The following is a 42,556-nucleotide window of genomic DNA, read 5'->3' as shown; positions in this document are numbered from 1 at the left end:
GCACAAAAGTGGGACGGGGAAGAGGGACGCAAGGCGGGGGCAACGCAGAAGGCGGCGGGGGCCAGGGGGGGGGGGTCGGGGGTACCGCTTGCGGGCGCCGGCCCCCGGCGCCGGGGCCCGGCTCAGCTGGAGTCGCGGTGCACGACCGTGGCGCCGAGCACGCGGTGGGTCTCGGGAGCGGCGCCCGGGTTGCGTACGGCGCGGTCGACGAGTTCGGCCAGGTGGCGGCCTGAGGGCAGTTCTATGTGGACGGTGCTCAGCCGTGGGCGCAGCAGCCGTCCGAGCATGAGGTCGTCGGCGCCGATGACGGCGGTGTCGTGCGGGATGGCGATGCCTTCGTCCTGGAGGGCGCGCATCAGCAGCATCGCGTATTCGTCGTTGTAGGCGAAGACGGCGTCGAGGCCGAGGTGGCGCCAGCGGGCGGCGAGCCGGGCGGCGGCGTCCTCCTCGTAGGCGAGGGGCAGTTCGCGCAGGGTGGCGGTGGTGCCGCGCAGGGCGCGGCGGACGCCGGCGAGGCGGGGCACGGAGAATTCGTCGAGGCCGGGTTCGGCGGGGACGACGACGCCGATGCGGCGGCGGCCGCGTTCGAGGAGGTGGGCGGTGGCCGCGCGGCCGACGCCCTCGTGGTCCATGAGTAACGCGTGCGCGCCGTCGACCGAGGCCGGGCCGATGGTGACGACGGCTCGCGCGCCGGAGCGCTTGAGCACGGCCACGCCCTTAGGGCCGAGGCCTCCGGGCCCGGGTACGAGGACGGCGACGGGGCGCAGCTCCGCCCAGGCGCGGGCGGCGTCGTCACCGGCGAGGCCGGCGGTGCCGTACTGCACGACGGTGTAGTCCAGGCGGCCGAGGGCCCACTGGAGGTCGTTGAGGAACTGGCTGTGGAGCGGGCCGACGGGGATGGTCGGGGCGGGCATCAGGACGGTGCGGCTGTGGCCGGCGCGCAGGCTGCGGGCGGCGGCGTGCGGGACGTAGCCGAGTTCCTTCGCGGCCTCGTGCACTCTTCGGCGGGTGGGTTCGCTGATGCGGACGGCGCTGGTGTTGTTCAGGACGTAGGAGACGGTCGCGCGGGAGACTCCGGCCAGACGGGCCACGTCGGCACTCGTGGGCACGGCGGGCTGTGCGGGCGACGAGGGCGTGGACTGCTTCGGTATCTGCACCATGACACAGGCATCTTGGCAGAGCCGGGGTGCGGGGCTCCGGGCGGGACCTGGTCCTTGAGGCTTCTACGAACGTGCCGCGCGTAGACCGCAGTTGGGGCTCGGCGGCGGCCTCAGTGCGGGGCCTCGGTGCCGGTCACCCGCGCGACGAGGTCGGCCCAGCCCGCCTCCAGTCGCTCCATGGGCATCTCGCACTGCCTGGTCAGGTGGTGGATCAGGACGGGGTTGAGGTAGCCCATCAGGGTGTGGGCGAGGAGTTCGCCGTCCGCCTCGGGCAGTTGGCGGCGCAGCAGCATCGCGACATGGGCGTGCAGCGCGCGCCCGGGCGCCGCGGCGAAGCGGCGGTCGCTGCTGGGCTCGGCCGCGAGCATGAGGTCCAACTGCTCCACCGTGCGCCGCAGTACGGCGACTCCGAAGGCGCGCAGCCGCTCCACCGGCGGGGCGCCGGGGCCGAGCGGGGGCGGGCCGCTGATGAAGGCGGCCTGGAACCGGCGCTCGGAGTGGTCGAGCAGTGCCGTGAGCAGTCCGGTGCGGTCGCCGAAGCGGCGGAAAACCGTCCCCTTGCCCACCTGTGCCGCCGCCGCCACTGCTTCCATGGTGACGCCTGCCGCACCGTGCTCGGCGATCAGCCGGGCGGCCGCGTCCAGCAGGCGGGCACGGTTGCGCGCGGCGTCGGCGCGCAGGCAGGGCTCGTCCTCGGGTGCTCCGAGCTGGATCAGTTCGACACCCGTGTCCGGCTGCGGTGAAGGCGACGGAAGGAGGGGGAGGTCGGCGGACATGAAGACAGCGTAAACCATCGGGAATGAAACTGGACCCCGGTCCGGTTACCTGGTACACAGAAGTGGACCGCAGTCCGGATTCCCGGACGGGCCAACTGGACCACGGTCCGGTTCTAGTGATACAACTTTCAACGGACCCCGGTCCGGATCCTCGGATCCAGGTCGGACCCCATAAAAGCGGCATAGCTTTCAGCCATCAGGAGTAGTCATGTCTGTCCGCATCCTCGCGCTCGTCGGCAGCCTTCGCGCCGGTTCGCACAACCGCCAGCTCGCCGAGGCGGCCGTGAAGCACGCTCCCGAGGGCGCGCAGGTCGACCTCTTCGAGGGTCTGGCCGAGATCCCCTTCTACAACGAGGACATCGACGTCGAGGGCTCCGTCCCGGCCGCCGCCCAGGCGCTGCGCGAGGCCGCCGGCTCCGCCGACGCCCTCCTGCTGTTCTCCCCCGAGTACAACGGCACCATCCCGGCCGTGCTGAAGAACGCCATCGACTGGCTGTCCCGCCCGTACGGTGCCGGCGCCCTCTCCGGCAAGCCGGTCGCCGTGGTCGGCACCGCCTTCGGCCAGTACGGCGGCGTGTGGGCGCAGGACGAGGCCCGCAAGGCCGTGGGCATCGCCGGCGCCAAGGTCCTGGACGACGTCAAGCTGTCCATCCCCGGCTCCGTGACCCGTTTCGCCGAGACCCACCCGTCCGAGGACGCCGAGGTCGTCGAGCAGCTCACCGAGGTTCTCGCGCGCGTGCACGGCCACGCGGGCGAGCCGGCTGCGGCCTGAGCGGCGCCACAGCCCGGGAAGGGGCCGCGGTCTTCGGACCGCGGCCCCTTCCGCATGTGCCGAGCGGCCCCCGCCGGAGTACAGACGGGCGGCCGCGGCGGGCGGTCACAGCCAGTCGCGCCGTTTGAAGACGATGTACAGGCTGAGACAGACCAGGGCCATCAGGGCGATGGCGAAGGGGTAGCCGAGGACCCAGTGCAGCTCCGGCATGTGGTCGAAGTTCATGCCGTAGACCGTGCCGATCAGGGTCGGGGCGAAGAGGATGGCGGCCCAGGCGGAGATCTTCTTGACCTCGTTGTTCTGCGCATGGCTCGCCTCGGCCAGCAGCTTCATCTCCTCGTTCTGTCCCTGGGAGACCAGGGTGGCGTTGACGGCGAGGATGTTCACCAGCATCTGCCGGAAGCCGTCCACCCGCTCGGCGGCCGTTGTGGCGTGGTCGGCGACGTCCCGCAGATAGCGCTGGAGCTCCTCGTCGGTGCCGTACTTCTCGAAACCGGCCTCCAGATCCCGCATGATGCCGAGCAGCGGACGTGCGGCGCGCTGGAACTCGATCACCTCGCGGGAGAGTTCGTAGATGCGCCGGGACACCTTGGGGTCGCCGCCGAAGACCTCGGTCTCGATCTCGTCGATGTCGTTCTGGAGACCGCCGATGACGGGCGCGTAGCCGTCCACCACCGCGTCCAGCACGGCGTAGAGCACCGCCTCGGGGCCGAGGGCGAGCAGCTGGGGGTCCTTCTCCAGGCGGGCGCGCACCGCGCCGAGGTCGGGAGCCTGGGAATGGCGGACGGTCAGCACGAAGTCGGGGCCGATGAAGAGGTGTATCTCGCCGAAGTCGACCTCCTCCGCCTCGTCGAGGTAGCGCGCGGCGCGCAGGACGACGAACAGGGTGGTGCCATAGCGCTCCAGCTTGGGCCGCTGGTGGGCGACGATGGCGTCCTCGACGGCCAGCTCGTGCAGGTCGAACTGCTCGGCGGCGGCCAGCAGCTGGCTCGCCGCGGGCCGGAAGAGGCCGATCCAGGCCATCGTGCCGGGCTCGCCGGGCAGCTTCGCGTAGATCTCCGCGAGCGAGGACGGCGAGGGGATGCGGTGTCCGTGGCGGTAGAGGGCGGCGTCGACGACGCTGTGCGCCAGGGCCACCGACGCCTCGTCCTGCTCCTCGTCGTCGTCGGCGCGCGGGTCCATGGTGTGCTCGGGCGCCTCTTCCTCGTCGCCGACGGGTGCGGCGGCCGGCCGGGTGAAGGGCCGCTTGCCCGCTCGTACCGCGCGTCCGCGCCAGTCGGCCATGGCCGCTACCTCCAGTGGGACAGAAGCTGTGCCGGCGACGGGGAGAAGGCGACGTGGCACCAGGGCGCGCCGATACGGGCGCGTATGCGCCTTGTCCCTGTGCTTCAGGCTAGCCCCGGGGCGGGGTTCGCGCGCGATCCGGTCGCATCCCGCGCCGCCTCCCCGGGCCGGTGCAGTGTCACGGCCCACAGGAGCCCGTCGCCGCGCCGCTCAGCCGGCCCGGCCCGAGAGTTCGCGCAGGGCGCGGCCCAGTTCGGCCACTCCCTCGGCGATGACGCCCGGCGGCGTGGCGGAGTAGCCGAGGACCAGGCCGGGGCGGCCCGGGAGCTGACGGTGCCACGACAGGGGCTGGCACTTCACGCCCCGGGCCAGCGCGGCCGCGGCCAGGTCGGTGTCCGGTACGTCCGCCCGGTAGGTGACGGTGAGGTGCAGGCCGGCGGCGGCGCCGTGCACCACCGTGCCGGGCAGGTGCGCGGCGACGGCGGCGATCATCGCGTCACGCCGGCGCCGGTGCCGGCCGCGCAGCATGCGCAGATGCCGCTCCAGGTCCCCGTTCTCCATCAGCCGGGCCAGCACGAGCTGCGGCAGCACGGGATTGCCGAGGTCGGTGAAGCGCTTGGCGTCGGTCAGCGCCGCCCGGTGGCGGGGCGGCGGCACCATCCAGCCGATGCGCAGCGCGGGGGCGAGCAGCTTGGACACACTGCCGAGATAGCAGACCTGGTCGGCGAGGAGCGCGCGCAGGGCGGGCACCGGCGGCCGGTCGTAGCGGTGCTCGGCGTCGTAGTCGTCCTCCAGGATCAGGCCGCCCTCCTGCGCCCAGCGTTGCAGGTCGCGCCGTCGCTCGCCGCTGATCACCACGCCCATCGGGAACTGGTGCGCGGGGGTGAGCAGGACGGCCCGCGCCCCGGTGGCCCGCAGCGCGTCGACGCGGACACCGTCGGCGTCGACGGGTACCGGCGGTGTGGCCAGACCGCCGTGGCTCAGATGCTGGCGGGCGCCGAGCGAGCCGGGGTCCTCCACGGCGACGGCGTCGACGCCGTCCGCGCGCAGCACCGGGTGGACCAGGGTGAGGGCCTGGGCGGTGCCCGACACGACGATCAGCTCGTCCGGTGTCACCCCGATGCCCCGGCCGCGGGCCAGCCAGTCGGCGACGGCCCGGCGCAGCGGCAGGGCGCCGCGCGGGTCGCCGTAGCCGAGGGTGTCGGCGGACAGCCCGGCGAGCACGGCGCGCTCGGCGCGCAGCCAGGCCGCGCGGGGGAAGACGGCGAGGTCGGGCCGGCCCGGGGTGAAGTCCACGTGGGCGGGCGCGGCGCGCAGCGCGTCGAAGACGTCGGTCGCGGGCTCGGTGAACAGACTGTCCGGTGCCCGGTCCGGCTGCCGTGCGGGGGCCAGGGGCGCCGGGCGGGGCGCCGCGACGACGACCGTGCCGCCGCGTCGGCGGCCCTCCACATGGCCGTCCTCGGCGAGCCGCCGGTACGCCTCGGTGATCACTCCGCGCGACAGGCCCAGTTCGACGGCGAGGAGGCGGGTGGAGGGCAGTCTGCTGCCGACCGTCAGCCGTCCGTCGGCGATCGCCTGCCGCAGCCGCCCGGCCAGCCAGTCCGCCTTGCCGGCCACCGGTACGGCGGCGGCGTCCAGCTGGAGGAAGTCGGAGCCGCGGCCCGGGGGTTCGGCGTCGGTCGTCGCCTCGTCGTTCACGCTGCCGATGGTGTCATGCGGGGATCCCGGCCCCGGGCGGGTCCGGCACCTCGTCCGCGCCGGACCCCGGCCGCGGCTCCGGGCCGGGCAGGGCGAACTCGGGCCGGGCGGCGGTGAGTACGGCGGTCGCCGGGTCGGTGGGCCAGTGCGCGGCGAGTTCGGCGGCGAGTGACTTGAGCAGGTCGAGCACGGTGTCGGCGCCGCCCTCGTGCACGGCCTCGGTGACCACGAGGATCCGCCGGGTGTGCGGGCCGACCGCCGAGTGGCCGCTCTGCCGGTGGGTCCAGCGGCGGGCGTGGGCGCGTGCGGCGGAGTCGACGAAGGTCACCTCACCGGGCGCGGGGTGCTCGGTGCCGCCGCCGAACGGCGTGTAGATCTCGTCCCCGCGGGCGTGGCGCACCTCCAGCAGCGGGCCGGTGATCCGGTCGGCGTCGAGGGCCGCGACGGGAACGGCGTAGGCGACGGAGACGGCGTTGCAGAGGTCCACCACGGGATGGATGCGCGGCAGGGAGCCTTCCTTGCGGAGCCTGCGCAGCAGGGACTCGGAGGCGCACCGGTACTGCGTGGGCTTCAGGCCGGTGCGGGCGAACACCCGCCGCCAGGCGAGCACTTCGGGGAACTCGCCCTCGCTCGACCCGGCGAGCCGGTCCGCGGCTCGGGCGAGGTAGGCGTCGGCGGCCGGAGCGGTGTCCGCGCGGGCGTCGACGCCGTCGGCGTGGAGCACCCCGGCGGTGAGTTCGGGGAACTGCTCCCACAGGGCGGACGCGTGGCGGAAGCGCATGGTCACGCCACCGCCAGCCGGGCGCCGAGACCGACGAAGCAGAGCGCGAACACCCTGCGGATGCCGGTCAGTACGGCGGGCCGGGCCAGGACGCGGTCGCGCACCGCGGCGGCGCACAGACCGTACGCGGCGAAGACCACGAAGGTCAGTGCCATGAACACCCCGCCGAGGCGCAGCATCGCCGCGGTGGAGCCCTCGGGCCCGGCCGGGACGAACTGCGGCAGGAACGCCACGAAGAACATGGTCAGCTTGGGGTTGAGCAGGTTGAGCAGCACGCCGGAGACGATCGTGCGGGCGGTGGAGCGCGGCTCGGAGTCCCGCGCCACCGTCAGGGCGTCCCGGTCGCGCAGCGTCGACCAGGCCATGTACAGCAGATAGCCGACGCCGAGGTACTTCACCGTCTCGTAGGCGACGGCACTGGTGTGCAGCAGCGCGGCGAGGCCGGTGACCGTCGCCAGCAGGTGGGGAACGATACCGAGGGTGCAGGCCAGGGCGGCGATCACGCTCGCCCTGCGGCCGTGGGACAGCCCGGCGGCCAGCGTGTACACCACGCCGGTGCCGGGGGTGACCACCACGATCAGGGTCGTCAGGAGAAAGGCGACGCTCAAGGGGGACCTCCGCTGGGGCTTCCGGGTCCCTCTCACCCTGCCCGGGCATTGGTACGGATGACAGGGCCAAAGAGTGCGGGGTTCAGTGGTCCATAACATGGTCCGGTGATCCATGGCGGTCGGCCGTCCGGCGGTGTACGCGTGGCCGGGTCACGGTCCTGGCGCGTCTCACCAGCCCGTACGCAGCAGATGGTTGAGCAGCAGCGCCAGCAGTGCCTGCGCGGTGAGCCAGGCGCGAGGGTGCGGCAGGAACGCGCAGCACGGGAGCAGCCACAGCGCGAAGGGGAGCCAGATGCGTTCGGTCTCCGCCTTGCTCATGCCGGAGAGGTCGGCGACCAGCAGAGCGAGCAGTGCGGCGGAGACGAGCAGCGCGAGCCTGGCCGCGCCGCGCCCGCCCGCCTTCCCGCCGCACCCGCGGAGCAGCAGCGCGCCGGTCCGTCGCAGCCCGGCCACGGTGGCCGGGCCGGTGATAAGGACCGTGCAGGCGAGGTTCGCCCACACCCAGTAGCCGTACGGCCGTACGCCTCCGGCGCCCTGGTGGTAGCGGGTGACCAGCAGCCGGTAGGCCTCCCACCAGTCGAAGCCCGCGAGCGTGAAGGCCGCCGGGACGACGGCCAGGCCGCCGAGGAACAGCGTGAGCAGCGCCAGCGGCCGCTCGCGGACGCGGTCACGGCACAGCAGCAGCACGGCGGCACCGATGAGGGCGATGAGGGTCAGACCGTAGGAGAGATAGCAGGTCAGGCCGAACAGCAGTCCGGAGACGGCCGCCAGGGCGAGGGAGCGACCGGTGACCGCGAGGGCCAGCAGGGCCACGGACCACGCGGCGACGGCGGCGAAGTACGCGTCGGCCGAGGTGCCCATCCACACGGCGGCCGGGGCGAGCACCAGGAACGGAGCCGCGCGCCGGGCGAGTTCCTCGGTCGCCAGGGCACGGACGGTGACGAGAACGGCCGGAGCGGCGGTCGCGCCGAGGACGATGCACACCGTCCCGGCCCAGCCGCCCCCGCCCAGCCCGATCCGGTCGAGCAGCACGAAGCTGAGGGTGGCCCCGGGCGGGTGTCCGGCGACATGGGCGGGCCAGTTGTCGGGGGCGTCGATGAGGATGTGCGCGGTGAAGTCCCGCAGGGCGGCGGGGATGTCCGGGAAGCGGTGGACCGAGCGGAGGTACTCGCTGCGGGTGGTGAGCTGCTCCGCGATGCCCTTGTGCCAGCCGTCGACGAGGGCGAGGGAGACGGTCCAGGCCGTGCCCGCGGCCCAGACCGCGGCGAGCAGCCGTCCCCAGCGCGGGCGGGCCGCGACGGCCGGGCCGTACGCCACCACGGCGGCCCCGACGAGCAGGGCGGCCGGGGTGCCGGGGCCGAGGTGCGGCTCCCAGGAGGCCAGCAGCGGGGGCCAGTCGACGAACAGGGTGTGCCGGGTGTGCTGGATGTGCCGCCCGACGAGCACGGCGACGGTCACGAGCAGCGCGGCGGCCAGGACGGCGTACAGATCACGGCGGAGGGATCGGCTCACAGCGGCACGCTAGGCCGCGCGGGTGCCACGAACGCCCCGGCCGTGCCGGACGTCAGCGTTTCGTCACCGGTCGCGCGGGCGACGCCCGGCCGTCACCCGTGCCGGACTTCAGCATGTCGTCACAGGTTCTACGGGCGACGCCCGGCCGTCACCCCGCCCGACGTCAGAATTTCGTCACGGGTCGCGCACCCGCCCGGCGCCCGGTGCGGGCCTACGGTCGTGCCATGCGCGACGCTCACCGGCTCCCCACCTCGCCCGGCTTCTGGCGCAGCCCGCTGCGCGGACCCGCTCTCACCTCGGCCCTCGGCCTCGTCCTGCTCGTCGGCATCACCGTGCTGTTCCTGACCGGGCTGGTGTCCTACGCCGCCTACAACCCGGATCTGTCCCCGGTGAACGACAAGACGCCCGACAAGGGCCTCCTCGGCTTCTATCTGTTCCCCTGGCCGACGAACCCCTCCTGGCTGTACCGGCTGAACCAGGGCGTGCACGTCACCCTCGGCATCACGTTGATCCCGGTGCTGCTGGCCAAGCTGTGGTCCGTGGTGCCGAAGCTGTTCGCGCTGCCGCCCGCCCGGTCCGTGGCCCACGCCCTGGAACGGGTCTCCCTGCTGCTCCTCGTCGGCGGCGTCCTCTTCGAGTTCGTCACCGGCATGCTCAACATCCAGCTCGACTATGTCTTCCCCGGCTCCTTCTACCGGCTGCACTTCTACGGGGCGTGGGTGTTCTTCGCCGGTTTCGCCGTGCACGTGGTGCTCAGGCTCCCCGTCGCCGTACGGAACGCACGGCTGATGCTGGAGGAGCGTGCGGGGCGCAAGGCGCCGGGCGGGGACGTGGTCCGGGAGGAGCCGGCGGAGGCGGACGACCTGGTGTCGCCACGGCCCGCCGAGCCGACCGTGTCGCGGCGCGGCGCGCTGTGGTTCGTAGGGGGCGGGTCACTGCTGCTGTTCCTCACCACGGTGGGGCAGAACTTCGACGGCGTGCTGCGGCGCACCGCGCTGCTCGCACCGCACGGCGGGGCGGAACCCGGCAGCGGCCCGAACGGCTTCCAGATCAACAAGACCGCCGCCCACGCGGGCGTCTCGCCCCGGGAGACGAGCGAGGAGGCGTGGCGCCTCGTGGTGACCGGCCGAACCGGCACGGTCCGGCTCAGCCGTGCGGATCTGCTCGAACTCCCCCTGCACAGTGCCGCGTTGCCGATCGCCTGTGTGGAGGGCTGGTCGACCTCGGACCAGTGGTGGCGGGGGGTGCGGCTGCGGGATCTGGCGGCCCTGGTCGGTCACCCGGACGATCCGCCGGACGTTCTCGTGGAGTCGCTCCAGCGGCGCGGCGCGTTCCGCCGGGCGGCCCTGCGGGCGAACCAGGTCGCCGACGAGCGTTCCCTGCTCGCCCTGTTCGTCAACGGCGAGCCTCTCTCCCCCGACCACGGCCACCCGGCCCGGGTGATCGTGCCCGCCGCGCCCGGCGTGCTCAACACCAAGTGGGTGGCCCGGATGACGTTCGGAGACCTGTGATGCGCACCCGGATCCCGCTCGGCAGCCCGTTCCAACTCCTCCTTCTGGCCTGCTCGTTCACGCTGGCCGGCTACGCCGGTGTCCGGCTGCTCGACCGCGACCCGTGGAGCGTCGCGCTGTGGTTCGTGGGCGCCGCCCTCCTGCACGACCTGGTGCTGGTGCCGCTCTACGGCGCCTGCGACCGGGCCCTCGTCAGGGGGGCGGAGGCGGTGGACCGGCGGGCGTGGGTGAACCATGTGCGGGTGCCCGCGGCCCTGTCGGCCCTGCTGCTGCTCGTCTGGTTCCCGCTGATCGGCGGGCGGGTGGACGAGCGCTACCGGTCGGTCACCGGGCTGTCCCCGGACGGCTTCCTGGCGCGCTGGCTGCTGATCACGGCGGTCCTCTTCGGCGGCTCGGCGCTGCTGCTGGCGCTGCGGCTGCGCAGGGCGACGAAGCGGCGGTCCCCGGCGGCCCACTGACCGGCGGCCCGCCAGCCGGCCGGGCGGGCGTGCCGCAGCAGGGCGGGGGTGCCGAGCCGGGCCCAGGGGAACGCGGCGCCGGGTGCGCTCCGGGCGCCGACGAGGTCGACGACCTGCACCTGGGCCCGCTCGTCCACGTCCGACGGGTCGGTCTCGGCGATGAGCAGCCCGCCGGGGCGCAGCAGCCGGGCAGCCCGTTCCAGCAGGGCGCGCGGGTCGCCGCCGATGCCGATGTTGCCGTCCATCAGCAGCAGGGTGCCCCAACGGCCCTCGCCGGGCAGCCGGTCGAAGACCGAGCGGCACAGGGCGGGTCCGCCGAGCCGTGTGGTGCGGTCGACGGCGGCCCGGCTGACGTCGACACCCAACACGGTCCCGCCGCGGGCGGCGAGTTCGGCCACCAGCCGTCCGGGCCCGCAGCCCACGTCGAGGACCGCGCCCTCGCAGCGGTCGAGTGCCGTCCGGTCGGCCGCGTCGGCGCGGGCGCACCAGCGCTCCACCTCCAGTGGCAGCAGCCAGCCGTCGGCGCGGCGCAGGAACAGCGGGCCCCGGCCGGCGCGCAGGGCCCCGGCGTAGGGGTCGGCGGCGGCCCAGGCGGGTGCGGTCGCGCTCACCGGCGGTCCGCCGTGGCGCAGCGGGCCAGCCGGGCGGCGAACCGGCCGTGCGGGGCGAGGGCGGCGACCGCGTGGGCGTCGGCCGCGGTGTCGACGTCCCGCAGCCGGGGCAGTTCGCGCACCCGCAGCCCGGCCGCGCCGAGCCGCTCCCGCTGGACGGCCCCCGTCCGCGGCGTCGACATGGGCACGCCACGCAGCAGCGCGGGATCGGGTTCGGCGAGGCCCAGCGCCCAGAAGCCGCCGTCCTCGGCGGGGCCGAAGCAGGCGTCGTGCCCGTCCAGGCCCCCGGCGAGCAGGGCCGGCGTCACCTGCGGGGTGTCCATGCCGATCAGGAGGGCGGGGCCCGTGCAGCGCGCGAAGGCGTCCGCGAGCCGCTCGTCCAGGGTGCCCTCGCACTGCGGTACGACGTCGAAGCCGGGCGGGAGCCAGCGGCCGGGAGTGCCGTCGAGCACGAGCACGCGCCGGGCCGCGGGGGTCGCCGCCACGGCCTGCAGCGTGTCGGCGAGCGCCGCCTCGGCGAGCCGCGCGGCCTGCTCCGGGGTGAACGGCGGGGTGAGGCGGGTCTTGACCCGGCCGGGTCGCGGTTCCTTGGCGATGACGAGGAGCGTGGTCACCGTACGGGCCTCCCGTCCGCGCCGGACACGACGCCGGGCTCGGCCAGGACACGGCGCATGTCCCGGACGGCCTGCCAGGTGCCCCGCCAGGTGCCGGTCACCTTGGAGGCGCCCGCGCGCGGCAGATACGGCACGTCGTGCTCGGTGACCCGCCATCCGGCGTCGGCGGCCCGCACCACCATCTGGAGCGGATAGCCGCTGCGCCGGTCGGAGAGGCCGAGGGAGAGCAGTGGCTCGCGACGGGCGGCGCGCAGCGGGCCGAGGTCGCGCAGGCGCAGTCCGGTCCGGCGCCGCAGCAGCCGGGCGAGGGCGAGGTTCCCGGCGCGGGCGTGCGCGGGCCAGGCTCCCCGGGTGCTCGGGCGGCGGCGTCCGAGGACGAGGTCCGCCTCACCGGCGCGGACCTCGTCGACGAACGGCACGAGGAGCGCCGGGTCGAGGGAGGCGTCGCAGTCGCAGAAGCAGACGACGTCGGCGGTGGCCGCGGTCAGTCCGGCATGGCAGGCCGCGCCGAAGCCCCGGCGTGGTTCGCGCACGACGGTGGCGCCGAGGGCGCGGGCGATCTCCGGGGAGCCGTCGGTGGAGCCGTTGTCGACGACCAGGGCGCGCCAGCCGGCCGGAATCCGCGCGAGGACCCAGGGCAGGGCCTCGGCCTCGTCCAGGCAGGGCAGCACCACGTCGACGTCCGTTGAAGGGGTCGTCACGCTGTCACCCTACGAATCCGCACCGGGCATATCGGACTTCCGGTCCTTACGAAACGCGGACGTCGCGTCCGCCCCCGCCCGGCCCCGCGGGTGAGGTGCCAGGCTGGGGGCATGGAGCAGCACAATCCTTCACAGGACCCGGCGCCGGCCCGCGTCCTGGTCGTGGACGACGATCCGACCGTCTCCGAGGTGGTGGCCGGCTATCTGGACCGCGCCGGGTATGTCGTCGACCGTGCCGACGACGGGCCGGCGGCCCTCGGGCGGGCTGCCGCGCACCGGCCGGATCTGGTGGTGCTGGATCTGATGCTGCCCGGCATGGACGGGCTGGAGGTGTGCAGGCGGCTGCGCGGATCCGGTCCGGTGCCGGTCATCATGCTCACCGCGCGCGGCGACGAGGACGACCGTGTCCTGGGTCTGGAGGTGGGGGCGGACGACTACGTCACCAAGCCCTTCAGCCCGCGCGAACTGGTGCTGCGGGTGGAGTCCGTGCTGCGCCGCAGCCGCCCCGCCCCGGTGGGCGGGCGGGTGTCGGCGGCGGGCCTGACGGTCGATCCGGGCGCCCGTCGCGCCACCAAGGACGGGACCGAACTCGCCCTCACCCTGCGGGAGTTCGACCTGCTGCTGTTCTTCCTGCGCAACCCCGGGCGGGCGTTCGGCCGGGAGGATCTGATGCGGGAGGTGTGGGGCTGGGAGTTCGGCGACCTGTCCACCGTCACCGTCCACATCCGCAGACTGCGCGGCAAGATCGAGGACGATCCCGCCCGGCCGCTGCTGATCCGGACGGTGTGGGGTGTGGGGTACCGCTTCGAGCCCGGCGGGGAGGCGGACTGACCGTGTCGGACACGCTGTTGATCGCCCTGTACGCCTTCGCGGGCGCCGCCGCGACCGGTCTGGCCGGGGCGGGGGTGCTGTTCCTGATCCGGCGGCGTTCGCTGACCGCGTCGCTGGCCGTGGTCGCGGCCGTCGGGGTGGTGGCGATGCTCTCGGGGACCCTGGCGGTGGCCTGGGCGATGTTCCTGTCGCCACACGACCTGACCGTCGTCACCACGGTCGTCGCCATGGCGGCGGTCGTGTCGCTGGCGACCGCGCTGCTGCTGGGCCGCTGGGTCGTGGCCCGCAGCCGGGCCCTCGCCGTCGCGGCCCGCTCGTTCGGCGACGGCGGCGCCTTCGCCGCGCCGGACGGTCCGACGACGGCGGAACTCGACGCGGTCAGCCGCGAGTTGGCGGCCACCAGCGTCAGGCTCGCCGAATCCCGCGAGCGGGAGCGGGCGCTGGAGACCTCACGGCGCGAGCTGGTCGCCTGGATCTCGCACGATCTGCGCACCCCGCTGGCCGGACTGCGGGCCATGTCCGAGGCGCTGGAGGACGGCGTCGCGGCCGAACCGGACCGCTATCTGCGGCAGATGCGCACCGAGGTCGACCGCCTCAACGACATGGTCGGCGACCTCTTCGAGCTCTCCCGCATCCAGGCGGGCGCGCTGGCCCTCACGCCCACCCGGATGTCCCTGTACGACCTGGTCGGCGACGCGCTGGCGGGGGCGGACCCGCTGGCCCGGGAGCACGGAGTGCGACTGGTGGGCGACGGCGTCGAGCCGCTGCCCGTCGAGGTGGACGGCAGGGAGATGAGCCGGGTACTGGGGAACCTGCTGGTCAACGCGATCCGGCGGACTCCTGCCGACGGCACGGTCGCCGTGGCCGCCGAGCGCTCCCCGGACGGCGTGGTGCTCTCGGTGTCCGACGGCTGCGGAGGCATCCCCGAGGAGGAACTGCCGCGCGTGTTCGACACCGGCTGGCGCGGCACCGACGCCCGTACGCCCCCGGCCGGCGCGGGGCTCGGCCTCGCCATCGTCCGGGGCATCGTGGAGGCCCACCGGGGCCGGGCCACCGTCCGCAACATCCCGGGCGGCTGCCGCTTCGAGGTGACGTTGCCGACGGTGCCGTAGGGCGGGGACGAGCAACCACGCGGTGTCGCGGTGGGGCCAGGGCCCTTCTGACGGATCTCCGTGGGAGAAGGAGCGGCGTTCGGTGCGTGCGATCGGCGTGCGGGCGCGCGACGCCACGGAGATCCGTCGGAAGGGCCCTAAGTCCGCTCGTCCGCCGCGAACTCCCGCATGCCCTCGGCGAATCCGACCCCGGGCCGCCAGCCGAGGTCGCGGCGGAGCCGGGCGGAGTCGGCGGTGATGTGCCGTACGTCGCCCAGCCGGTACTCGCCCGTGATCCGGGGCTCGGGACCGCCGTACGCGGCGGCGAGGGCGCCGGCCATCTCACCGACGGTGCGCGGGTCACCGCTGCCCGTGTTGTACGGGGTCAGCAGGCCGGGTGCGAAGTCGGCCTCCAGCGCCAGGACGTTGGCCGCGGCCACGTCCCGGACATGGACGAAGTCCCGCCGTTGCCGCCCGTCCTCGAACACCCGGGGTGACTCGCCGCGGGCGAGCGCGGAACGGAAGAACGAGGCGACTCCCGCGTAGGGCGTGTCCCTGGGCATCCGGGGCCCGTACACGTTGTGGTAGCGCAGGGAGACGGCCGATCCGCCCGTGCAGCGCGCCCAGGCGGCGGCGAGGTGTTCCTGGGCGAGTTTCGTCGTGGCGTACACGTTCCGCGGGTCGGCCGGGGCGTCCTCGCCGACCAGGCCGGGCGACAGCGGTGCGCGGCACCGGGGGCAGGCCGGCTCGAACCGGCCCGCGTCCAGGTCGGCGACGGCCCGCGGACCCGGCCGCACGGCGCCGTGCCGGGGGCACGTGTAGCGCCCCTCCCCGTAGACGACCATCGACCCGGCCAGCACCAGCCGGCGCACCCCGGCCTCCGCCATGGCCGCGACCAGCACGGCCGTGCCGAGGTCGTTGGCCGACACGTACGCGGCGGCGTCGGACACCCCGTCGCCGAGGCCGACCTTGGCGGCCTGGTGGCACACGGCGTCCACGCCGGCCAGCGCTCCGGCGACCGCGTCCGGCGCGCGCACGTCGTCGCCGCCGTGCCGGCGGACGTCGAGGACGACCGTCTCGTGCCCGCGGCGCCGCAGCGCGTCGACGACATGGGACCCGATGAACCCGGCACCGCCGGTGACCAGTACACGCATGCCGTCACGCTAGGCCGGACCGGGCCTCGCGAGGGCGTGCCCTGCCGGGGACGTCACGGGTCCGTAAGGCCCGGCCGGGCCGTGCCGGGGGCCGACTTCTCGGCCAAGGGCGTTCCGCGGACCCGCTTCTGACGTTACCGTGCGGTAGGACAGTTGTGCTCCCGGAGGTGTCCCGTATGACGCTCGACCGTTCCGCCGGACTGGCGGAGACCGCCCGCGCGCTGGCCGCCGGGGAGGTGACCTCGCGCGCGCTCGTGGAGCGGTCCCTGGCGCGGATCGAGGCGGCCCAGGGGTCGCTCAACGCCTTCCGGATCGTGCGCGCCGAGGCGGCTCTCGCCGAGGCCGACGCGGCGGACAGGGCGCTCGCCGAAGGGGCGCGAGGGCCGCTGCTCGGGGTGCCGGTGGCGGTGAAGGACGACATGGACGTGGCCGGGGAGCCGACCGCGTTCGGCTGCCCGGGCGAGTTCCCGGCGGCCGCCGAGGACGGCGAGGCGGTGCGGCGGCTGCGGGCGGCCGGAGCCGTGGTCGTCGGCAAGACCAACACCTGCGAACTGGGACAGTGGCCGTTCACCGAGGGACCCGCCTTCGGCGCGACCCGCAATCCGTGGAACCACGGTCACACGCCCGGCGGTTCGTCCGGCGGGTCGGCGGCCGCGGTCGCCGCGGGCCTGGTGCCCGCCGCGCTCGGCTCGGACGGCGCGGGCTCGGTGCGCATCCCCGCCTCCTGGACCAACCTGGTCGGCATCAAGCCGCAGCGCGGACGGATCTCGACCTGGCCGCGCGGCGAGTCCTTCCAGGGCATCACCGTCAACGGCCCGCTCGCCCGCACGGTCGCCGACGCCGCCCTGCTGCTCGACGCGGCCAGCGGCAACCACGCCCTCGACCCGCACCGGCCCGCGCCCCTCGACATCTCGGCGGCGGCCGGCCGCGACCCCGGACGGCTGCGCGTCGCCCTCGCGCTCAAGCCGCCGTTCACCGCGCTGCCCACCCGGCTGCACCCGGAGATCCGCGCCCGAATGGTCGAACTCGCCGAGAAGCTGGCCTCGTTGGGACACCACGTCGAGGAGGCGGACCCGCCCTACGGGCAGATCGGGCTGGCCTTCGTGCCGCGCGCCACGGCCGGGCTCGCCGAGTGGGCGGGCGACGTGCCCTCCCCCGCGCTGCTGGACCCACGCACGCGCGAGGCGGCCCGGCTCGGCCGGCTGCTGTCCGGGGCCCCGCTGCGCGCGGCCCGCCGGGCGGAAGCCACGCTGCACCGCCGGATCGGCGGCTTCCTCAGCTCGTACGACGTGATCCTCGCGCCGACTACGGCCGCTCCCCCGCCGCTGATCGGCGCGCTGGCGAACCTCGGCGGCTTCGCCACCGACCGGGCGATGATCGCCGCCTGTCCCTACGCCTGGCCGTGGAACGTACTGGGCTGGCCCGGGGTGAACGTCCCGGCCGGGTTCACCGGGGCGGGGCTGCCGGTCGGCGCCCAACTGCTCGGGCCCGCGGCGAGCGAACCCCTGCTGGTGTCCCTCGCCGCGCAGTTGGAGGCCGAGCTGCGCTGGCACGAGCGGTGGCCGCCGCGGGAGCTGAGCGTGGATTCACCGGCCGCGTGAGCGGGTCGGGCCCGTACGCTGTGACCATGGACGACACCACGATGGTCGGGCTCCTCGGGCGGGTCACCGGCACGATCGGGCCCGGCCTCGTCGGCGAGGTGATCGTCCGCGTGCGCGGCGGCGCCGAGCACTTCCTCGCCTACGCGGCCACCGGGACCGACCGTATCGAGCGCGGCACGGTGGTGACGGTCGTCGAGTACCTGCCGCCCCGCACGGTCTATGTCTCGGCCGTGTACGGCGGTTGAGCCCCCGCCCGTCCGCGGGCGCTGTGTACCAAGCGGGCAACAGGGCCTCGGTGGTGTATGTACACCCCGCTGTGCCCTGCCTCACACTCCCGGTACGTTCGGTGCCCTCACGGCACCCGGAACAGGGGGTGTATGCCGATGTCTGTCGGCGTCATCGCGGGGACGGCCTTAGGCGCCCTGCTCGTTCTGACCGGTCTGTTCAAACTGATGTGGCGCGTCGCGGAACCCAACGAAGCCCTGATCATCTCCGGCTCCAAGCACAAGGTGGAGGGCCTGGAGGAGGGCATGGGGTTCCGTATCGTCACCGGCCGGGGCACGCTGGTGCTGCCCGGCGTGCAGGCCGTGCGCAAGCTCTCGCTCGACCTGAACCAGACCGAACTGCACGTGGACTGCGTCACCCACCAGGGCATCCCGCTGAAGGTGCGGGGCGTGGTCATCTTCAAGGTCGGCGACGACTTCGTGTCGATCGCCAACGCCGCCCGCCGCTTTCTGGACCAGCAGAAGCTCATGGCGGAGCGGGTGCACACGGTGTTCGCCGGTCATCTGCGGGCCATCGTCGGCGGGTTGACGGTCGAGGACATGATCCGCGACCGCGAGAAGCTCACCGGGCAGGCGCGGGCCGCCTGTGGCACGGAGATGGAGAAGCTGGGACTGATCGTCGACTCCCTCCAGATCCACGAGATCGAGGACCCGACCGGCTACATCAAGAACCTGTCCGCCCCGCACACCGCCGCCGTGCACCGCGACGCGCGCATCGCACAGGCCGAGGCGGACCGGCTGGCCACCGAGGCCGAACAGCAGGCGTTCGCGCGGATGGCGGAGGCCACCCGGGACAGCGAGATCCTCAAGGCCGGCTACCAGGCCGAGCAGGACAAGGCCGCCGCCAAGGCCCGGCAGGCGGGGCCGCTCGCGGAGGCCGGGGCCAGACAGGAGGTCGTCGTCCAGGAGACCCGGGTCGCCGAACTGGAGGCCAAGCGGCGCGAACAGCAGCTCCAGGCCGATGTGCGCAAGCCCGCCGACGCCAAGGCCTACGAGAAGCGCACGCTGGCCGAGGCCGACCGCGACGCGCGGATCTCGGTGGCCGAGGCCAAGGCGCGCGAGACCCGGGCCACCGGTGAGGCCGAGGCGGCCGCCACCCAGGCCAAGGGGCTGGCGGAGGCCGAGGCGCTGCGGGCCAAGGGGCTCGCCGACGCCGAGGGCATCAAGGCACGGGCCGCGGCCCTCGCCGAGAACCAGGAGGCCGTGGTCGCCCAGCAACTCGCCGAGAACTGGCCGGAGATCGTCCGGGCCGGCGCGTCGGCCTTCGGCAACGTCGACAACATGGTGCTGCTCAACGGCGCCGACGGCATGGCCGACCTGTTCGCCAAGGCGCTCACCATGGGCGGCACCGGGCTGGGTCTGGCCCGGCAACTCCTCGCGTCCATGAACACGCAGAACTCGCCCTCGGACAACGGCACTTCACCGTTGAACGGGACCGCGACGCCGGCCGTGAACAAGGTCGGAGCCGACGGAGCCTGATCCTCGGTCGGCCCACGCGGTCACGGGAGCGACGACATCGCCCCCGTGACCGCGTTTCCCGTCGGCCGTCGCGCGGGTCCACGTTCCCGTCGGCCGTCGCGCGGTCCCCGTGCCCGTCGGCCGTCACACAGGTCCACCGGTCGCTCGGCGCGAACCGGGGTGCGCCCGGCGCCCGCTCACGCGCAGCCCGTAGGGTGCCCCCGTGACCGCGTCCACCGAAGAGAACGCCCCCGGCCGTGACGGCCCGTACGCCACCACCGACGCCCGGCCGCGTGAGGTGGGCCGCGTGCGGACGGAGTACGCGCCCGTGCACGACGGCGACCCCGACCCCGGGGAGATCGTCTGGACCTGGGTGCCGTACGAGGAGAACGACGGGCGGGGCAAGGACCGGCCCGTGCTGGTCGTCGCCCGCGAGGCGGCAGGCACTCTGCTCGCCGTGCGGCTCTCCAGCAAGCGGCACGACGGCCGGCGCGACTGGGTCCCGATCGGCAGCGGCCCCTGGGACCGCACCGGGCGGGAGTCCTGGGTGGACGTCGACCGGGTGCTGCGGCTGCACGAGCAGGGCATGCGGCGCGAGGCCTGCGCCCTGGACCGGATGCGGTTCAACCTGGTGCGCCACCGGCTGCGGGAGCGCTACGGCTGGACCTGAGGGCGGCGTGCGGGGCGTCCGGAAGCGACGCCCTACGCGAACACGCGCTCGAAGGCGCCTCTGACCACCGCTCCCCGCGTGCGGTCCAGCACCCCGAACACGACGTGCTCGAAACGCCCCTCGAAGCGGCCGCCGGGCCGCAGCAGCGTGTGGAACGCGCCCGCCACCTGCGCGGGATCGTTCCGGAAGACACCGCAGCCCCAGGCGCCCAGTACCAGACGGCGGTACCCCTCGGCGGCGGCCACCTCCAGGACGCGTTCGGCCCGGCCGCGGAGCGCGCGGGGGATCTCGGCGGCCCGCTCCGGGGACGTCCGCAGGACCACGCCCGCGTTCGGCGCGGCGGCCGTGAGGAAGCCCGCGAGGAACGGCTCGTCCAGCAGGTCGCCGTTGTCGTCGCGGAAGACGGGCACGGCGGGTGAGTGGACGACACGGTCCGTGTAGAACGTGTCGCGGTGGGCGCGGTGGTGGTCGTAGAACTCCGGTGCCTCGCGCAGGCAGGTGTACAGCGCCGAGGCGCGGCACAGGGCCTCTTCCTGGGCCTGGGCGCCGTTGAGGAAGCCGCCTCCCGGATTGCGGGCGGAGGCGAAGTTCAGGACGGCCACCCGGCCGCCGACGCGGCGGGCCGCCTCGAGGCTGCTCTCGCCGGTGACCTCGGTCTTCGTGGGTACCGGATCGGCCGGTGGCGGGGCCACCGGAGCCGGTCCGTACATCCGCGTGCCCTCCCGGGCGGCCGCGATCGCCGCGGCCAGCGGAACCTGCTGTCCGGCGCGGGAGCGATAGCTCCCGGCCGCGACGATCTCTTCTGTCTGCCGGGCGATGCCACGCAGGCGCGCGCTCACGGCGCCACCCCCGTAGCCGCCGTGGACGCGCGTCGCGTGCCCTCCCCCGTCGTGCTCATGGAGAGATCCTGCGCGATGCTGGACGGGCCGGGCAAAGGGTTTTTCCGCGCCCCGCCCGGGCACCCGGACCAACATTGCGAGAGCGCGGAGGGAACGGACCGGAAACGGACGGAGGCGTGCCGGGCCCCGGCCCCCGACTCACCTCGGGAGGACGGCCACGGCACCGCGGAATCGGAGGTTCGGCGGCCTGGAAGTCGCGAAGGGTGCCCTTGTGGAATTCGTCATGGGGGTCTTGGGTGGGACGGGTGATGCCGGCCGGGACCCTCGGGAACCGGGTCGGCGGCATACGGGAATCTCAGGAGGACCCTGACGTGTCCGATTCGGTAGGCGACTGTACGGGCGGCCGTACAGCGATCACGGAGGCAGAGGTCGAGGCGCTGGTCCGCGGCATCTGCTTCAAGACAGGTCCACCCCGCACGGTCGGGGTGGAGGTGGAGTGGCTGATCCACGAGCCGCTCCGGCCACAGCACCCGGTGGCACCCGAACGACTCTCCGCGGCGTACGCCGCACTGCGCGCCGTCCCGCTGAGCTCGGCGCTCACCGTAGAACCCGGCGGCCAGCTGGAGCTGAGCTCGCCGCCCGCCCCGTCCCTGACGGAGGCGGTGGCCCTGGTCTCGGCGGACCTCTCCGCCGTGCGGGCGACTCTGCGCGAGGACGGACTCGCGCTCCTCGGTGTCGGCCAGGACCCCTGGCGTCCGCCGCGCCGCTATCTGCGCTCCCCGCGCTACGACGCGATGGAGATCTGCCTGGACCGCACCGGCCCCGAAGGCCGCGCCATGATGTGCACCTCGGCCTCCGTCCAGGTGTGCCTGGACGCCGGTCACGAGGAGCCGGGTCCGCTCGGGCTCGGACGGCGCTGGTGGCTCGCGCACCAGCTCGGCGCGGTGCTGGTGGCCGCGTTCGCCAACTCTCCGCTGGCCGGCCGGCGGGTCACCGGCTGGCGCTCCACCCGGCAGCTGACCTGGACCCGGATAGGCCCCGGCCGGGCGGGCGCGCCCGTGCTGGACGGCGATCCGCGGGGCGCCTGGGCGCGCCATGTGCTCGACGCGCCGGTGATGTGTGTGCGCGGGGACGGCGGGACCTGGCAGGTGCCCGAGGGGCTCAGCTTCCGGGAGTGGACCCGCTCGGGCGTGCCGCGACCGCCCACGCGTGAGGATCTGGACTACCACATCACCACGCTGTTCCCGCCGGTGCGGCCGCGGGGGCATCTGGAACTGCGCATGATCGACGCCCAGCCGGGCGACGACGGCTGGATCGTGCCGCTCGCGGTGACGACCGCCCTGTTCGACGACCCGGAGGCCGCGGAGACGGCCTACCGGGCGGTGAAGCCGCTGGCGGAGCGGTCGCGGTCGCTGCCCGCGCCGCACAATCCGCTCTGGCGCGACGCGGCCCGCGACGGACTCACCGACCCGGAGCTGCGCGAGGTGGCCGAGATCTGCTTCGCCGCCGCGCTGGAGGCGCTGCCCCGGCTCGGGGCGGGCCGGGAGATCACCGACGCCGTCGCGACGTACACCGAGCGCTATGTGGCCCGCGGGCGCTGCCCCGCCGACGATCTGCTCGACCGCGTCCATGACACGCCTCTCCCCCCGGTCGCCGGGAAGAGGTCCGTGCCGCACGGGAAGGACATCCCCGCATGACCACCGAGCCCGCCCACGACGCCGAGGCCCTGCGCGACCTGGCGCTGGTCTCGCTCACCACGGCCCGCGCCCGTACCACCCTGCTGACCAGCTGCGTGGAGGACCCCGATCTCACCGCCCAGCATTCGCCGCTGATGTCGCCGCTGGTGTGGGACCTGGCGCACATCGGCAACCAGGAGGAGCAGTGGCTGCTGCGGGCCGTCGCCGGGCAGGAGGCGATGCGGCCCGAGATCGACAGCCTGTACGACGCCTTCGAGCACCCGCGCTCGGAGCGGCCCACGCTGCCGCTGCTGGCCCCGGCCGAGGCCCGCAGGTACGCCGCCGAGGTGCGCGGCCGGGTGCTGGACGTGCTGGAGGGTGCCGCGCTGCACGGCACCCGGCTGACCGAGGCGGGGTTCGCCTTCGGGATGATCGCGCAGCACGAGCAGCAGCACGACGAGACCATGCTGATCACCCATCAGCTGCGCAGCGGTCCGCAGGCGCTGACCGCGCCGGACCCGGAGCCGGTACCGCTGTTCACCGGGCCGCCCGAAGTCCTGGTACCCGGCGGCCCGTTCACCATGGGCACCTCGACCGAGCCGTGGTCGCTGGACAACGAACGCCCCGCGCACGTCCGGGAGACGGCGCCCTTCTGGATCGACACCACACCGGTCACCAACGGCGCCTACCTCCAGTTCATCGAGGACGGCGGCTACGGGTCCGAGCGCTGGTGGACGGCCGAGGGCTGGGCGCATGTGCGCCGCAACTCCCTGCACGCGCCGCTGTTCTGGCGCCGCGAGGGCGCGCAGTGGCTGCGCCGCCGGTTCGGGGTCACCGAGGTGGTGCCGCCCGAGGAGCCGGTGGTGCACGTGTGCTGGTACGAGGCCGACGCGTACGCGCGCTGGGCCGGGCGGCGGCTGCCCACCGAGACGGAGTGGGAGAAGGCCGCGCGCTTCGACCCGGCCTCCGGGCGCTCCCGGCGCTACCCGTGGGGCGACGCCGCCCCCGCGCCCGAGCACGCCAACCTCGGCCAGCGCCATCTGCGCCCGGCCCCGGCCGGCAGCTATCCGGCGGGTGAATCCCCGCTCGGGGTGAGGCAGTTGATCGGCGACGTGTGGGAGTGGACGGCGAGCGACTTCCTGCCGTACCCAGGGTTCTCCGCGTTCCCGTACAAGGAGTACTCGGAGGTGTTCTTCGGCCCCGAGCACAAGGTGCTGCGCGGTGGTTCGTTCGCCGTGGACCCGGTCGCCTGCCGGGGCACCTTCCGCAACTGGGACTATCCGATCCGGCGGCAGATCTTCTCCGGGTTCCGCACGGCCCGCTCGGAGGACGTCTGATGTGCCGTCATCTGGCCTATCTGGGGCCCGAGTTGCCGATCGGCCGACTGCTGTTCGAGCCACCGCACTCGCTGTACCGGCAGTCCTGGGCGCCCCGCCGGCAGCGGCACGGCACCGTGAACGCCGACGGTTTCGGGGTCGGCTGGTACGCCGAGGGCGATCCGGTGCCGGCCCGCTACCGCCGCTCCGGGCCGATCTGGGCCGACGGCGGCATCACCGATCTCGCCCGGGTGGTGCGTACGACCGCGCTGCTGGCGGCGGTCCGGGACGCCACCGTGCCGAGCGCGGACGGGGAGGCCGCGGCGGCCCCGTTCGCCGCGGAGCGCTGGCTGTTCAGCCACAACGGCGCGGTGGCGGGCTGGCCGGACTCCCTGGCCCGGATCGCCACCGGCCTCCCCCCGGTCGATCTGCTGCGGCTCGCGGCGCGCAGCGACTCCGCGGTCGTCTGGGCGCTGGTCCTGGCCCGGCTCAGGGCCGGGGACGATCTCGGCCGGGCGCTGGGCGACACCGTGCCCGAGGTGGCCTCGGCCGCCCCGGGCTCCCGGCTGAACCTGCTTCTGACCGACGGCACCGCCGTCGCGGCGACGGCCTGGGGCGACACGCTGTGGTACCGCGCGGAGCCGGGCCGGGGCACGGCCGTGGCCTCCGAGCCGTACGACGACGATCAGCTCTGGCAGGAGGTGCCCGACCGCACGCTGCTCGTGGCGACCGCCACGGACGTGCAGCTCTCCCCGCTCAAGGAACCGAGTGACGCCTCGGCCCCCGCAACTCCGAAGGAGCCCCGTACGTGAGCCCGTTCCTTCTCACCCGCCTGCTGGCCGAGGACGCCATGGACGCCGCGCTGCGCGCCGACGTCCTGCACGGTCTGACCGCGCAGCCCAAGACGCTGCCGCCGAAGTGGTTCTACGACGCCCACGGCAGCGACCTGTTCGAGCAGATCACCGAGCTGCCCGAGTACTACCCGACGCGCGCCGAGCGGGAGATCCTGCTCGGCCGGTCCGGCGAGATCGCCTCGGCGCTGCCCGCCCGGACGCTGATCGAGCTGGGCTCGGGCTCCTCCGACAAGACCCGGCATCTGCTGGCCGCGCTGACCTCGCTGGAGACCTATGTCCCCGTCGACGTCAGCGAGAGCGCCCTCGCGCAGGCCGGGGAGGCGCTGGTGAAGGAGTTCCCGGGGCTCGCCGTGCACGGGCTGATCGCCGACTTCACGGCGGGGATGAGTCTGCCGGACACGCCGGGCCCCCGGCTGCTGGCCTTCCTCGGCGGCACGATCGGCAATCTGCTGCCCGCCGAGCGGGCCGCGTTCCTGGCCTCGGTACGGGCGCTGCTGTCCCCCGGGGACGCGCTGCTGCTCGGCACGGACCTGGTCAAGGACGAGGGGGTGCTGGTCCGGGCGTACGACGACGCGGCCGGGGTGACGGCGGCGTTCAACAAGAACGTGCTGACCGTCGTCGACCGGGAGCTGGGCGCCGACTTCGACCCGGTGGCGTTCGAGCACGTGGCGCTCTGGGACGCCGAGCGGGAGTGGATCGAGATGCGGCTGCGCTCGCGTGCCGAGCAGACCGTGAAGATCCCGGCGCTGGACCTCGCGGTCGACTTCGCGGCCGGTGAGGAGCTGCGCACGGAGGTGTCGGCGAAGTTCCGCAAGGAGGGCGTGCGCGGTGAACTCGCCGCCGCCGGGCTCGAACTGAGCCACTGGTGGACGGACTCCGAGGGACGGTTCGCGCTCTCGCTGAGCACGGCGCGGTAGGCGCGCGCGCCGGGCGGGGCACACCGGGCGGCCCGGGTGTCCGCCCCGCCCGGTACGTCATCGGGCGGGGCGGGACTCCGCACGGCCGCCCGGCGCTCCGCCGGTTCAGTACAGGGACAGCTGGTCGGTGATCCGGTCGGAGGCGCGGCGTGCCTCGGTCTCGGGGTCGGCGCCGCCCAGCACCCGGGTCATGTACGGCTTGATGGGGTTCTCCGCCTCCACCTTGGCCCACTCGGGGGTGGTGGGGGTGGCCCGGCCCTGCGCGGCCCCGGCCGCCATGGCGGCGACGCCCTCCTCGCCCGCGACGGCGTCGGCGAGCGTGGTCTTGTTGGGCACGTAGTTCATGGTGCGGGCCAGGTCGGTGTTCCACTTGGCCCCGGTGAGCGCCTCGACCACCTCGATCGCGTGGTCGGGTACGTCGGTGTTCTCGGGCACGATGAGGTCGCTGCCGCCGGTGAAGACGGCGCCGGGCTGCGACGCGTTGCGGCCGGGCACGGGGAAGAAGCCCAGCTTGCCCTCCAGTTCGGGGTTCTGCTGCACGATCGCCCGGGCGAGTCCGGGGACGGCCACGATCTGGGCTATCCGCCCCTTGGCGAACTCGCCCGACTGGGGCGGGTGTTCCTCGTCCGCGTCGACGGGGCCGTCACCGAGGTCCTGGAGGCTGCGGTAGTACTCCATGCCGCGCAGAGCCTCCGGGCTGTCCAGAGCGCCCTGCCAGGGGCCGCCGGTGTCCTCGGCGAGTTCGCCGCCCTCGTCCCAGATGAACCCGGCGAGGGTGTACCAGTCCTGACCGGCCAGGTAGATGCCCTGGTTGCCGTCGGAGTCGAGCTTCTCGGTGACCTCGAGCCACTTCTCGCGGGTCTTGGGCGGTTTGACGCCGGCCTCGGCGAACAGGTCCTTGCGGTAGATCACCACGCGGTTGGCGGCGTACCAGGGGATGCCGTACTGATGGCCGCGGAGCTTGCCGGGTTCGGCGAGGCCGGGCAGCCACTGCGCGCTGCCCCAGTCGCGCACGGACTCCAGGGTGAGATCGAGGAGTCTGCCGCCGTCGACGTACTGCGGCACCTGGGTGTTGCCGACCTCGATGAGGTCGGGGCCGGGCTCGGCGTCCTCGCCCTTCGCCTCCAGCGCGGTCTGGACCTTGGCGCCGATGCCGGTCCATTCCTGGATGCGGATGTCGAGGTCGATGTCGGCGTGGGCGCGTTCGAAGTCCTCGGTGAAGCGTTCGATGTACTCGCTGGAGGCGCTGTCCTTCATGAGCCAGACGGTGACGGTCTGCCGTTCGGTGCTGCCCGGCAGCATTCCGCATCCCCCGACGAGGGAGGCGGACACGCAGACGAGGGCGAGGAGGCGGCGTTTCACGGGGGTCGGTCCTGTTCTGCCTGACGGACAGGGCAAAGGAACCCGACGTGGGGGGACGGGCAAAGGCGCCCGTACGGGTGAAGCAGGATTTTGGTATGTACCAATGCGAAGGTCAAGGGGCGGCATGCCGACGCCTCGCGCTCGGCCGCCGCCTGGGGCACGGTGGAGTGACGCGCGCCACACGCGGCGCTGCCGTCGTCTCAGGAGGAGCACCCGCATGTCGAACCACACCTACCGGGTCACCGAGATCGTCGGAACCTCGCCCGACGGGGTCGACCAGGCCGTCCGCAACGGCATCGCCCGCGCCTCGCAGACCCTCCACAATCTGGACTGGTTCGAGGTCACCCAGGTCAGGGGCCAGATCGAGGACGGCACCATCGCGCACTGGCAGGTCGGCCTGAAGGTCGGCTTCCGGCTGGACGAGACGGGCTGAGCCCGCTCAGGTCCGTCCCTCGCCCTCCTGGGCCGCCCTGAGCTCCCCCGACGGGGCGGTCCAGCGGGCGCGTACGACGCGGAAGCCCGCCCGTTCGGCGTCCTCGCACACCAGCTCGTCGTCGTCCACCAGCATCCGGACCTCACGGGTCCGGGCGAGGCGGCGCAGGACCTCCAGCTTGGTGTGCCGGGCGGGCCTGCGGTCGCCGTTGCGCCGCATGTGCAGCGGCCCCTCGGGCAGTCCGTGGGCCGTGAGCCACTCCAGGGTGTCCCGGCGGCAGCGCTCGGGCCGCCCGGTGAGGTACACGACCTCGCACTCCCCGGCGCTCTCCAGGGCCAGCGCCACCCCCTGCGGGATCGGCGGGTCATGGGGCGCGGCCGCGAAGAACGCGTCCCAGTCGCGCGGCCTGGCCTCCAGGAAGCGCTGGCGGTGGGCGGTGCCGGCGAGGGTGTTGTCCAGGTCGAACACGGCGAGCGGCCGTCGGCTGTCGGTGGTCACGCGCTCACCCTAGAGCGGGAACGTCGCCTTCCGGCGGGCGGAGCCGCTGTCCACGGAGCCGGCCCGCGTAGGCCCGGCCCTGAGGGCCGCGGAAGTGCCCGAGATCAAGGTGGTGACGCGGTGCCCCCCGACGGGCGACAGGAGCAGGGCGGTCCTGCATGGGTTCGAACCACGAAGTACGCGTGACCGGCGCACCGGGCACTTCCGGAGCCCGGGCCGCCAGGGGCCCGGTCAGGGCTTCACCGTAGGTGTGTACGCCGTCAGCCTGCCGGCGAATAACCTGACCGGGCTCGACGGGGCTTCACCGCAGGTGCGCGCGCAGTGAGTCTGCCGGCCGAACCACCGGGCCGGGCTCTCGTCGCCGTACGGTCCGCCGCCGCGTCCCCCTCGGCGCGCGCCGCGCGGGAATGCCCGCGACCGGCAGGCGTTGAACACCTCGTGACCTCCGTGATCGCCTCGACCCGCTTCTCCGTTCTCGACCGCTCCCGCACCCGCGAGGGCCACAGCCCCGGGGAGGCGCTGCGCGACACCGTGGAACTGGCCCGGCAGGCGGAGGCGCTCGGCTACCACCGGTTCTGGGTGTCGGAGCACCACGGGGTGCCCGGGGTCGCCGGGTCCGCGCCGACCGTGCTGGCCGCGGCCGTCGCCGCCGCGACGGGGACCATCCGGGTGGGCACCGGCGGGGTGATGCTGCCCAACCACCGTCCGCTGGTGGTCGCCGAGCAGTTCGGCGTGCTGGAGTCGCTGTTCCCGGGCCGGATCGACATGGGGCTCGGCCGCTCGGTCGGCTTCACCGACGGCGTACGCAAGGCGCTGGGCCACGGCAAGGACGACGCCGGGGACTTCGCCGCTCAGCTCACGGAACTGCTCGGCTGGTTCCGCGGCACCTCCCCCACGGGCGTACACGCGCGGCCCTCCGAGGGCCTGACCGTGCCGCCGTTCGTGCTGGCCATGCGCGAGGGCGCGACGATCGCCGCCGAGGCGGGCCTGCCGATGGTGATCGGCGACCTCAGGAACCGCGAGAAGCTGCTGCGCGGCGTCGAGCGGTACCGCGCCCGCTTCCGCCCCTCGCCCTGGGCCGCCGAGCCGTACGTGGTGATCTCCGGCACGGTCGCGGTCGCGGCCACCCCCGAGGAGGCCCACCGCCTCCTGGTGCCCGAGGCCTGGTCGATGGCCCAGTCTCGGACCCGCGGCAGCTTCCCGCCGCTGCCGCCCGCCGAGCGGGCCGAGGCGCTCGCCATGACGGACCGGGAGCGCGGCCACTACACGTCCGCACTGGCCGGACAGCTCGCGGGCACCGGGGAACAGGTGGCCGACGAGCTGGAGTCGGTGCTGAAGGAGACCGGCGCGCAGGAGGTGCTGGTCACCACCAGCACCTACGACCGCGCAGCCCTGCTGGACTCCTACCGGCGACTGGCGTCGATCTTCAACCGCTAGTGGGCAGCGGCTGCACGGTCTGGTGGACGCCGGGCACACCGTCGTCGTGGTCGAGCACGACATGTCCGTCGTGGCGGGGGCGGACCGGGTGATCGACCTGGGCCCGGGCGGCGGCGAGGCGGGCGGCCGGATCGTCGCCGCGGGACCGCGCGGGAGGTGGCGAGAGCGGCGGGGAGCGCCACGGCGCCCTATCTGGCGCGGGCGTTGCGTCGTGGGGGCCCGGCCGCGACGGGTACCGGACCCCGGGTACAGCGCTGTCCCTGGGCGACGAGTGCCGCGTGGGTCCAGTCGGGGCCGCCGCCCACCGTGCCGTGTTCCGCCGCGTGCGCCAGCGTGCGGCGGTCGGGGTGGGACAGGGGGGCGATGGGTGGTCGGAGGTCGACCTCGGCGATCACATGGCGGGTGGTGACCACCCGCCACACCGAGGTGAGCAGGGAGTCGTCGCCGATGAAGGCGGGCAGTGTGGTGGCCGAGCCGTCGGCGAGCCGGTAGCGGATGCGGACCGGCTGGACGGGGACGCCCGCGTCCAGGGCGGCCTGGAACACCGCCCGCCGGAACCGGCCCTGGGCACGGCCGCACCAGGTGCTGCCCTCGGGGAAGACACCGACGGCCGCGCCCGAGCGCAGGGCGTCGGCGAGCCGGGCGACCGTGTCGGGCAGCGCCCGCAGCCGGTCCCGGTCGATGAAGACGGCGCCGCGCGCGGCGAGCGGCCCCGCCACGGGCCACTCGCGAATCTCCTTCTTGGCCAGCATGCGGGCCGGGCGTACGGCGGCCAGCAGCGGGATGTCCAGCCAGGAGATGTGGTTGGCGACCAGCAGCAGCCCGCCGGAGGAGGCGGCGTCACCGGTGATGCGCGGCCGCACGCCCGCCGAGCGCACGATCCACCGGCACCAGCGCCGCACCAGGTCCGGGGGGATCCGCCCGCCCAGCGGGGACACCAGGACCCCGGCGAGGAACAGACCCAGCACCGCCGTGAGCCGCAGCACACCACGTGCCACGGCCACGGCGGACGGCCCCGGAGCCTCCACGCACGCGCGGGAGGTGCAGGGCGCGCTGGGCAACCAGCCGCTCATCAGGCCGGGACGAGCGAGAGGAAGTGCTTGAGGTAGCGCGCGTCGACCCGGCGCATCGACAGCAGCACATACAGGTCGGCGACCCCGAAGTCCGCGTCGTACGCGGGCTCGCCGCACACCATGGCGCCGAGGCGCAGATAGCCGCGCAGCAGGGGCGGCAGGTCGGTGCGGCCGGCGGGGCGGGTGACGCCCTCGGTGTTCCAGGGCACCAGCGGACGTACCCGGAACTCCTCCGGGGCGAGGTGCTTGGCCCGCACCCGGTCCCAGGTGCCGGCCGCGAGGGCGCCGCCGTCGGCCAGCGGCAGCGAGCAGCAGCCCGCGAGCCACTCGTGGCCGCCGTCGACCATGTAGCGGGCGATACCGGCCCAGATCAGGCCGATGACCGCGCCGTCGCGGTGGTCGGGGTGCACGCAGGAGCGGCCGACCTCGACCAGGCCGGACCGGATGCCGTCCAGCCGTGACAGTTCGAACTCGCCCTGCGAGTACAGCCGTCCGGCGACCGCGGCGCGCTCCGGCGGCAGCAGCCGGTAGGTTCCGACGACCTGGTCGGTGAGGGTGTCCCGGACCAGCAGGTGGTCGCAGTAGGCGTCGAACTCGTCGATGTCGAGCCCGGGCTGCGTGGTGGCCAGGCGGGCTCCCATCTCCCCGGCGAAGACCTCGTGGCGCAGGCGCTGAGCGGCGCGCACGTCGTCCTCGGTGCGGGCCAGGGTGACGGTGTAGCGGGTGGGTGCCGCCGGCTGTGGGGGGCGGTCGAGGGTGGTGACACCGGACATGGCTCTCTCCTGGGCACGGGCCGGTCGAGCGGGGCTGGGGACACCCCTGTTCTCCCGATGCCGGTTGTCGTGTACGTGACCTGTGCCAGGAGCGCGGATGTGAGGATGCTGAATGGCAGGGGCGGAGCGGCGTGACGCGAGACGGGGCCGGGGAAGAGCACCGCTCCCCGGCCCCGCCCGTCCGCACTTCCGGCGAACGTTCACATCACGCCCTCAGGGGCGCCGACGACCCGCGGCCGCGCGACCGCGGCCGGACGACGGCCGGCCCTCACGGCGTCACCCGTACGCGTCCGGCGCACGGCAGGTCCCCCACGGCATCACCCGTACGCCGCTACCGCTTGCCCTTGCGCACGGCCCGCAGCCACTCCTTGTTCATGCCGGTGATGGACACCAGCGGGATTCCCTTGGGGCACGCCGTCGCGCACTCCCCCGCGAGCGTGCAGCCGCCGAAGCCCTCCTCGTCCATCTGCGCCACCATGTCGAGCACCCGGGTCTCGCGCTCGGGCGCGCCCTGCGGCAGCACGTTCAGATGGTTGATCTTGGCAGAGGTGAACAGCATCGCGGCGCCGTTCGGGCAGGCCGCCACGCACGCCCCGCAGCCGATGCACTCCGCGTGCTCGAAGGCGAGGTCCGCGTCGGGCTTGGGCACGGGCGTGGCGTGGGCCTCGGGGGCGGAGCCGGTGGGCGCGGTGATGTACCCGCCGGCCTGGATGATCCGGTCGAACGCCGTCCGGTCCACGACCAGGTCCTTGATCACCGGGAACGCCGACGCCCGCCACGGTTCGACGTCGATCGTGTCGCCGTCCTCGAAGGACCGCATGTGCAGCTGGCAGGTCGTGGTGCGCTCCGGCCCGTGCGCGTCGCCGTTGATCACGAGCGAGCACGCGCCGCAGATGCCCTCGCGGCAGTCGTGGTCGAAGGCCACGGGGTCCTCACCGCGCAGGATGAGTTCCTCGTTGAGGGTGTCCAGCATCTCCAGGAAGGACATGTCGGGCGAGATGCCGTCCACCTCGTACGTGGACATGGCGCCGTCGGCGTCGGCGTCGCGCTGGCGCCATACGCGCAGATTGAGCCTCATGCGTAGCTCCGCTGAGTGGGGTGGACGTACTCGAAGACCAGGTCTTCCCGGTGCAGGACGGGCGCCTCGCCGGTGTCGGTGAACTCCCAGGCGGCCGCGTAGGAGAACTCCTCGTCCCGGCGGGCCGCCTCGCCGTCCGGGGTCTGGGACTCCTCGCGGAAGTGCCCGCCGCAGGACTCGGCGCGGTGCAGCGCGTCGAGGCACATCAGCTCGGCGAGCTCCAGGTAGTCCACGACGCGGTTGGCCTTCTCCAGCGACTGGTTGAACTCCTCGCCGGTGCCGGGCACCTTGATCCGCCGCCAGAACTCCTCGCGGATCTGCGGGATGCGCTCCAGCGCCTTGCGCAGTCCGGCGTCGCTGCGGGCCATGCCGCAGAACTCCCACATCAGTTCGCCGAGTTCGCGGTGGAAGGAGTCCGGGGTGCGGTCGCCGTCCACCGAGAGCAGCAGATGGAGCCGGTCCTCGGTCTCCGCCAACGCCTCCTGGACGACGGGGTGTTCGGAGGTGACCGGCTCCTGGTGGGGGTTGCGGGCGAGGTAGTCGTTGATGGTGGACGGCAGCACGAAGTAGCCGTCGGCGAGTCCCTGCATCAGCGCGGACGCGCCCAGCCGGTTCGCCCCGTGGTCGGAGAAGTTGGCCTCGCCGATCGCGAACAGACCGGGGACGGTGGTCTGGAGGTCGTAGTCGACCCACAGTCCGCCCATCGTGTAGTGCACGGCGGGGTAGATCCGCATCGGCACCTCGTACGGATCCTCGTCGGTGATCCGCTGGTACATGTCGAAGAGGTTGCCGTACTTCGCCTCCACGGCCTTGCGGCCCATCCGCGCGATGGCGTCGGCGAAGTCCAGGTAGACGCCCTGGCCGCCGGGACCGACACCGCGGCCCTCGTCGCAGACGTTCTTCGCGGCGCGGGAGGCGATGTCGCGCGGCACCAGGTTGCCGAAGGACGGGTAGATGCGCTCCAGGTAGTAGTCGCGCTCGTCCTCGGGGATCCGGTTGGCCGGGCGGGTGTCGCCCTTCGCCTTCGGCACCCAGATCCGGCCGTCGTTGCGCAGCGACTCGCTCATCAGCGTCAGCTTGGACTGGTGGTCGCCGGTGCGCGGGATGCAGGTGGGGTGGATCTGGGTGAAGCACGGGTTGGCGAAGTACGCCCCGCGCCGGTGGGCCCGCCAGACCGCGGTGGCGTTGGAGTTCATGGCGTTCGTCGACAGATAGAAGACGTTGCCGTAGCCGCCGCTGGCGAGGACGACGGCGTCCGCGAAGTAGGTGTCGATCCGGCCCGTGACCAGGTCCCTGGCGACGATTCCGCGCGCCCGGCCGTCGACGACGATCAGGTCGAGCATCTCGGTGCGCGGATGCAGCTCCACGTTGCCCGCGGCGATCTGGCGGCTGAGCGCCTGGTACGCGCCGAGCAGCAGCTGCTGGCCCGTCTGGCCGCGGGCGTAGAAGGTCCGGGACACCTGGACGCCGCCGAAGGAGCGGGTGTCGAGCAGGCCGCCGTACTCACGGGCGAAGGGCACGCCCTGGGCCACGCACTGATCGATGATCTCGACGGAGATCTGCGCGAGGCGGTGCACATTGGACTCACGGGCGCGGAAGTCGCCGCCCTTGACGGTGTCGTAGAACAGCCGGTGCACGGAGTCGCCGTCGTTGCGGTAGTTCTTCGCCGCGTTGATGCCGCCCTGGGCCGCGATCGAGTGCGCGCGGCGCGGGGAGTCCTGGTAGCAGAACTGGACGACGTGGTAGCCCTGTTCGGCGAGGGTGGCCCCGGCGGAGCCGCCCGCGAGACCGGTGCCGACGACGATCACCGTGTGCTTGCGCCGGTTGGCCGGGTTGACCAGCCTGGCCTCGAAGCGGCGCTTGTCCCAGCGCCCGTCGACGGGCCCGGAGGGAGCCTTGCCGTCGGCGACCGCCTCACCGGTCCGGTACTGCGTGTAGGGGTTCATGATCAGCTCACCACTCCGGTCATCACGCCCACGGGCACGGCGACGAAGCCGGCCGTGAGCAGCAGGGCGAGAACGTCGGCGCTCGTCTTCAGGGCACGGTCGCGGGTGCGGCTGCCGACGCCGAGGGTCTGCGCGGCGCTCCAGAAGCCGTGCCGTACGTGCAGCCCGACGGCGAGCATGGCCACGATGTAGATCACGTTGCCGTACCAGGTGGAGAAGGTGTCGACCACGTTCTCGTAGGGACGGCCCTCCTGGAAGCCGCCGCTGTGCACATGGCCGGTGGTCAGGTCCAGGAGGTGCCAGACGATGAACAGGGCCATGATGATCCCGCCCCAGCGCATGGTCCGGGTGGCGTAGCTCGCCCGGGGCCTGCCGTGCGCGTACTTGGCCGGCCGGGCCTTGATGTCGCGGCGGCTGAGCTGGTACGCGGAGACGGCGTGCGCGACCACGGCGACGATCAGCACGACGCGGATCAGCCACAGCGTCCAGCCGTAGTGCACGAACGGCTCGCCGAGCGTACGCAGCCAGTGGGCGTAGTGGTTGAAGTCCCCGGGACCGAAGAAGATCTTGAGGTTGCCGAAAGCGTGTACGACCAGGTACAGCAGCATGATCACACCGCTGACGGCCATCACGGTCTTCTTGCCGACGGTGCTGTCCCAGATGGTGCGCGCCAAGGACGGCCGTCGGTCCGTCCGCGTTGCCAGAGCCATGGGTCATGACGCTAGGGCCGTTGGACCCCATCGGTCCAAGACATGGTCCGGCTCGTTTCCATAGACACTGGCTATGCTTGCAGGATGCAGTTCCAGCAGCTCCAGTACTTCGTGGCGGTCGCCGAGACCCGGCACTTCACCCGGGCCGCCGAGGCGGTGCATGTCGCCCAGCCGTCCCTGTCCCAGCAGATCAAGGCGCTGGAGCGGGAGCTGGGGGCCGATCTGTTCCTGCGGGCGCGCGGAAACATCACGCTCACCGACGCCGGTGAGGCGCTGCTGCCGCTGGCCCGGCGCATCCTCGCGGACGCGGACACCGCACGGCACGAGGTGCAGGAGCTGGTGCAGCTCCAGCGCGGGCGGGTGCGGCTGGGCGCGACGCCGAGTCTGTGCACGGGGCTGCTGCCGGACGTGCTGCGGGCCTTCCACGACCGGTACCCGGGCATCCGGCTGCTCATCGAGGAGGGCGGCTCGCTCGACCTCGTACGTCAGCTGGCGCGCGGCGCGCTCGATCTCGCGCTGGTGGTGCAGCCGCTGCCGACGCCGTCGCCGGCGCTGACGACGGTGGGGCTGCTGCGGGAGGACCTCGTGGTGATCTCCTCACCGGACTCGCCGTGGCCGGGCGCGCGGCGGACGGTGGCGGTCGCCGACCTCGAGGGGCAGCGGCTGGTGATGTTCCGGCACGGGTACGACCTGAGGGAGCTGACCGTCACCGCGTGTCGCTCCGCGGGGTTCGAGCCGGACTTCGCGGTGGAGGGCGGGGAGATGGACGCGGTGCTGGGGTTCGTGCGGGCGGGGCTGGGGGTGGCGGTGGTGCCGCGGATGGTCGCGGCGCGGTCGGGGCTCGGGCTGCGGGTGACGCCGCTCGCCCGGCCCGGGCTGCATCGCACGATCGCGCTCGCGCATCGCAGTGACGTGGCGCCGCCGCGGGCTGCGCGGGAGTTGCAGCGGATGCTGTTGGAGCGGTGACGGCTTCGCCTTGGGATGTGCGGTTGGTTTCGGGCTTTCCGGTCGTCGTGGTTGTTCGCCGTGGGGCGCGGGGCTGGTTTCGGGCTTTCCGTTCGTCGTGGTTGTTCGCGCAGTTCCCCGCGCCCCTTAAATCCAGGGCGTTGCTGCCCCGCGGCCCACGACGGCACCCCGGAGCCGGTCGCGACCACGCGGCGGAGCCGCACATCGACACAGCCCCGCGCCGCTTAAATGCAGGGCGTTGCTGCCCTGCGGCCCACGACGTCGCCCCGGAGCCGGTCGCGACCACGCGGCGGAGCCGCACATCGACACAGCCCCGCGCCCCTGAAAAGCAGGGCGTCCTGGTTCAGCCCGTCGCGTCTGCCAGGGCCAGTTCGTGGAGGCGTTCCGGGGGGCCGGGGCGGGCGTAGTACCAGCCCTGGGCCGTGTCGCAGCCGAGTATGCGGAGTTGTTCCGCCTGGGCTCCGGTCTCGACGCCCTCGACCGTGACCGCGAGGTCGAGGCTGTGGGCGAGAGAGACGATGCCCTCCACGATCTTCAGGTCGACCGGGTCCGCCGGGAACTGCTGCATGCTCTGGGTGAAGGAGCGGTCGAGCTTGAGGACTCTCACCGGCAGACGGCGCAGGTTCGCCAGGTTCGAGTAGCCGGTGCCGAAGTCGTCCAGGGCGATGTCCACGCCCATGTCCGCCAGCCGGCGCAGCGGCTTCAGCAGGGCGTCGTCGGCGCCGATCAGTGCCGACTCGGTGACCTCCAGGCACAGGGCGTCGGGGGTGACGCCCTCGGCCTCCAGAATGTCCACGGTGTCCTGCACCAGGCGGGGATGGCTGAGCTGGCAGGGCGAGAGGTTGACGTTGATGCGCAACGGGCCCTCCCCGGCGTGCCGTTCGCGCCACTGCCGGGCCTGGCGGACCGACTGCTCCAGCACCCAGCGGCCCAACGGCACGATGAGCCCGGTGTGTTCGGCGAGCGGGATGAACCGGTCCGGGCCGAGGACACCGTGCTGCGGGTGCAGCCAGCGCACCAGGGCCTCGGCACCCCGGACACTGCCGTCCCCGAGGTGGACGATGGGCTGGTACTCGATGAAGAACTCGCCGTGCTCCAGGGCGGTGGGCAGCGCGGTGGTCAGCCCGTGCCGGGTGATCGCGCGGGCGTCGGCCTCGGGGTCGGCCAGCTCGAAGCGGTTGCCGCCCGCCGACTTGGCCCGGTACATGGTGATGTCGGCGCTGCGCAGCACCTCCGCCGCGCTGCGCTCACCACCCGCCGGGCCCTCCACGACACCGATGCTGCCGCGCACGGTGAGCTCACGGCCGTCGATGCGGACCGGGGCGAGCAGCGCGTTCATGATGCGGGCGGCCAGGTCGTCGACCTCGGTCCGGGTGTCCGGTCCGGTCGTCAGCGCCACGAACTCGTCACCGCCCAGACGGGCGACCATCTCGCCCGGCGCGGTGGCGCAGGACTGGAGCCGGTCGGCGATCTCCACGAGCAGCCGGTCGCCGGCCGCGTGGCCGAGGCTGTCGTTGATCGTCTTGAAGCCGTCCAGGTCGAGGTAGCACAGGCCGAAGCGCTGGCCGGGCGCGGCGTTGAGGGCCTTCTCCAGGCGCTCGAAGAACAGGGTGCGGTTGGGCAGGCCGGTGAGGGCGTCGTGGGTGGCCTCGTAGCGCAGCCGCAGGTTGAGCAGCCGGCGCTCGGTGGTGTCCTCCATCAGCGCCAGCTGGTACTGGGGGCGCCCCTCGGCGTCGCGCAGCAGGGACACGGTGAGGTTGGTCCACAGGACGGTGCCGTCGGGGCGGTAGAAGGCCTTCTCGACGTGGTAGTGCTCGCGCTCGCCGCGCACCAGCTCCTTGTACAGCCGGCACACCTGCGGGGCGTCCTCGGCGTGCGTCCAGTCGCGGACGTTGCGGCCGCGTACGTTCTGCTCGAAGCCGCCGAACATGCGCAGCAGCGCGTCGTTGACCTCCAGGATGTTGCCGTCGAGGTCGGAGATGCCGATCCCTATGGCCGCGCCCTCGAAGACCGCGCGGAAGCGGGCCTCGCTGGCGTGCAGGGCCTGGGCCACGACGCCCTGGGCGCGCAGCGCGGCCTGGGCGATGGACTCCTGCTCGGCGAGGGTGCGTTCGCGCAGCTCCTGGGCGAACCCGGCGGCCATGGCGTGCTGGAGGCGGGAGGAGCGGGCCCGCAGGTCCTCCTGGACGCCGTCCTCGCCGCAGTAGAGCACCAGATAGGCGTCGACGCAGTCGAGGGTGCGGCTGAGGGCCTCGGGGTCGGTGCAGTGGACGTCGACGAGGGCGGCGCCGACCGCCCGGCCCTCGGCCGCGTCGAACGCCCTGGCGCGCAGCGCCACGCTCAGCCGGCGGGCGAGCGGCAGCAGTTGCGTCTCGAACTCCGGCCGGGTCAGCGAGGTCACCGTGACCGGGAACACGGCCCGGCTCCAGATCGTCGCGAACCGGCGCAGTCTGTCCTCGGGCCCGTCCGGTTCCGCGGTCACGCGGTACGCCCCACGCCCGCGAAACCGGAGAACGCGTAGGGATCCTCGTCCTCCGGTGTGGTGTCGGGCCGCCAGTGCGGCATCGCCACCAGTCCGGGTTCCACCATGTCGTACCCCTCGAAGAACCGCGCGATCTCGTCGCGCGAGCGCATGATCAGCGGGTTGCGGATGTCCCGGTACACGTCCACCGCGCCCTCGGCCCGCTCGGCGGGGACCGGGATTCCCTCGTACGAGGCATGCGTGAGGACCAGCATGCTGCCGGGGGCGAGCGCGTCGCGCAGCCCGGCCACCGCTCGGTACGGGTCGTCCGTGTCTTCCACGAAGTGCAGTATGGCAACCAGAAGCAGCGCCACCGGTCGGTTCAGGTCGATCAGCCGGCCGACTTCGGGACTTCCGAGGATGTCCTGGGGCTTCCTGAGGTCGGCGGCGACGACGTCCGTGCGCTCGTTGTCCGCCAGCACCGCGCGGCTGTGGGCGACGGCGACCGGGTCGTGGTCGACGTAGACCACGTGCGCCTCGGGGTGTACGGCCTGGGCGACCTCGTGGACGGCGCCGTGCGTGGGGATACCGGAGCCGATGTCGAGGAACTGGGTGATTCCCGCCTCGGCCGCGTGCCGCACCGCGCGGCGCATGAACGCCCGGTTCGCCTGCATGATCTTGGGCAGGCCCGGCATGAACTCCATCGCCTTTCGAGCGGCTTCCCGGTCGACCTCGAAGTTGTGCGAACCGCCGAGGTAATAGTCGTAGATCCGGGAAACGCTCGGCACCGTGATGTCGATGCTCCGTGGGGCCCAGGCGGGACGCTCCATCTATCTCTCCAAGGGCGTTGGCGATCCGGTGTTCGAGCAGAGGCTACTGATCGCCCGCCAAAGGAGCGAGCCGAAACGGAAATTGACCATCCGTTCCCGGTCACTGCCTGTGGCACGTGCCGTATGGAGACGTGCGGTAAACCATTGCAAACACACCAAAGCGGTCCGCCCCTCCGAGGGGGCGGAGGGACGGACCACTGGGGGCAGGCTTCCGGCTACTCCTTGGGAGCGCCGATCGGCTTGCCTTCGGGCGACACGGCATACCATGTGCCGCCCACGCCCTGACCGTTGGTGTCGCCGGGGGCCTTGTCGCCCGCGAAGGTGTAGATGGGCCAGCAGTCGATCGTCTGCTGCTTGGCCCCGTCGGGACGGGTGAAGCTCATCAGGCCCTTCTTCTCCACGCCCTTGGTGTCGTCGGCCGCGACCGGCGCGACGACCGGCCACTTGTCCAGGCAGGCGTCGACACAGGCGGAGACCGGCTTCGGCCAGGCCTCGTCCTTCATGAACCGGTAGACGGTCATGCCGTTGCCGTCCACGACGATCTCGCCGAGCTTGGGGTCCTTGCGGGTGGACAGACCCGGCAGATCGGACGCCGTGTTGGCCTTCTTGCCGTCGGGGGCGAGTGCGTACCAGGTGCCGCCCACGCCCTGGCCGTTGGTGTCGCCGGGCTGGGCGTCCTTGGCGTAGCGGTAGGCGGGCCAGCCGCCGACGGTGAGCTGCTTGGTGCCGTCGGGACGGGTGACCTCGCCCAGCAGGGACGGGTCGACGCCCTCGCCGGCGCTGGCGTCGTCGGACAGCACGGGCGGCCAGGCCGCGGCGCAGTCGCCGTCGCAGTTCGTCTTGGGCGGCTCCGCGGTGTCCTGGTCGAAGCGGTACAGGGTGCGGCCCGCGTTGTCGGTGAGCACCTCGCCCAGTTCGGCGTTCTCGGAGACGGCGAGCTTGCCGGCACCCTCGGCGGCCTGTCCGGCGGCATCGGCCCCGCCGGCCTGTCCGTCCTGGGTGCCTCCGCTGCCGACGTCGTACCCGCCGCCCGCGTCCGCCCCGTATCCGCCGGCCGGTACGGTCGCGCCCACGTTCTGGGCCCCCGTTCCGTCCGCCTTTTCCTGACCGCACGCCGTCGTCAGCGCCAGCACGGCCACGGCGCTCGCCACGATCGAGGCGCTCCGCCAGGAGGTCTTCATCGTCAACTCCCCATGATTCCAAATTTGTTGCGGCGGACTGCTGCCGCCGCCGCACGGCATGGAGTACGCAGGGGGGCGCGCCGGTGTTCAGCCGGTCGGGGATTTCTTTTTCGGAGGGTTCGCCGGGACGTCCGGCAGCGGGTCACCGTGCGCGCCCGAGGCGTCACACCGCCGCGCCCGACTCGCCACCGCGTCAACGCCGTTCGAACCTCCCGGCCCGCACGTCCCTCATTCGGGGCAATACCCCCGGGACAGGGCATGGCGGATCTCGGGAGGGCTCAGGATCTTGGTCGTGCATCGAGCAGAACCGACCCGCCGCGCGGTCGTCGTGCGGGTGTTGGCCCTGATGGCGCTCTCCTGGGCCCTGGCGGGCCTGCCGGTCGGGGACGCGGCCGCCGACGCGTGCGCCTACGCGTCGACCGGGCCCGGCGGCACGGTGGCGGTGGCGGTCGCGGGCGGCAAGCCCTGGCCGACGCCGTGTCCCGAGCCGACCCCTCCCCCGCCCTGCCCCGAGCCCACACCCACCCCGACACCCACCCCCACCCCTACGCCCACGCCGACCCCGGAACCGCCCGAGCCGACGCCTCCGAAGCCGACGCCCGCTCCCCCGCCCCCGCCGGAGCCGCCCCCTCCGCCGAAGCCCCGCCCGCGGCCCGCGCCCCCGGCGCCGGCGCCCCCGCCCGCCCCAGCACCCGAGCCGCCCCCCGCCCCCACGCCCCCTCCCCAGCCGAAGCCGAAGCCGAAGCCGAGCCCCACGCCGCGCCCCTCGGCGACCCCGGTGAGCTACCCGCCGTACAAGGCGCCGCGTCAGCAGCGCGTCGTGCGCCACGGCACCACGCCGCTCACCTTCGTCCTGCTCATCACCGTTCCCGCGGTGATCGCCGTGGCCGCCCTGCGGGCGCGCTGAACCTGGAGGCTCCTGTTGCCGGAATGGCTTGTTCTCACCCTCGCGATGCTCGCCGCGTGCGCGGTGGTCGTCGCGATCACCCTGCTGCGCAACCGCGCGGCGAGCGACGACGAGGACCCCAGCGAGACCCCGGACGTCATCGAGTACATGACGATGTGGATCGGCGTGGTGTACGCCATCGTGCTGGGCCTCGCCATCGCGGGCGTCTGGGAGGCCCGCAGCGCCGCCGAGGACCAGGTGCGGGCCGAGGCCCAGGCGCTGCACGAGATCTCGGAACGGGTCCGGGTCTATCCGGCCGAGGTGCGTGACCGGATCCGGGAGGATGTCAACGCCTATGTCGGACACGTCGTGCACACCGAGTGGCAGCACATGGCCGACCAGGGCGAGGTGAGCGGGCGCGGCGAGGAGCTGCTGGCGCGCATCCGCCAGGACGTCACCGACTACGAGCCCGCCAGTGACTTCGAGGCCCAGGCCTACCAGCCACTGGTGGACCAGGTCGCCGCCGCCGACCAGGCCCGCACCTCCCGGGCCACCTCGATCGGGGCGACGATGCCGGGGGTGGTGTGGTTCGGGCTGCTGGCGGGGGCGGTGATCACCATCGGCATGGTGCTGGCCCTCCAGATCCGGCGGACCCCGCGCGAACTCGTCCTCGCCGGACTGTTCTCCGCGCTGATCGCCTTCCTGCTGTTCCTCATCTGGGACTTCGACGCGCCCTACAGCCGGGGTATCACGGCGTCGGCGGAGCCGTTCCTGCACCTCTTCCCGGGCGTGGAGAACTGACGGGCCAAAGGGGCGGGGCCGCCACCTTCGGAGCACGGCCGCGCCGGGCTCCCGCACACGGAGACCCGGCGCCCGCGGCCGAGGCGGACGCGGATGCGGACTGACGCCCCTTCACCGTCCGGCGGCCCGGCTGCGGCCGCCACGCCGTCGCCGTCCCCCGCCCGGCGCACACAGGTGCCCCATTCGCCCGACACCGTTCGCGCACCTGTGCGCACCTTCCTAGCGTTTCGGTCATCGAGGTGCATTTCTGGCGCAAGCGGAAAAGGTCCGCAAGCTGCTCCTCGGGGACCGGAGGATTGACCATGCGCGCGATACGCGTCGCCTCGGCCGCACTGCTGGGGGCAACCGCACTCGCCTGCTTCGCGCCGGCCGCCGCCGCGGAGGGCGGCCACGACATCACGCCGTTCGGCTTCAGCGTCCTGCCCTCGACCATCGCCGCGGGCGGCCAGGTCACCCTGCGTGTGGACCGCGACGGCGGCTGCCGGGGCAAGGTCACGGTGACCTCGGGCGTCTTCGACACCGTGCACATCCAACCGCACCATTCCGAGGCCACGGCGACGGTGGACTGGGACGCGAAACCCGGGGTGATGTACCGGGTGACGTTCACCTGTGACGGGGTGAGCGGCTCCACGGACCTGAGCATCGCCGGCGGCCGTCCGATCCATCACACCCCGGTGCCCCTCACCCCTCCGTACGGTGTGCACGCCGGCGAGGGCGGCACCTTCGGCGGGTTCGACCTCAAGGAGATCGGGCTCGGCGCCGCGCTGATCGCGGGCTCGATCGGGGCGGCGTACCACTTCTCCCGCCGCCGCACGGACGAGGAGAGCTAGCGGAAGGTCCTCACAGCGGGAAAGGGGGGGGGGGGGGGGGGGGGGGGGGGGGGGGGGGGGGGGGGGGGGGGGGGGGGGGGGGGGGGGGGGGGGGGGCGTGTTATCGTGGGTTCT

Annotated in this window: 40 protein-coding genes and 1 pseudogene; 19 read left to right on the top strand and 22 right to left on the bottom strand. The window is 73.5% G+C overall.

From position 1 onward, the window contains the following. Nucleotides 1-122 precede the first annotated feature (122 nt). Both ACZ6SQ_RS08740 and ACZ6SQ_RS08735 read right to left on the bottom strand, forming a co-directional pair. Entirely contained in the window at nt 123-1,160 is a 1,038-nt protein-coding gene (locus ACZ6SQ_RS08740) for a LacI family DNA-binding transcriptional regulator (protein WP_469558169.1), read from the bottom strand. A gap of 110 nt (nt 1,161-1,270) precedes the next feature. Continuing rightward, nucleotides 1,271-1,954 (bottom strand): TetR/AcrR family transcriptional regulator, encoded by a 684-nt coding sequence (locus ACZ6SQ_RS08735; RefSeq protein WP_469558166.1) that lies wholly within the window; start codon nt 1,952-1,954, stop codon nt 1,271-1,273. A gap of 190 nt (nt 1,955-2,144) precedes the next feature. Between ACZ6SQ_RS08735 and ACZ6SQ_RS08730 the strand changes: the two genes are divergently transcribed. Continuing rightward, a complete protein-coding gene (locus tag ACZ6SQ_RS08730; RefSeq protein ID WP_469558164.1) occupies nt 2,145-2,708 on the top strand; it encodes an NAD(P)H-dependent oxidoreductase in 564 nt (187 codons plus the stop codon). Between the two features lie 105 nt (nt 2,709-2,813). Here the strand turns inward: ACZ6SQ_RS08730 and ACZ6SQ_RS08725 are convergent, their stop codons facing one another. The 5 genes from ACZ6SQ_RS08725 to ACZ6SQ_RS08705 all read right to left on the bottom strand — a co-directional run bounded on the left by ACZ6SQ_RS08725 (nt 2,814) and on the right by ACZ6SQ_RS08705 (nt 8,591). Then, the gene (locus ACZ6SQ_RS08725; RefSeq protein ID WP_469558161.1) at nt 2,814-3,992 is read right to left on the bottom strand and encodes a magnesium and cobalt transport protein CorA; all 1,179 of its coding nucleotides are present in this window, start codon (nt 3,990-3,992) and stop codon (nt 2,814-2,816) included. Between the two features lie 210 nt (nt 3,993-4,202). Then, nucleotides 4,203-5,690 (bottom strand): MocR-like pyridoxine biosynthesis transcription factor PdxR, encoded by a 1,488-nt coding sequence (gene pdxR, locus ACZ6SQ_RS08720; RefSeq protein ID WP_469558158.1) that lies wholly within the window; start codon nt 5,688-5,690, stop codon nt 4,203-4,205. Between the two features lie 13 nt (nt 5,691-5,703). After that, the gene (locus ACZ6SQ_RS08715; protein ID WP_469558156.1) at nt 5,704-6,471 is read right to left on the bottom strand and encodes a B3/B4 domain-containing protein; all 768 of its coding nucleotides are present in this window, start codon (nt 6,469-6,471) and stop codon (nt 5,704-5,706) included. A 2-nt stretch (nt 6,472-6,473) separates the two neighbouring features. Continuing rightward, a complete protein-coding gene (locus tag ACZ6SQ_RS08710; protein WP_469558153.1) occupies nt 6,474-7,079 on the bottom strand; it encodes a LysE family translocator in 606 nt (201 codons plus the stop codon). 168 nt (nt 7,080-7,247) lie between these two features. Then, nucleotides 7,248-8,591 (bottom strand): hypothetical protein, encoded by a 1,344-nt coding sequence (locus ACZ6SQ_RS08705; RefSeq protein WP_469558150.1) that lies wholly within the window; start codon nt 8,589-8,591, stop codon nt 7,248-7,250. Nucleotides 8,592-8,815: 224 nt separating this feature from the next. On the opposite strand from ACZ6SQ_RS08705, the gene ACZ6SQ_RS08700 reads away from it, so the two are divergent. Next, nucleotides 8,816-10,102: a molybdopterin-dependent oxidoreductase gene (locus tag ACZ6SQ_RS08700; RefSeq protein WP_469558149.1), complete on the top strand. Its 1,287-nt coding sequence runs from the start codon at nt 8,816-8,818 to the stop codon at nt 10,100-10,102. A gap of 313 nt (nt 10,103-10,415) precedes the next feature. On the opposite strand, the gene ACZ6SQ_RS08695 is transcribed toward ACZ6SQ_RS08700, so the two are convergent. The 3 genes from ACZ6SQ_RS08695 to ACZ6SQ_RS08685 are packed head-to-tail and all read right to left on the bottom strand — an operon-like array spanning nt 10,416 to nt 12,486. Continuing rightward, nucleotides 10,416-11,171, bottom strand: a complete 756-nt coding sequence (locus tag ACZ6SQ_RS08695) for a class I SAM-dependent methyltransferase (protein WP_469558147.1) — start codon at nt 11,169-11,171, stop codon at nt 10,416-10,418. Next, the gene (locus ACZ6SQ_RS08690; RefSeq protein WP_469558145.1) at nt 11,168-11,785 is read right to left on the bottom strand and encodes a TIGR04282 family arsenosugar biosynthesis glycosyltransferase; all 618 of its coding nucleotides are present in this window, start codon (nt 11,783-11,785) and stop codon (nt 11,168-11,170) included. Before ACZ6SQ_RS08690 ends, ACZ6SQ_RS08695 begins: the two co-directional genes overlap by 4 nt. Beyond that, nucleotides 11,782-12,486, bottom strand: a complete 705-nt coding sequence (locus tag ACZ6SQ_RS08685) for a glycosyltransferase family 2 protein (protein WP_469558141.1) — start codon at nt 12,484-12,486, stop codon at nt 11,782-11,784. The genes ACZ6SQ_RS08690 and ACZ6SQ_RS08685 overlap by 4 nt, the downstream gene beginning before the upstream one ends. Nucleotides 12,487-12,597: 111 nt before the next feature. On the opposite strand from ACZ6SQ_RS08685, the gene ACZ6SQ_RS08680 reads away from it, so the two are divergent. Next, the gene (locus ACZ6SQ_RS08680; protein ID WP_469558139.1) at nt 12,598-13,317 is read left to right on the top strand and encodes a response regulator transcription factor; all 720 of its coding nucleotides are present in this window, start codon (nt 12,598-12,600) and stop codon (nt 13,315-13,317) included. 2 nt (nt 13,318-13,319) lie between these two features. After that, nucleotides 13,320-14,429 carry a sensor histidine kinase gene (locus tag ACZ6SQ_RS08675; RefSeq protein ID WP_469558137.1) on the top strand — a complete coding sequence of 370 codons (1,110 nt, stop codon included), beginning with the start codon at nt 13,320-13,322 and terminating at the stop codon, nt 14,427-14,429. Between the two features lie 137 nt (nt 14,430-14,566). Here ACZ6SQ_RS08675 and ACZ6SQ_RS08670 read toward each other — a convergent pair whose 3' ends face one another. Next, entirely contained in the window at nt 14,567-15,562 is a 996-nt protein-coding gene (locus ACZ6SQ_RS08670; protein ID WP_469558133.1) for an NAD-dependent epimerase/dehydratase family protein, read from the bottom strand. Between the two features lie 176 nt (nt 15,563-15,738). Between ACZ6SQ_RS08670 and ACZ6SQ_RS08665 the strand changes: the two genes are divergently transcribed. The 4 genes from ACZ6SQ_RS08665 (at nt 15,739) to ACZ6SQ_RS08650 (ending at nt 19,575) form a co-directional block, all read left to right on the top strand. Further along, nucleotides 15,739-17,163, top strand: coding sequence for an amidase (locus tag ACZ6SQ_RS08665; RefSeq protein WP_469558130.1), 1,425 nt, complete (start codon nt 15,739-15,741; stop codon nt 17,161-17,163). Nucleotides 17,164-17,204: 41 nt separating this feature from the next. Continuing rightward, complete coding sequence (locus ACZ6SQ_RS08660; RefSeq protein WP_389323762.1) at nt 17,205-17,408, top strand: hypothetical protein; 204 nt, start codon at nt 17,205-17,207, stop codon at nt 17,406-17,408. Between the two features lie 132 nt (nt 17,409-17,540). Further along, a complete protein-coding gene (locus ACZ6SQ_RS08655; RefSeq protein ID WP_386384104.1) occupies nt 17,541-18,926 on the top strand; it encodes a flotillin family protein in 1,386 nt (461 codons plus the stop codon). 202 nt (nt 18,927-19,128) lie between these two features. Beyond that, the gene (locus ACZ6SQ_RS08650) at nt 19,129-19,575 is read left to right on the top strand and encodes a type II toxin-antitoxin system PemK/MazF family toxin (protein ID WP_469558127.1); all 447 of its coding nucleotides are present in this window, start codon (nt 19,129-19,131) and stop codon (nt 19,573-19,575) included. A 32-nt stretch (nt 19,576-19,607) separates the two neighbouring features. Here the strand turns inward: ACZ6SQ_RS08650 and ACZ6SQ_RS08645 are convergent, their stop codons facing one another. Then, entirely contained in the window at nt 19,608-20,414 is an 807-nt protein-coding gene (locus ACZ6SQ_RS08645; protein WP_469558124.1) for a TIGR02452 family protein, read from the bottom strand. 371 nt (nt 20,415-20,785) lie between these two features. Between ACZ6SQ_RS08645 and egtA the strand changes: the two genes are divergently transcribed. Genes egtA through egtD form a run of 4 tightly spaced genes read left to right on the top strand, consistent with a single transcriptional unit; the run spans nt 20,786 to nt 25,177 of the window. Continuing rightward, nucleotides 20,786-22,111 (top strand): ergothioneine biosynthesis glutamate--cysteine ligase EgtA, encoded by a 1,326-nt coding sequence (gene egtA / locus ACZ6SQ_RS08640; RefSeq protein WP_469558122.1) that lies wholly within the window; start codon nt 20,786-20,788, stop codon nt 22,109-22,111. Continuing rightward, nucleotides 22,108-23,427 carry an ergothioneine biosynthesis protein EgtB gene (gene egtB / locus ACZ6SQ_RS08635; protein ID WP_469558120.1) on the top strand — a complete coding sequence of 440 codons (1,320 nt, stop codon included), beginning with the start codon at nt 22,108-22,110 and terminating at the stop codon, nt 23,425-23,427. The genes egtA and egtB overlap by 4 nt, the downstream gene beginning before the upstream one ends. Continuing rightward, nucleotides 23,427-24,218, top strand: coding sequence for an ergothioneine biosynthesis protein EgtC (gene egtC, locus ACZ6SQ_RS08630; protein ID WP_469558118.1), 792 nt, complete (start codon nt 23,427-23,429; stop codon nt 24,216-24,218). Before egtB ends, egtC begins: the two co-directional genes overlap by 1 nt. Beyond that, on the top strand, nt 24,215-25,177 hold the full coding sequence (egtD, locus tag ACZ6SQ_RS08625) for an L-histidine N(alpha)-methyltransferase (RefSeq protein ID WP_469558115.1): 963 nt from the start codon (nt 24,215-24,217) through the stop codon (nt 25,175-25,177). The genes egtC and egtD overlap by 4 nt, the downstream gene beginning before the upstream one ends. 105 nt (nt 25,178-25,282) lie before the next feature. Here the strand turns inward: egtD and ACZ6SQ_RS08620 are convergent, their stop codons facing one another. Beyond that, a complete protein-coding gene (locus ACZ6SQ_RS08620; protein ID WP_469558112.1) occupies nt 25,283-26,539 on the bottom strand; it encodes an extracellular solute-binding protein in 1,257 nt (418 codons plus the stop codon). Between the two features lie 217 nt (nt 26,540-26,756). Here ACZ6SQ_RS08620 and ACZ6SQ_RS08615 point away from each other — a divergent pair, with 217 nt between their 5' ends. Then, on the top strand, nt 26,757-26,972 hold the full coding sequence (locus ACZ6SQ_RS08615; protein WP_469558110.1) for a dodecin: 216 nt from the start codon (nt 26,757-26,759) through the stop codon (nt 26,970-26,972). Between the two features lie 6 nt (nt 26,973-26,978). Here ACZ6SQ_RS08615 and ACZ6SQ_RS08610 read toward each other — a convergent pair whose 3' ends face one another. Further along, nucleotides 26,979-27,470 (bottom strand): phosphatase domain-containing protein, encoded by a 492-nt coding sequence (locus ACZ6SQ_RS08610; RefSeq protein WP_469558106.1) that lies wholly within the window; start codon nt 27,468-27,470, stop codon nt 26,979-26,981. A gap of 438 nt (nt 27,471-27,908) precedes the next feature. Here ACZ6SQ_RS08610 and ACZ6SQ_RS08605 point away from each other — a divergent pair, with 438 nt between their 5' ends. Together ACZ6SQ_RS08605 and ACZ6SQ_RS08600 are read left to right on the top strand one after the other, a co-directional pair. Continuing rightward, nucleotides 27,909-28,907 (top strand): LLM class flavin-dependent oxidoreductase, encoded by a 999-nt coding sequence (locus tag ACZ6SQ_RS08605; protein ID WP_469558103.1) that lies wholly within the window; start codon nt 27,909-27,911, stop codon nt 28,905-28,907. After that, a pseudogene (locus tag ACZ6SQ_RS08600) lies at nt 28,868-29,114 on the top strand (ABC transporter); the annotation flags it as partial. The gene ACZ6SQ_RS08605 and the pseudogene ACZ6SQ_RS08600, both read left to right, overlap by 40 nt. On the opposite strand, the gene ACZ6SQ_RS08595 reads toward ACZ6SQ_RS08600, so the two are convergent. The 5 genes from ACZ6SQ_RS08595 to ACZ6SQ_RS08575 form a co-directional block, all read right to left on the bottom strand. Beyond that, entirely contained in the window at nt 29,096-29,980 is an 885-nt protein-coding gene (locus ACZ6SQ_RS08595) for a lysophospholipid acyltransferase family protein (protein ID WP_469558101.1), read from the bottom strand. The pseudogene ACZ6SQ_RS08600 and the gene ACZ6SQ_RS08595 overlap by 19 nt on opposite strands. Continuing rightward, on the bottom strand, nt 29,980-30,753 hold the full coding sequence (locus ACZ6SQ_RS08590; protein WP_469558098.1) for a GNAT family N-acetyltransferase: 774 nt from the start codon (nt 30,751-30,753) through the stop codon (nt 29,980-29,982). Before ACZ6SQ_RS08590 ends, ACZ6SQ_RS08595 begins: the two co-directional genes overlap by 1 nt. A 331-nt stretch (nt 30,754-31,084) precedes the next feature. After that, entirely contained in the window at nt 31,085-31,831 is a 747-nt protein-coding gene (locus ACZ6SQ_RS08585; RefSeq protein ID WP_386384079.1) for a succinate dehydrogenase/fumarate reductase iron-sulfur subunit, read from the bottom strand. Continuing rightward, entirely contained in the window at nt 31,828-33,777 is a 1,950-nt protein-coding gene (locus tag ACZ6SQ_RS08580) for a fumarate reductase/succinate dehydrogenase flavoprotein subunit (protein WP_469558096.1), read from the bottom strand. Before ACZ6SQ_RS08580 ends, ACZ6SQ_RS08585 begins: the two co-directional genes overlap by 4 nt. A gap of 2 nt (nt 33,778-33,779) precedes the next feature. Further along, a complete protein-coding gene (locus ACZ6SQ_RS08575; protein WP_469558732.1) occupies nt 33,780-34,451 on the bottom strand; it encodes a succinate dehydrogenase in 672 nt (223 codons plus the stop codon). 120 nt (nt 34,452-34,571) lie between these two features. On the opposite strand from ACZ6SQ_RS08575, the gene ACZ6SQ_RS08570 reads away from it, so the two are divergent. After that, nucleotides 34,572-35,453 carry a LysR family transcriptional regulator gene (locus ACZ6SQ_RS08570; protein WP_386384075.1) on the top strand — a complete coding sequence of 294 codons (882 nt, stop codon included), beginning with the start codon at nt 34,572-34,574 and terminating at the stop codon, nt 35,451-35,453. Between the two features lie 343 nt (nt 35,454-35,796). Here the strand turns inward: ACZ6SQ_RS08570 and ACZ6SQ_RS08565 are convergent, their stop codons facing one another. The 3 genes from ACZ6SQ_RS08565 to ACZ6SQ_RS08555 form a co-directional block, all read right to left on the bottom strand. Further along, nucleotides 35,797-37,935, bottom strand: a complete 2,139-nt coding sequence (locus ACZ6SQ_RS08565; protein WP_469558094.1) for a putative bifunctional diguanylate cyclase/phosphodiesterase — start codon at nt 37,933-37,935, stop codon at nt 35,797-35,799. Next, nucleotides 37,932-38,744, bottom strand: a complete 813-nt coding sequence (locus tag ACZ6SQ_RS08560; RefSeq protein ID WP_469558092.1) for an SAM-dependent methyltransferase — start codon at nt 38,742-38,744, stop codon at nt 37,932-37,934. The genes ACZ6SQ_RS08565 and ACZ6SQ_RS08560 overlap by 4 nt, the downstream gene beginning before the upstream one ends. A gap of 215 nt (nt 38,745-38,959) precedes the next feature. Continuing rightward, nucleotides 38,960-39,925, bottom strand: coding sequence for an SCO0930 family lipoprotein (locus ACZ6SQ_RS08555; RefSeq protein WP_469558089.1), 966 nt, complete (start codon nt 39,923-39,925; stop codon nt 38,960-38,962). 292 nt (nt 39,926-40,217) lie between these two features. Here ACZ6SQ_RS08555 and ACZ6SQ_RS08550 point away from each other — a divergent pair, with 292 nt between their 5' ends. From ACZ6SQ_RS08550 to ACZ6SQ_RS08540, 3 genes are all read left to right on the top strand, one after another. After that, entirely contained in the window at nt 40,218-40,832 is a 615-nt protein-coding gene (locus tag ACZ6SQ_RS08550; protein WP_469558086.1) for a hypothetical protein, read from the top strand. Nucleotides 40,833-40,847: 15 nt separating this feature from the next. Then, nucleotides 40,848-41,612: a bestrophin-like domain gene (locus ACZ6SQ_RS08545; RefSeq protein ID WP_469558084.1), complete on the top strand. Its 765-nt coding sequence runs from the start codon at nt 40,848-40,850 to the stop codon at nt 41,610-41,612. Between the two features lie 302 nt (nt 41,613-41,914). Next, complete coding sequence (locus ACZ6SQ_RS08540) at nt 41,915-42,442, top strand: hypothetical protein (RefSeq protein ID WP_469558081.1); 528 nt, start codon at nt 41,915-41,917, stop codon at nt 42,440-42,442. Nucleotides 42,443-42,556 lie beyond the last annotated feature (114 nt).

Source organism: Streptomyces sp. NPDC048600 (assembly GCF_055587025.1).
Note: the sequence above shows the minus strand (reverse complement) of the source record. Positions and strands in the feature narration are given on the sequence as shown.

Coding starts and splice junctions, on each gene's coding strand:
- egtB (WP_469558120.1), top strand. CDS start 22,108: ATGACCACCGAGCCCGCCCACGACGCCGAGGCCCTGCGCGACCTGGCG.
- ACZ6SQ_RS08570 (WP_386384075.1), top strand. CDS start 34,572: ATGCAGTTCCAGCAGCTCCAGTACTTCGTGGCGGTCGCCGAGACCCGG.
- ACZ6SQ_RS08715 (WP_469558156.1), bottom strand. CDS start 6,471: ATGCGCTTCCGCCACGCGTCCGCCCTGTGGGAGCAGTTCCCCGAACTC.
- ACZ6SQ_RS08700 (WP_469558149.1), top strand. CDS start 8,816: ATGCGCGACGCTCACCGGCTCCCCACCTCGCCCGGCTTCTGGCGCAGC.
- ACZ6SQ_RS08670 (WP_469558133.1), bottom strand. CDS start 15,562: ATGCGTGTACTGGTCACCGGCGGTGCCGGGTTCATCGGGTCCCATGTC.
- ACZ6SQ_RS08560 (WP_469558092.1), bottom strand. CDS start 38,744: ATGGAGCGTCCCGCCTGGGCCCCACGGAGCATCGACATCACGGTGCCG.
- ACZ6SQ_RS08725 (WP_469558161.1), bottom strand. CDS start 3,992: ATGGCCGACTGGCGCGGACGCGCGGTACGAGCGGGCAAGCGGCCCTTC.
- ACZ6SQ_RS08730 (WP_469558164.1), top strand. CDS start 2,145: ATGTCTGTCCGCATCCTCGCGCTCGTCGGCAGCCTTCGCGCCGGTTCG.
- ACZ6SQ_RS08665 (WP_469558130.1), top strand. CDS start 15,739: ATGACGCTCGACCGTTCCGCCGGACTGGCGGAGACCGCCCGCGCGCTG.
- ACZ6SQ_RS08735 (WP_469558166.1), bottom strand. CDS start 1,954: ATGGTTTACGCTGTCTTCATGTCCGCCGACCTCCCCCTCCTTCCGTCG.
- ACZ6SQ_RS08740 (WP_469558169.1), bottom strand. CDS start 1,160: ATGGTGCAGATACCGAAGCAGTCCACGCCCTCGTCGCCCGCACAGCCC.
- ACZ6SQ_RS08555 (WP_469558089.1), bottom strand. CDS start 39,925: ATGAAGACCTCCTGGCGGAGCGCCTCGATCGTGGCGAGCGCCGTGGCC.
- ACZ6SQ_RS08540 (WP_469558081.1), top strand. CDS start 41,915: ATGCGCGCGATACGCGTCGCCTCGGCCGCACTGCTGGGGGCAACCGCA.
- ACZ6SQ_RS08615 (WP_469558110.1), top strand. CDS start 26,757: ATGTCGAACCACACCTACCGGGTCACCGAGATCGTCGGAACCTCGCCC.
- ACZ6SQ_RS08585 (WP_386384079.1), bottom strand. CDS start 31,831: ATGAGGCTCAATCTGCGCGTATGGCGCCAGCGCGACGCCGACGCCGAC.
- egtC (WP_469558118.1), top strand. CDS start 23,427: ATGTGCCGTCATCTGGCCTATCTGGGGCCCGAGTTGCCGATCGGCCGA.
- ACZ6SQ_RS08660 (WP_389323762.1), top strand. CDS start 17,205: ATGGTCGGGCTCCTCGGGCGGGTCACCGGCACGATCGGGCCCGGCCTC.
- ACZ6SQ_RS08580 (WP_469558096.1), bottom strand. CDS start 33,777: ATGAACCCCTACACGCAGTACCGGACCGGTGAGGCGGTCGCCGACGGC.
- ACZ6SQ_RS08680 (WP_469558139.1), top strand. CDS start 12,598: ATGGAGCAGCACAATCCTTCACAGGACCCGGCGCCGGCCCGCGTCCTG.
- ACZ6SQ_RS08595 (WP_469558101.1), bottom strand. CDS start 29,980: ATGAGCGGCTGGTTGCCCAGCGCGCCCTGCACCTCCCGCGCGTGCGTG.
- ACZ6SQ_RS08655 (WP_386384104.1), top strand. CDS start 17,541: ATGCCGATGTCTGTCGGCGTCATCGCGGGGACGGCCTTAGGCGCCCTG.
- ACZ6SQ_RS08590 (WP_469558098.1), bottom strand. CDS start 30,753: ATGTCCGGTGTCACCACCCTCGACCGCCCCCCACAGCCGGCGGCACCC.